Annotated in this window: 58 protein-coding genes and 1 tRNA gene; 13 read left to right on the forward strand and 46 right to left on the reverse strand. The window is 35.4% G+C overall.

Going from position 1 to position 47,380, the window contains the following annotated elements:
- The 5 genes from K9M74_02160 to K9M74_02180 form a co-directional block, all read right to left on the reverse strand.
- The coding region (locus K9M74_02160; protein MCF7798683.1) for an MBL fold metallo-hydrolase at positions 1–1,264 on the reverse strand (1,264 nt) is incomplete at its 3' end.
- Positions 1,265–1,469: 205 nt separating this feature from the next.
- A tRNA-Leu gene (locus K9M74_02165) sits at positions 1,470–1,553 on the reverse strand.
- Positions 1,554–1,603: 50 nt separating this feature from the next.
- On the reverse strand, positions 1,604–1,993 hold the full coding sequence (locus K9M74_02170; protein MCF7798684.1) for a hypothetical protein: 390 nt from the start codon (positions 1,991–1,993) through the stop codon (positions 1,604–1,606).
- Positions 1,994–1,995: 2 nt separating this feature from the next.
- On the reverse strand, positions 1,996–2,223 hold the full coding sequence (locus K9M74_02175; protein ID MCF7798685.1) for a hypothetical protein: 228 nt from the start codon (positions 2,221–2,223) through the stop codon (positions 1,996–1,998).
- 2 nt (positions 2,224–2,225) lie between these two features.
- Positions 2,226–3,212, reverse strand: a complete 987-nt coding sequence (locus tag K9M74_02180) for a hypothetical protein (GenBank protein MCF7798686.1) — start codon at positions 3,210–3,212, stop codon at positions 2,226–2,228.
- Positions 3,213–3,367: 155 nt separating this feature from the next.
- On the opposite strand from K9M74_02180, the gene K9M74_02185 reads away from it, so the two are divergent.
- From K9M74_02185 to K9M74_02225, 9 genes are all read left to right on the forward strand, one after another.
- A complete protein-coding gene (locus K9M74_02185; protein ID MCF7798687.1) occupies positions 3,368–4,987 on the forward strand; it encodes a hypothetical protein in 1,620 nt (539 codons plus the stop codon).
- 33 nt (positions 4,988–5,020) lie between these two features.
- Positions 5,021–5,620 carry a hypothetical protein gene (locus K9M74_02190; protein MCF7798688.1) on the forward strand — a complete coding sequence of 200 codons (600 nt, stop codon included), beginning with the start codon at positions 5,021–5,023 and terminating at the stop codon, positions 5,618–5,620.
- A gap of 2 nt (positions 5,621–5,622) precedes the next feature.
- Entirely contained in the window at positions 5,623–6,537 is a 915-nt protein-coding gene (scpB, locus tag K9M74_02195) for an SMC-Scp complex subunit ScpB (GenBank protein ID MCF7798689.1), read from the forward strand.
- Positions 6,534–6,683, forward strand: coding sequence for a hypothetical protein (locus K9M74_02200; protein MCF7798690.1), 150 nt, complete (start codon positions 6,534–6,536; stop codon positions 6,681–6,683). The genes scpB and K9M74_02200 overlap by 4 nt, the downstream gene beginning before the upstream one ends.
- Before the next feature lie 104 nt (positions 6,684–6,787).
- Positions 6,788–9,232 (forward strand): DNA gyrase subunit A, encoded by a 2,445-nt coding sequence (gene gyrA / locus K9M74_02205; GenBank protein ID MCF7798691.1) that lies wholly within the window; start codon positions 6,788–6,790, stop codon positions 9,230–9,232.
- Between the two features lie 67 nt (positions 9,233–9,299).
- A complete protein-coding gene (locus K9M74_02210) occupies positions 9,300–9,824 on the forward strand; it encodes a hypothetical protein (protein MCF7798692.1) in 525 nt (174 codons plus the stop codon).
- A gap of 25 nt (positions 9,825–9,849) precedes the next feature.
- Positions 9,850–10,197: a hypothetical protein gene (locus tag K9M74_02215; protein MCF7798693.1), complete on the forward strand. Its 348-nt coding sequence runs from the start codon at positions 9,850–9,852 to the stop codon at positions 10,195–10,197.
- 1 nt (position 10,198) lies between these two features.
- Positions 10,199–10,885: a DNA repair and recombination protein RadB gene (gene radB / locus K9M74_02220; protein ID MCF7798694.1), complete on the forward strand. Its 687-nt coding sequence runs from the start codon at positions 10,199–10,201 to the stop codon at positions 10,883–10,885.
- The gene (locus K9M74_02225; GenBank protein MCF7798695.1) at positions 10,882–11,913 is read left to right on the forward strand and encodes a hypothetical protein; all 1,032 of its coding nucleotides are present in this window, start codon (positions 10,882–10,884) and stop codon (positions 11,911–11,913) included. Before radB ends, K9M74_02225 begins: the two co-directional genes overlap by 4 nt.
- Positions 11,914–11,921: 8 nt before the next feature.
- On the opposite strand, the gene rpsB is transcribed toward K9M74_02225, so the two are convergent.
- From rpsB to K9M74_02260, 7 genes are all read right to left on the reverse strand, one after another.
- A complete protein-coding gene (gene rpsB / locus K9M74_02230) occupies positions 11,922–12,521 on the reverse strand; it encodes a 30S ribosomal protein S2 (protein MCF7798696.1) in 600 nt (199 codons plus the stop codon).
- Between the two features lie 292 nt (positions 12,522–12,813).
- Positions 12,814–13,155: a TRAM domain-containing protein gene (locus K9M74_02235; GenBank protein MCF7798697.1), complete on the reverse strand. Its 342-nt coding sequence runs from the start codon at positions 13,153–13,155 to the stop codon at positions 12,814–12,816.
- Positions 13,156–13,287: 132 nt separating this feature from the next.
- Positions 13,288–14,097: a hypothetical protein gene (locus tag K9M74_02240; protein MCF7798698.1), complete on the reverse strand. Its 810-nt coding sequence runs from the start codon at positions 14,095–14,097 to the stop codon at positions 13,288–13,290.
- Between the two features lie 211 nt (positions 14,098–14,308).
- Positions 14,309–15,136: a hypothetical protein gene (locus tag K9M74_02245; protein MCF7798699.1), complete on the reverse strand. Its 828-nt coding sequence runs from the start codon at positions 15,134–15,136 to the stop codon at positions 14,309–14,311.
- Entirely contained in the window at positions 15,121–16,167 is a 1,047-nt protein-coding gene (locus K9M74_02250) for a hypothetical protein (protein MCF7798700.1), read from the reverse strand. The genes K9M74_02245 and K9M74_02250 overlap by 16 nt, the downstream gene beginning before the upstream one ends.
- A 93-nt stretch (positions 16,168–16,260) precedes the next feature.
- On the reverse strand, positions 16,261–17,193 hold the full coding sequence (gene radA, locus K9M74_02255; GenBank protein MCF7798701.1) for a DNA repair and recombination protein RadA: 933 nt from the start codon (positions 17,191–17,193) through the stop codon (positions 16,261–16,263).
- 1 nt (position 17,194) lies between these two features.
- Positions 17,195–17,473: a hypothetical protein gene (locus K9M74_02260; GenBank protein ID MCF7798702.1), complete on the reverse strand. Its 279-nt coding sequence runs from the start codon at positions 17,471–17,473 to the stop codon at positions 17,195–17,197.
- Between the two features lie 384 nt (positions 17,474–17,857).
- On the opposite strand from K9M74_02260, the gene K9M74_02265 reads away from it, so the two are divergent.
- A complete protein-coding gene (locus K9M74_02265) occupies positions 17,858–18,367 on the forward strand; it encodes a hypothetical protein (GenBank protein MCF7798703.1) in 510 nt (169 codons plus the stop codon).
- Here K9M74_02265 and K9M74_02270 read toward each other — a convergent pair.
- From K9M74_02270 to K9M74_02415, 30 genes are all read right to left on the reverse strand, one after another.
- A complete protein-coding gene (locus K9M74_02270) occupies positions 18,364–18,696 on the reverse strand; it encodes a 50S ribosomal protein L14e (protein ID MCF7798704.1) in 333 nt (110 codons plus the stop codon). The two genes, K9M74_02265 and K9M74_02270, sit on opposite strands and share 4 nt — an antisense overlap.
- Before the next feature lie 66 nt (positions 18,697–18,762).
- Positions 18,763–19,035, reverse strand: a complete 273-nt coding sequence (locus tag K9M74_02275; GenBank protein MCF7798705.1) for a 50S ribosomal protein L34e — start codon at positions 19,033–19,035, stop codon at positions 18,763–18,765.
- Between the two features lie 69 nt (positions 19,036–19,104).
- A complete protein-coding gene (locus K9M74_02280) occupies positions 19,105–19,890 on the reverse strand; it encodes an EMC3/TMCO1 family protein (protein ID MCF7798706.1) in 786 nt (261 codons plus the stop codon).
- Positions 19,891–19,893: 3 nt separating this feature from the next.
- The gene (gene secY, locus K9M74_02285) at positions 19,894–21,249 is read right to left on the reverse strand and encodes a preprotein translocase subunit SecY (protein ID MCF7798707.1); all 1,356 of its coding nucleotides are present in this window, start codon (positions 21,247–21,249) and stop codon (positions 19,894–19,896) included.
- A gap of 41 nt (positions 21,250–21,290) precedes the next feature.
- Complete coding sequence (locus tag K9M74_02290) at positions 21,291–21,845, reverse strand: uL15 family ribosomal protein (GenBank protein ID MCF7798708.1); 555 nt, start codon at positions 21,843–21,845, stop codon at positions 21,291–21,293.
- A gap of 12 nt (positions 21,846–21,857) precedes the next feature.
- Positions 21,858–22,220: an uL30 family ribosomal protein gene (locus K9M74_02295; protein ID MCF7798709.1), complete on the reverse strand. Its 363-nt coding sequence runs from the start codon at positions 22,218–22,220 to the stop codon at positions 21,858–21,860.
- Positions 22,213–23,124 (reverse strand): 30S ribosomal protein S5, encoded by a 912-nt coding sequence (gene rpsE, locus K9M74_02300; protein ID MCF7798710.1) that lies wholly within the window; start codon positions 23,122–23,124, stop codon positions 22,213–22,215. Before rpsE ends, K9M74_02295 begins: the two co-directional genes overlap by 8 nt.
- A 10-nt stretch (positions 23,125–23,134) precedes the next feature.
- On the reverse strand, positions 23,135–23,650 hold the full coding sequence (locus K9M74_02305) for a 50S ribosomal protein L18 (protein ID MCF7798711.1): 516 nt from the start codon (positions 23,648–23,650) through the stop codon (positions 23,135–23,137).
- A 4-nt stretch (positions 23,651–23,654) separates the two neighbouring features.
- Positions 23,655–24,113: a 50S ribosomal protein L19e gene (locus K9M74_02310; GenBank protein ID MCF7798712.1), complete on the reverse strand. Its 459-nt coding sequence runs from the start codon at positions 24,111–24,113 to the stop codon at positions 23,655–23,657.
- Between the two features lie 9 nt (positions 24,114–24,122).
- The gene (locus K9M74_02315; protein ID MCF7798713.1) at positions 24,123–24,767 is read right to left on the reverse strand and encodes a hypothetical protein; all 645 of its coding nucleotides are present in this window, start codon (positions 24,765–24,767) and stop codon (positions 24,123–24,125) included.
- A 10-nt stretch (positions 24,768–24,777) separates the two neighbouring features.
- Positions 24,778–25,323, reverse strand: a complete 546-nt coding sequence (locus K9M74_02320) for a 50S ribosomal protein L6 (GenBank protein MCF7798714.1) — start codon at positions 25,321–25,323, stop codon at positions 24,778–24,780.
- 13 nt (positions 25,324–25,336) lie between these two features.
- Positions 25,337–25,729 (reverse strand): 30S ribosomal protein S8, encoded by a 393-nt coding sequence (locus K9M74_02325; GenBank protein MCF7798715.1) that lies wholly within the window; start codon positions 25,727–25,729, stop codon positions 25,337–25,339.
- Between the two features lie 12 nt (positions 25,730–25,741).
- Positions 25,742–25,972: a 30S ribosomal protein S14 gene (locus tag K9M74_02330; GenBank protein MCF7798716.1), complete on the reverse strand. Its 231-nt coding sequence runs from the start codon at positions 25,970–25,972 to the stop codon at positions 25,742–25,744.
- Position 25,973: 1 nt separating this feature from the next.
- A complete protein-coding gene (locus K9M74_02335; GenBank protein ID MCF7798717.1) occupies positions 25,974–26,483 on the reverse strand; it encodes a 50S ribosomal protein L5 in 510 nt (169 codons plus the stop codon).
- Between the two features lie 2 nt (positions 26,484–26,485).
- A complete protein-coding gene (locus K9M74_02340; protein MCF7798718.1) occupies positions 26,486–27,175 on the reverse strand; it encodes a 30S ribosomal protein S4e in 690 nt (229 codons plus the stop codon).
- Between the two features lie 2 nt (positions 27,176–27,177).
- Positions 27,178–27,561, reverse strand: coding sequence for a 50S ribosomal protein L24 (rplX, locus tag K9M74_02345; GenBank protein MCF7798719.1), 384 nt, complete (start codon positions 27,559–27,561; stop codon positions 27,178–27,180).
- 15 nt (positions 27,562–27,576) lie between these two features.
- Positions 27,577–27,978, reverse strand: a complete 402-nt coding sequence (locus K9M74_02350) for a 50S ribosomal protein L14 (protein MCF7798720.1) — start codon at positions 27,976–27,978, stop codon at positions 27,577–27,579.
- 1 nt (position 27,979) lies between these two features.
- The gene (gene rpsQ, locus K9M74_02355) at positions 27,980–28,243 is read right to left on the reverse strand and encodes a 30S ribosomal protein S17 (protein MCF7798721.1); all 264 of its coding nucleotides are present in this window, start codon (positions 28,241–28,243) and stop codon (positions 27,980–27,982) included.
- Complete coding sequence (locus K9M74_02360; GenBank protein ID MCF7798722.1) at positions 28,240–28,446, reverse strand: ribonuclease P protein subunit; 207 nt, start codon at positions 28,444–28,446, stop codon at positions 28,240–28,242. The genes rpsQ and K9M74_02360 overlap by 4 nt, the downstream gene beginning before the upstream one ends.
- Before the next feature lie 28 nt (positions 28,447–28,474).
- Positions 28,475–28,792, reverse strand: coding sequence for a stress response translation initiation inhibitor YciH (gene yciH / locus K9M74_02365; GenBank protein MCF7798723.1), 318 nt, complete (start codon positions 28,790–28,792; stop codon positions 28,475–28,477).
- Positions 28,785–28,985, reverse strand: coding sequence for a 50S ribosomal protein L29 (gene rpmC / locus K9M74_02370; protein MCF7798724.1), 201 nt, complete (start codon positions 28,983–28,985; stop codon positions 28,785–28,787). The genes yciH and rpmC overlap by 8 nt, the downstream gene beginning before the upstream one ends.
- Positions 28,982–29,806, reverse strand: coding sequence for a 30S ribosomal protein S3 (locus tag K9M74_02375; protein ID MCF7798725.1), 825 nt, complete (start codon positions 29,804–29,806; stop codon positions 28,982–28,984). The genes rpmC and K9M74_02375 overlap by 4 nt, the downstream gene beginning before the upstream one ends.
- Before the next feature lie 51 nt (positions 29,807–29,857).
- Entirely contained in the window at positions 29,858–30,472 is a 615-nt protein-coding gene (gene rplV, locus K9M74_02380; protein MCF7798726.1) for a 50S ribosomal protein L22, read from the reverse strand.
- Between the two features lie 10 nt (positions 30,473–30,482).
- Positions 30,483–30,845 (reverse strand): 30S ribosomal protein S19, encoded by a 363-nt coding sequence (locus K9M74_02385; GenBank protein MCF7798727.1) that lies wholly within the window; start codon positions 30,843–30,845, stop codon positions 30,483–30,485.
- A 12-nt stretch (positions 30,846–30,857) separates the two neighbouring features.
- Positions 30,858–31,568: a 50S ribosomal protein L2 gene (locus K9M74_02390; GenBank protein ID MCF7798728.1), complete on the reverse strand. Its 711-nt coding sequence runs from the start codon at positions 31,566–31,568 to the stop codon at positions 30,858–30,860.
- A 10-nt stretch (positions 31,569–31,578) separates the two neighbouring features.
- On the reverse strand, positions 31,579–31,824 hold the full coding sequence (locus tag K9M74_02395; protein ID MCF7798729.1) for a 50S ribosomal protein L23: 246 nt from the start codon (positions 31,822–31,824) through the stop codon (positions 31,579–31,581).
- Positions 31,821–32,651 (reverse strand): 50S ribosomal protein L4, encoded by an 831-nt coding sequence (locus K9M74_02400; GenBank protein MCF7798730.1) that lies wholly within the window; start codon positions 32,649–32,651, stop codon positions 31,821–31,823. The genes K9M74_02395 and K9M74_02400 overlap by 4 nt, the downstream gene beginning before the upstream one ends.
- A gap of 9 nt (positions 32,652–32,660) precedes the next feature.
- Positions 32,661–33,647, reverse strand: a complete 987-nt coding sequence (locus tag K9M74_02405) for a 50S ribosomal protein L3 (GenBank protein MCF7798731.1) — start codon at positions 33,645–33,647, stop codon at positions 32,661–32,663.
- Between the two features lie 261 nt (positions 33,648–33,908).
- Positions 33,909–35,555 (reverse strand): hypothetical protein, encoded by a 1,647-nt coding sequence (locus K9M74_02410; GenBank protein MCF7798732.1) that lies wholly within the window; start codon positions 35,553–35,555, stop codon positions 33,909–33,911.
- A 151-nt stretch (positions 35,556–35,706) separates the two neighbouring features.
- A complete protein-coding gene (locus K9M74_02415) occupies positions 35,707–37,932 on the reverse strand; it encodes a DEAD/DEAH box helicase (protein MCF7798733.1) in 2,226 nt (741 codons plus the stop codon).
- A gap of 158 nt (positions 37,933–38,090) precedes the next feature.
- Between K9M74_02415 and K9M74_02420 the strand changes: the two genes are divergently transcribed.
- From K9M74_02420 to K9M74_02430, 3 genes are all read left to right on the forward strand, one after another.
- Positions 38,091–41,672, forward strand: a complete 3,582-nt coding sequence (locus tag K9M74_02420; GenBank protein ID MCF7798734.1) for a DNA polymerase II large subunit — start codon at positions 38,091–38,093, stop codon at positions 41,670–41,672.
- Between the two features lie 233 nt (positions 41,673–41,905).
- Positions 41,906–42,313 (forward strand): translation initiation factor IF-2 subunit beta, encoded by a 408-nt coding sequence (locus K9M74_02425; protein ID MCF7798735.1) that lies wholly within the window; start codon positions 41,906–41,908, stop codon positions 42,311–42,313.
- Positions 42,314–42,481: 168 nt separating this feature from the next.
- Positions 42,482–43,204 carry a hypothetical protein gene (locus K9M74_02430; GenBank protein MCF7798736.1) on the forward strand — a complete coding sequence of 241 codons (723 nt, stop codon included), beginning with the start codon at positions 42,482–42,484 and terminating at the stop codon, positions 43,202–43,204.
- 34 nt (positions 43,205–43,238) lie between these two features.
- Here the strand turns inward: K9M74_02430 and K9M74_02435 are convergent, their stop codons facing one another.
- The 4 genes from K9M74_02435 to K9M74_02450 all read right to left on the reverse strand — a co-directional run bounded on the left by K9M74_02435 (position 43,239) and on the right by K9M74_02450 (position 46,988).
- On the reverse strand, positions 43,239–43,511 hold the full coding sequence (locus tag K9M74_02435) for a hypothetical protein (GenBank protein ID MCF7798737.1): 273 nt from the start codon (positions 43,509–43,511) through the stop codon (positions 43,239–43,241).
- A gap of 188 nt (positions 43,512–43,699) precedes the next feature.
- A complete protein-coding gene (locus tag K9M74_02440) occupies positions 43,700–44,191 on the reverse strand; it encodes a hypothetical protein (protein ID MCF7798738.1) in 492 nt (163 codons plus the stop codon).
- Positions 44,192–44,203: 12 nt separating this feature from the next.
- On the reverse strand, positions 44,204–45,757 hold the full coding sequence (locus K9M74_02445) for a metallophosphoesterase (protein MCF7798739.1): 1,554 nt from the start codon (positions 45,755–45,757) through the stop codon (positions 44,204–44,206).
- A 1-nt stretch (position 45,758) separates the two neighbouring features.
- On the reverse strand, positions 45,759–46,988 hold the full coding sequence (locus K9M74_02450; GenBank protein ID MCF7798740.1) for an ORC1-type DNA replication protein: 1,230 nt from the start codon (positions 46,986–46,988) through the stop codon (positions 45,759–45,761).
- Between the last annotated feature and the right edge of the window lie 392 nt (positions 46,989–47,380).

Consider the following 47,380-nt stretch of genomic DNA (forward strand, 5'->3'; position numbering starts at 1 on the left):
ATTTTGCCTGAGTATGAACTTGAGTAATCTTTTGCATTGCTTTAATCATATGAGGTTCTCCATGAACTGGAACAACTAATTCTGGCTCAAGAAGAGAAACCAAAAACCGATGATCTTTTGCAAAGGCATGACCTGAAACATGAACATCGGTAAACATAGATACCTTTTTCTTATGGAGTTTATCTTCTAATAATTGCCTGTGTTTAATAGAAATGGGAACAGGAATAATTTGACAAGAAAAAATAACTACATCTTCTTTAGTAAATGGAAATAATCCGTCAGCCATACGATTTAAGACCGCTTGTGGTTCGCCCTGATGACCCGTTACAATTAAAAAATAATCTTGAGGATTATGAAGTTTCTCAAAAAAAACTTTTGCTTGACTTGCATATTTAAGAACAATGCCTCGCTTTTCTAAATTAACAACATCAGCATTTTTTGCTGCAGTAATATAGCGAGCAAGAGAACGTCCGATAAAAACAACTTTACGCTTTAGCGTATCAGCAATAGCACATAATTCTTTCAAACGATAAATATGTGAAGAAAAAGTTGAAGCAATAATTGCGCGATGAGAAGTTAGTTTTGGTACCAAATCATTAAGTTGCTCTTGCACACAAAACTCCGAAGGAGCATGTTCATTTCTCGGCGCATACAAAGAATCAAGAATAAGAAGTTTTACCTTACCCTTAAGTTCTTGCAAACGAGTTATATCTGTTGGATTCTCAAACGGAGGATGCTGATCATTTTTAAAATCATTTGCGTAAAGAACTACACCATCTTTTGTGTGGACTGCAATTACAACCGAATGTGGCGTGGAATGCGCAACGGGAATAAATTCAATAGTTATATCATTAATAACGAATGTACTTTTTTGCTCGTGCTCAACAACAGTAACTTGCTTTCCTCGGTCTTGTGCAAGCGAGCGAATAAGTTGTCCTGTAAAGGGGGTTGCATGCACGCTACAATTAAAACGATTCGCTAAAAAAGGAATACCTGCAACATGGTCTAAATGCGCATGAGAACAAATAATACCCACAACATCATGCTTGCGTTTTCTTAAATGGCGAATATCGGGAAGCGCGCCAGCAGTAATAAATCGTCTTACTGAATGTTTCTTTTGCGGAAAATCAGTTTCTGTAAGTTCTACAAATCGCTCGAGATGAAAACCCATATCAAGAATAATTATCTTGCCATCAATATCAAGTGCAAAACAATTCCGACCAATTTCATTAACCCCGCCAAGAGGAATAAGTGTGAAAGTCATTGTAATTGTGTATAGGCTTGAGCGAAGCAAAACCTACTTGTTCTTTGCCAGGTTTCTTTCTAAGAAACCTGCGAGGAGAGGCAGCGAAAACCAAAAAGATTTTCTGGTCTCTCCCAACGCATTTTTAACAACAAAAATGCAAGGAGAGGCAGCGAAAACCAAAAAGATTTTCTGGTCTCTCCCAACGCATTTTTAACAACAAAAATGCGAGGAGAGGGTTTCGAACCCACGTAAGCACTAAGCTACCGGATTTTGAGTCCGGCCCGTTTGACCACTCCGGCATCCCCGCGAAATTATTTATATTAAGTGAAAAGAATAAGAAACCGTTTATAAAAACTTCTACAAGTCAAGACTATCAATCTTTTTTTCAATAAGTGCTATTGCTTCCTGAAGCTTATCCAGTTTATTTCCTGCAAGAGGAATTGATTTAGTGAGCGTCCTTGAATCTTTTTTTGCATTTTTTTTAGTAGAATCACTTTGTTTTACCGCATTTTTTACTTCCTCAACTAGCAAATCTTTATGCGGAAGAATTTTTTCCATATAATTAAATGAATCAATAACTGATTTTGTTTGTTTTCGAAGATGATTTAATAAATGCTGTTTTCGTTCACGAATATCTTTTACTAGTAAATATTGGCTTGTTAAGAGAAGTACTTGTTTTGCTATTTGTAATCGCTCTAATTCAACACGCGACGGGTCATCAATTCGTACAAAATATTCATCTGCCATAATTATACATCCGGTTCAAATAATGTTTTATCAAGCTCTAATAATCGCTCTTCAGCTTCTTGCATATTTTCTTCCCAGGCAGCAAGCGTTTGTTCTTCTTCCTCTCGAAGATTTTTTATTTCATCAAGTGTTGCGCGAACATCGCCCAACTCTTTTTTGAGATCATCAATGGTATGTAATACATCTTTGTACTCGCCAATTTTAATAAACATAGGAGGTTTTTTGCTCATAGTTAACACCTTTTTGTTAATGATTCTATCGTCATAATTTTTTCAAATGAACTACGTAAAAATACTTCTGCATGATCTAAATTAGTTGTGACTTGTTCTTCTATTTCCAAAAGCCGCTCTTGAGTTGATAATTGCTCACCTAACATTTCTTGTGTAGAGCGTAACGCAGAAAGAAGTTCTACATACCTCTCTTTTTTTACATAAATTCCTTCAAATATCTTTCCAGAACCAGGCCGAGCAGGATAGGCCATTACATCTGCAAGCGACTGATTATTCGTTGCTGATGCATCTGAAGATACATTTGAAGATACGCTCTTGTTTGAAGAAGCACTACCTTGCGTGGACAATACATCATCTTCTGTTGTACCCTCTTTTGCAGGAATAATTGCGGTTAATTCATTATCCTGAGCCACATCAGTTTGTTGCTTTACATCATTTATTGGTTGACCAACAAGCTGCTCTGTTGATTGCTCTTCCGAAGCAGTCGTTTCTAGCGGCGCAACATCAGTTGATAAGGATGAAGAAGATGAAGATACTTGCTCTTCAGAAACTGAAGAACTCGCAGTATTAGCTAATGCGGATGCAGCTTTGGGCGCAGAAGGAGTGACTGAATCAAGAGGAATAGCTGCTTCAGGAGAAGTAGTAAGCTCTGGTGTTGGTGTATCTTGTAATGGGTGCATATCTTGGTTAAATGAGTTATTTTCTGTGTCCGTTGCATCCAAAGAAGTTATCTCATTAGAAGGCGGAGTTGTAGATGCAGGAGGCGAGGATGGGTCCTGAGCAGAAGTATCTGCAACAGCAGAAGCAGAGGTATGCAAGTTGAATTGAGTGGCCGAATCTAATTCTTGCGACAAATTAGACGTTGCAGACATGGAATCATTTGTTAACGAGTCATGCATTTTAGAAGCCGTATTTGCCAAACTATCTGAAAGAACCTTGTTTGCACTAGCAACAGTATCTTTCTTTTTAAACAATCCTTTAAATGACACCCTACAACCTCTTTTTAAAGAAATAGCTCCTAAGACTATTAAAAGTTTTGTTACCCTTACAAAGAAACAATTTTTGTAGAGAAGCGCTTATTCTTGAAAATATTCCGGAAAAAACGCCGTTATGAATTTTAAGCAGCACCTGTACATAACAGTACATGAAACGTAAGACAAAAATAATTATTATGCTATTGTTTTGCCTACTTGTTACACCAGTTATTGCTCAGAACGCGCAAACACTCATTGTTAAAAACGAAACAATCTCATTTACACTTTTACAAAACCATGCTTGCGGACTTGAAGAAAATTTATTTCGTATTGACCGACTCAATTATAGCGTTGGCATCGAACGTCTTGCATTTACGTATACACAAGAAACAAGAACACAAGACAACTTGCTTAGTAAGATAGACGTACATAAAAACCTCAATTTGTATACGGCCACAAAAACAAGTTTTAGTCAAATTACAACAAACCAAACATACACTATAGGAATAGAATATCAAAATCAAACCTTGTGGTGGAGCATCCAAGGCAATTGCTCGCCAATTTTAGCAGAAAATAATTCTTTAGAATCTACAAGCAATAACACAAGCATAAACAACACAACAATAGCAAACAATACAGAAGATAACTTGACAAATACCCTAAACACCACATTAAAAAATGATAGTGCAAATACAACAAACATAACAAACAACACAAGTACAAACAATATCAACATAAATAATACAATAGAAAAAAACAATAGTACAAACACAACAAGCACGACAAACATAACAAACAACATCCAGCTCAATAATACAGAAGAAAATAAAACAACAACTGAACAAAACTTAAGTCAAAACTCAAGTGCGAACTGCTTTGAGTATGCCCACATATACACTGATAAAGACATCTATGCTGTTGGTGAAAAAATGAATATGCAATTTTATATCTCTCCCCTTAGCGAATCATTTAGTATCACCTATGAAATTAAAGATCTTTACGGACAGAGTATTAAAAAAAATTATACCACCAACAACCTTCATACAAAAACACACACGTGGAAATCAATAGATGCGCAAGAACGAGTATATTTTATCTATGCAGTATTTGAAGATGAATGTAGTATACAAAAAGAAGAAAAAATTATTGTTGTTCAAAATAGAAATTATGAAGAACCAATCATAGACGAAACAATAAACTTATATGAACTTAACGAAGAATTTATTGAAAATATTACTATTTCAACAATTACTCTACAAGAAGATGAGGCAATCGTATTACTCACACTCCAACGAGGAAATAGTCGTAAAACAACAGTTACCTGCAAATATACAGATCAGCAAAATAGGCGAATACAAGACGATAGTAAAATAAAACTATTAACAAAAAATCAAAAAATATCAACTACCCTGCATTTATCAGCAAAAAGTGAGAAAGGAATCTTGTTTTGCGAGGGGCTTGGCGTTACGGCAACAGCAGAAATACTTTTTCCACCACAAGAAACAACTATAGACAAGCAAGAAGAAACAGCAAGTAATCAAACAACAACTCAAACAAATAAACAACAAACAAACGAGGTCAATGTTAGCTCATTACTTCTTCCAAAAATAACACCCATACAAAATGATAGTAATGAGCTCACCGGATTTGCTATTGTCAGCAACACTACAAGACAACAAAAACAAACAATGCACATCATTCTTATTGGCCTTTGCATACTTAGTTTAACAAGCATTTTGTCATACAAGCTCTTTACTGCTCGAAAAACGAGAATAGAGCAAGACCAATAGGTTTATAAAATCAGACTTGTTAGACTGGAAATTATGAACTCTAAAGAAATAAAGAAATATATTGATGATAATTATCTATACGTTCGTGTTATGTTCGAAGTAGTCGGTCGACCAAAAGAACATGTTCAAACAACAGTAAAATCATTTGTTGAAAAAATAAAACAAGATGAAGAGCTCGTTTTTGTTTCTGAAGATTATGATGAAGCAGAAGAAGTTGAAGATGGTGTTTTTGGCGCAATAGCTGAAACTGAACTACTCGTGCCAAACGCAGAAAAACTTACCTGGCTTTGTATTAACTTTACACCAGCATCGCTTGAGATTCTTGAGCCATCACAAATTACTATCGAGCAAAAAGAACTTACTAATTGGTATAACGATTTACTTTCTCGACTACATGAAATAGGTGTTAACCATAAAGCACTAGGTAGCCAATATCAAGGATTAGTTAGAAATTTTAACGCAATGACAAGAAATGCAATACTCCTAGTACTTAAAGAATCGGCAGAATTAGAACAAATAGCAAAACGAATAGGTATGACCAGCGAACATACTGAACAATTCCTTGAAGCACTCATTAAAGAGAAAAAAATTAAAAAGGATAAAAACAAATATCAAGTTATATCCTCAAGGTAACAATGGAAGACTTACGTAACCGTATTGAAGCAATATTATTTGCATCAGGAAAAGGCGTCACTGAAGAAGAACTCGCTGGTTACTGTGAAGCAAACCTTGCAACAATAAAAAAATCGCTTTCTTATTTACAAAAAGATCTTGATGGACGAATGGGTAGTCTTATTATTTCTTTACATAATAATCGCTGGAAAATGACTGTTCGAGGAAAATATCTCAAAGATGTAGAAAGTATCGTTAGCGAAACAGAATTACCTTCTCCAGTACTCCGTACACTTGCAGTGATAGCATACAAAAGCCCGGTTCTTCAAGCAGATATTATTCATATGAGAGGGCAAAGCGCATATGAACATATCAAAGAATTAACAAAACAAAAATTTGTTACAAAAGAAGAACGTGGACGAAGCTTTCTTATTAAAATCACTGATAAATTCTACAACTATTTTGATGTTGAAGGCGATGAAGAAATCCAAGACGTATTCTCTAAACTTCGAGAAAAACAAAAGACGCTTGGCGACTTAGAAATCATAGACGTTAAATTAGAAAAGAAAGAACAAGAAGAAAAAAAAGAAGAAGATAAAACGCATCTTGGAGAACTTGACGTTGTCGATGTCGCTCCGCGAACACGAGAAAAAACAAAAGAAGATGAACAAGAAGAAAAAACATTCTTAGCACGAATAGATGAAAGTATCAATCAAATTAGCAAACGAGTGGAAGAACATAAACTTCCAAATAGAGAACGAAAAGAACAAGAAGAAGCAAACAACATAATAGAACAAGAAGAAACATCTCAAGACTCAACAGAAGAACGAGAAGAAGAAAAACAAAAAACTCAACAAGAAGCTGAAGAAAATCCATTAAGTACAATGGAAAAGTTTGCTGAAAAAACAGAAGATCAAAAAGAGGACGATTATTTATGATTGTTCTAGTGCGCTGTCCAAAATGCAAACAAACTATGCGATACGAACCTCGAAATAATCTTATTTCTAAACGAAAAACATGTGTCTATTGTGGTCGAAATTTCGCAGTTAATCAAGACACATTTATTAAAACAGAAGAGGCCTAAAAACTACCTAAAAACCACTCTAGAAAAGGCCTATCCGTAAGACTTATAAATCGATGATTATTCTGTTTTAACAGAGAATTCAAGCAAAATTAAGGCGTGTGCGAATGGAAGAACAAAGCGATAAACAAGACAAAAAAAAAGACCAAATTCTCTTGGCAACTATTGAAAAAGAAATGAAAACAGCATATTTAGATTATGCTATGTCTGTTATTGTCGGTCGAGCCCTTCCAGATGTTCGAGACGGACTTAAACCAGTCCATCGACGCATTCTTTATGCAATGAATGAGATGGGCATCACCTTTTCTAAATCATTTAAAAAATCAGCAAGAATAGTAGGTGAAGTATTAGGTAAATATCATCCTCATGGAGATAGCGCAGTCTATGAAAGTTTAGTCCGAATGGCGCAAGACTTCGCACTTCGATACCCACTCATTAAAGGACAAGGAAACTTTGGAAGTATCGATGGAGATAGCGCAGCAGCAATGCGTTATACAGAAGCAAAACTTGCAAAAATCAGCACATCAATGCTTACTGATATTGAAAAAGAAACTATTGATTTTCGACCAAACTTTGATGAAAGTCTAGAAGAGCCAAGCGTACTTCCAAACAGCATGCCTAATCTTTTAGTTAACGGATCAAACGGAATAGCTGTGGGAATGGCAACAAATATTCCGCCACATAACCTTTCAGAAGTTATCGATGCAATTGTGGCACTCATTAACGATGAAGAACTTGGCATACTCGATCTTACAGCATATATCAAAGCGCCTGACTTCCCAACAGGCGGCAAAATTATAGGAACTGCGGGCGTTATGCAAGCATATAATAGTGGACGAGGAAAAGTGCGCGTCCGAGCAACTATACACATTGAACAAGTGCGTGGACAAGATGCAATCATTATTACTGAAATTCCCTATCAAGTAAACAAAACAACACTTATTGAACAAATCGCAGAAGGTGTAAGAGAAGAACGAATTGAACATATTCGAGATATTAGAGATGAATCTGATAGAACAGGTATGCGCATAGTTATCGAACTTAAAAAAGACGCAAATACAGATGTCGTGCAAAATCAATTACTTAAACATTCAAGACTTCAAACAACATTAAGTATTATTTTTCTTGCGATTGTCGACAAAGAACCAAAAGTACTTAATCTTAAAGAAATAATTCAACATTTTATCAACCATCGAAAAGAAGTCGTGACGAGAAGAACAATATTTGAACTTAAAAAAGCAGAGAAAAAAGCACATTTACTTGAAGGACTCACCAAGGCGTTGGATAACATCGATGCAGTCATAACACTCATTAAGCAAGCAAAAGCAGCACAAGATGCAAAAGACGAATTAATGAGTACTTACACATTTAGTGAAGAACAAGCACAAGCAATTCTTGATATGAAACTACAAAAACTTACTAACCTTGAGCAAGGAAAAATCAGAGAAGATTACGACACAACAATTAGACTTATCGCAGAACTCAAAGCAATATTAGCAAGTGATGAAAAAATTAAAAATATTATCAAACAAGAACTCATTCAACTCAAAGAACAATACGGTGATGCGCGAAGAACAAAAATTGAATATGTTGAAGATGAAGAAATTGAAGATGAAGATCTTATCCCGCAAGAAAATCAAGTTGTAACCATCACCAAATCTGGCTATGCAAAACGACTACCTATTGATACCTATAAAGTCCAAAATAGAGGAGGAAAAGGAGTTATTGGTACAAGTATGAAAGAAGAAGATATTGTTGAACATCTCTTCATTGCAAACACGCACTCCCATTTACTTATTTTTACTGACAAAGGAAAAGTATATTGGCTCAAAGTCTATAAAATGCCAGAAGGTTCCCGACAAGCAAAAGGAAAAGCCCTTGTTAATCTTGTGCAAATGGAATCAACAGAGAAAGTTGCAGCAGTTATCCCTGTAAACGAATTCGTCGCAACAGACTATCTTTTGTTAGTTACAAAAAAAGGGATTATTAAAAAAACATCACTTGAAGCATACTCTCGACCACGACAAACTGGAATAATTGGGATTACCCTTGATGAAGGCGATAGTGTAGTAAACGTCCTTAAAACTAACGGCTCACAAAACATACTCCTCGCAAGTAAACATGGTCAAGCGATACGATTTAACGAACAAGATGCGCGACCAATTGGTAGAACGAGCAGAGGCGTACGCGGAATGATGCTTGAACAAGACGATACTATTATTGGCGCAGTCATCGCACATGATGAAGATACTATTCTTACCATCACACAAAACGGCTACGGCAAAAGAACACCAATTACTGACTACCGCCTCATTAACAGAGGAGGAAAAGGAGTGCGAAATATCATTTGTAGCGAGCGAAACGGACATGTTGCAAGTATCCGAGCAGTAAATGGTGCTGAAGAAGCACTACTTATTAGCCAAAAAGGCATTATTATTCGAACAGGAGTTACTCAAATAAGTGTAATAGGCCGAAATACGCAAGGACTGCGCATCATGAGACTCACTGCTGGCGATTATGTAAAAGCAATAGCTCTTGTACAACTCGAATAGGTCTTTTTAAGCGTTTTTTAAACTAAGGAAGGAAAGATTTTTAAGAATAAAGCAATGAGAATAAGCCATGCAACTCAAAGAAACAACACTTAAAGAGAAAGGATGGAATGATGAAGAAATTGAGCGTGCTCGAGAAATTCTAATCAGAGCAGAAGAAAAAAAACATCCAAGAAAACTAGCAATTGAAAAAATGCTCTTTTGGTTTATGCTGGGTATCATCGTCGTAGGAACTATTCTTGGCGCGTGGATTATCGAACCATTACTTCTCGTTACCACCCAAACACAAGCAATTATTAGTGTTGTCATCTTTGGCCTCCTTTTTGGAAGCTTAGCAACCATTCTTTTTCGAGATATAGAACAACTCCAAACACATCATCACATCGTATTATCACTCATCATACCTTTAACTGCAATACTTACTAGCATCATTATCACCAAACAAGCAAAAATTATAGCAACAGCTCTTGCGCTTAAAACAAATCATAATCCTTACATTTTAGGAATTGCGTATGCAGTTACCTCCCTTATTCCCTACATTATTTTTATGAGCATACAGAGGAAAGAACAACGTGCAACTCAAAACATGGCTTAAACATTACATCACTTTTAAGGATTGCATGAAAAAACAAATAGTTAACATGCAAGAAACTAATGAAGAACTTATTATTACAGAAAAAAAAGAGCAAAAAACATATTTTGTTGCGGAAACACTCCAAGAACTCCTTAATAAAAAAGCAAAACAGAAGACCTACCTCGTTTGTTTAAACAGCAAAGAAAATATTAAAACACTCATTAAAAATTGGAATATACTTATTAAACGAAAAGAAGTCACCATTTTATTTGCTCATCCTGAAAACAACGAAGTATGGCTTATTAATCCAACAACGCATCACAACATTACTGAAAAAGAAAGCTTAGAAGAAGGTATTACTGCGCTTCATACAAGTATTTCTACAATAAACTAAAATGGAAACAAAAATTAACACCGGCACCGAGGTATTTGACTGGCTCTTAGAAGGCGGATATGAAAAAGAAGTTATTACTACGATTTATGGACCTGCAGGAAGCGGAAAAACAAACCTTTGTTTATTGTGTGCAAACTCATTTAAAGGGAAAAAAGTTATTTATGTAGACACTGAAGGCTCATTCTCACTCTCGCGATTTCGCCAAATCAGCGATAAATACAAGGAATCACTCAAAAATATAATCATTCTAAAACCAACAACATTTCAAGAACAAAAAAAATCATTTGAAAAACTTCGAGAACTCGTTAACAAAGATGTGGGCATCATTATCGTTGATAGTATTGCTATGCTCTATCGACTTGAAATGGGACAAACAAAAAATGTGTACGATGTGAATAAACAACTCGGCATGCAACTCTCTTTTCTTACTGAAATTGCACGAAAAAATAATATACCTGTACTCATCACTAACCAAGTATATCAAGATTTTGAAAATAAAGAAAAAGTAAATATCGTTGGGGGCGACTTACTCAAATATCAAAGCAAATGCCTCATCGAACTACAAAAAAATACTGATATAACTAGAACCGCTATCGTCCGTAAACACCGCTCCATAGAAGAAAACAAACAAATAAAATTTCGAATAACAGATTTGGGTATTGAAGAAGTAAAAGAGGATGGTGCATGAAAAATTGGAGATATTGGCCAGACTTATTATTTCAATTTCCACTTGTCGCAAAACTTATCATTAGCTGTTATGCAGCAGGAATGAAACCATACAATCTTCTTAAAGCAGATTTCGGACTAGAAGAAGGCAATGTGAATTCTGCATCGAAATATCATATTAATAACAAGTTTGTAACAAAACAATTATTAAAATTTGAACTTATTAAAACAGAAAATTCTCCAGCTACAAGAGTAAAAATCCTCCAAGAATTTATGAAAAAACAAAAATTACACTTTCCTATTATCCTTAAGCCCGATACTGGAAGAAGTGGCATGGGAGCAATTCTTATCAAAAATGTAGAACAAGCAAAAAAATTTCTTAAGGAAATAAAAGTTAACTATCTCGCTCAAGAATACTGCGAATGGCCTTTAGAATATGGTATTTTCTATTATAAACTTAATGGCAAACCAAATATCCTCTCTATTAATCAAAAAGTTATTCCAACAATCATAGGAACAGGAAAACACAGTATTAAAAAAATCATTAAACAAGATAAAGACACTAAACACATTAAACATGCACTAAAAAAACAACTACTTAGGCAAAAACCGAACAAAGGAGAACAAATACAACTCACCAATATTGGCAACATTAGCCAAGGAGCAATCTATAAAGATAGAACCTATTTAGCAACACCTGCATTACTCAAAGTTATTGATAAAATCGTCAAAGACAAAGGATATTACTACGGAAAACTTGATATAAAAACGCCATCAACAAAAGATTTGGGAAAAGGAAACTTTAAAATTATAGAAATTAATGGAATTACCTCATTTGCTTCTAGTTGTTATGACCCCCAATACAATATTAAAAAAGCATATAAAATGCTTTCAAAACAATATAAAATACTCATGCAAATAGCATTAGAAAATAAACACATAACTATTGAAAAACCAAAAATGATAAAACTCTTAACTAAAACACATGTAGCAGAAAAAAGATTAAAAAAACAACAAAAAATAACCTCTAAACATAAAACAAATAATTAAAATAAAATTTATTCTTCAGTAAATTGCTCAATATCGTGTTCGAACACTTGACCCTTATTGATAATTCCTTTGATTTCGAGATATGTTTTAGCAAGCAACCAAAATACCAATCCTAAACTTTTTTTACCTTTATTATTACAAGGAATAACCAAATCAATATTATTTACTTGATTATTTGTATCACAAAGCGCAATTATCGGAAGCCCCATACTCAACGCATCATTTACTGCGTTCTTATCTGGGCCTACATCAGTTAATACCATAATTTTTGCTTCTGTAAAGTTCTTTAGCTGCGCATTAGTTAAAATTCCGGGAGGATAACGACCCGGAAAACATTTTGAGCCCGTTGCTTTTGCAAACATACGAACAGGCCGCCAACCATTTTCTCGACGAGAAACAACAAGAATTTCATCAGGATCGTAATGCGCAAGCAATTGTGCAGCCACACGAATACGATTATCAATTTGTTTAATATTAAGAACAGAAAGTCCATCTGGTCTTGTTTTATAGATAAAATTCTCCATATATTTAGTTCTAAATTTAGTACCGATGTGAATACCGCTCTTTAGATAATCCTCATTAGGAATCAATAGTTCTTCATCTGTCATTTTATGTCCTCTTATATGCATAGAAATTAGAATTTCTTGCACGTTATTATTACCTGGCGTGCGAACCACTAGGTTCTTTACAAGCCTGTAAAACGCCTTAAAATGACGTCAAAATCAAAACAATACATGTTTGTTTATTGTTGATATCGAATTAATCCTCATTGACCATCAACTGATTTTTAGAGACTTGCAAACAGGTTATACTAGAAGAGAAACCCAATACCATTTATAAACGTTATTGTCAACTTAACAACAGGTGGCTTAGCTAAAACAAACTACGCTAACAAATCCATTAATCGTCTTCCTCACCAAAATCTTCAGAATCGCCTTCAGTAGTTAATAAATGAGAGACATCTTCAGCAGGATCTTTAGGTTTTGGTTTAGGTTTAGGCAAGAAATCCTCTTTAGCAGGCTCTTTTAGTTTTTCAATAAGCTCGCCAAACGATACTTTGGGCAAGACTTTAGTTATCTTTATTTTTACAAAATCGCCTTTTTCTACGCCTGGAACAAAGACTACAAACCCCTTTATACGAAGAACGCCGTCGCCTTTCTCACCCACCGAAGCAATAATCCCGGTGTGCTCTTCTCCAACAGCAATCGGTGGAGCTTGGTCTTGAAAGAATTTTGGTTTCATTAGTTATCACAGAAAAATACTTTGTTGTTTAAATAATTTTGCCTATAAGACAACAAATGCACACTACAAAAAATAATACTGCTAACAAATATACTTGAAAAAAATAAAAATAAAAAAAAATAGTTCATCAAATTACGCCTTCACCTTTAACGTATCCCACGCAAGCTCAAATAATTGTTCTAGAGCTGAAGCAAAAAATACAGTGTTAACCCAAATACCAATATCATAGGTTGGGTGAACATCATCATCATTCATTACCATAAAAATTACTTCAGTACCATCTACAACAACGAAACGTGCACTAATGTGGTCAATGTGACGAACTTCTGCAATGCCCTCTAAATCTTTTGCAACCGCTTTAGCTTCATCGGTTTTTAATGGCGCAGCAATACGAATTTTTACACCACGTTTTACAAGTTCTTCAAATAACGGCTTAAGCCCTTCCGCTTTACGAACAAGACCTTGTGTTGTTGTCATCATCGTGACCGTTTCTTCAGCACTTCGAATAGTAAACTCGATGTGATTATATAAATTCAGCCGACCTCGAAGAGAACCTGAAAGATCAGTTGGCTCAACAAGTTCAACACCTTGCGTATGTAATGAATTTAACTCATCAATAAGATCTGTTCCTTTAAGATCATCAAGTTTTTTTATGTGTGTCTCAGTAGACGTTACTAGATTTTTCTTTACACGTTCTAAAACTTCTTTTGGTGGAACTGCAATATATTTAATTGGCTTTCCAATCTTCATCACTACAAATCCTTTCTTTTCAAGAGACTCTAAAACATCGTAACTTCGTGAACGTGGCACGTTCGCAATGTCTGAGAGTTCGCCTGCAGTACTCACGCCTCTAGAGAGAAGAGCAGTCCACACCTTGGCCTCATATAAATTTAATGAGAAGTAGCGTCGTAACTTACTCAAAAACTCTTCTTTAACTATCATATTTTACCCTCCAAAAGGAAACCTCACCCCTTTCAATTCTTCAATGGCGAATAACTACTATTTATATGTTACTATTGTTTATCTCGCAAAAATGGTAACATACAAAAAAGTATACTGGGGCTTAAAACTAAAGAAAATAAGCTTTACAGCAGGTGAAAAATCACTTCTTTTGAGGCACGACCAATTTAAAAAATAAGCAACGAGTGCCAGATTATGTTTTAGAAACTATATAAAATAATTCGTTGGGTATTTGCAAAGTTTCATACGACCACCCTTGTTTAACACAAAATTTCTCAAACCATGTGCGTCGCTGCGCACCAATAATATTCTTTCCTCCAATAGAAACTAAAGAAAAAGAAACTACAAAAAATGAAGCAGAAATTCTACTAAGAATTAGTTTTGAAACATTACGTTCACGCAACTCAAAAGAATCAAGTGCTTTAAATAAAAAACAAACATCAACAGCAAATCCTTTCACCCATAATAAAAAATCTTCACTAACTACATCAATTGCTTTACCATACCCTTGCTGATTTTTCTTTTTAAAAAAAGTTGTCACCCTAGCCATATCACTAGATGAAAGATCACACGCAATATACTCTTGAGGACGAAGAGGAAAATAATCAAGCGTGAAAGGTGTAAAACCACACGCAACATCAAGCAAAGAAAATTTTTCGGGCAAGCCCTTCGCTACGAGTTTATCAAACAACAAATCATAAATCGTGCCTATATAATCATATCGCTCGTTAGTTGATTGGTGCGCTTGCAAAATAGTATCGACGTCATCAAAATTATTTTTTGCTAATTGTTTTCTCATAAAAACCCCATATAACTCTCGAAGATTTTTTCTTGTTTGAGAAACAATGTTTTTACAAATGGCGCTTTTCTTAAACTTCTCAAATGTCTCGTATTTATCAGGAATTTGAAAGTTTTTTTGAAGAATAATTTTTTCAATAAATGCATCATCAAGTGTAGCAAGCTCTGGTTTTTCTTTAATGAGCTTGACAAGTTGTGTAGAAAATCTTAATTGGTTTTCCATCGTAATACTCCGACAATGCCACCTAACCCATCAATGGTTTTTGTTGTTGATTCAGCATGTAAAAACAGAACCTTCCCTTTGGACGCATCAACAAGTTTAAGAAGTTCATCTAAAGATTCATAGGATTTCTCTTCTTTTTTCTTAAGCAGAAAAGATTCACTTACACCTAATTTCTCAATAGCTCCGCTTTGCGCTGCGCGCGCAACATCATTAAAACCATATGCTAACAAATCTTCATCGAGTTTTTTTAATATTTCACCAACAAGCGACTCTTCTTTTTGGAGACGTTGATTTGCTAAAAGTTGGTGAAGCTCTGGACGAGTCAATAACCTATTCACGCTTGCAAAAGAAACCTCTGGCGTGGAAATAAAAATGGCTTGCTTTTTAAGCTCGGGACTTAGTTTTTCTTGCACATATTTTTTCCAAAAATCTGCGCTGGCAAACACTATGCCTGTTATTTTGTGCTGCGTTCGGTAATCAGTGACTTTTTGCAAGATTTGGCCATACAACGATTCATTAGAAGATTGTTCATATTGTTTTTTTGCTACAGCAACTTTTATCTCGGCCAGATGTTCTATGCCTGTTTGCCTCACCATAGAGAACAATGCGTGTTCTCGATCATACTGTACAATAATAACTGATTGAGAACTATTTGCTAAAGCTTCATTAAGTTTTTCAATCAAGTACATGGGCCATAACTCTTTGCGAAGCGTAAATGAATCATTAACGCTAATACCAAATGTGTGATAAGAACCGTGAGGAACTTCTTCGGGACCTTTAAGAACAATTCCTTTCACGCGAAGCTCGTTTGCATCAGCTAATTCAACAGATTCTATTTTCAGCGTTAATACCATTTTTTTGCGAACAACTTTTGCATTAGTATCAGAACCACCTAATTTGAGCTTTCGCTCAGTCTTCATAGTCATTTCATTACCAGGCTCTATAAGATGAGTGAGATACCATAAATCATCTGCCAGGGTAACTTTAAGCGATACTGTTCCGTGCTTGAAATCTTTTTTTAAAGATATCATAAGAAGAAAAAGTCGTTTGGAGTTTAAAAAAGTATAGAAAAAACGCTCAAAAACAATTGTTTGTGACGATGAAAATAAAAAAAAGAAAAAAAATTACGCATCCTTTAAACCATGTTCAGTTACTTCATAAATACATTCTGCATCAGCAAGATTTGGTGCATCGACTAATTTTGCAACGCGCGTTCCTTTTTTTCCTTTCCGTAAATAAATCCGAAACGTGCTGTTGTGTGCAACAATATGTCCACCAATTGCTTCAGTTGGATCACCAAAAAATGCATCTGGCTTTGACATAACTTGATTAGTTACAAAAACACAGGCATTATGTAAATCAGCCATTTTTGCAAGGACGTGCATATGCTTATTGAGTTTCTGTTGACGTTCAGCAAGCGTACCGCGACCAACGAACTCTGCTCGAAAATGTGCTATTAACGAATCAACAACAATAACACGAACCTTTTGACCTTCTTTAACTAAATCATCAACTTTTTCAGCAAGCAACATCTGATGATCTGAATTAAATGCTCGAGCAACACGAATATTTTTCAAAACATCATCACCATCAAGACCAAATCCTATGGCGAGTTGCTTGATACGCTCAGGTCGAAAAGTATTTTCTGTATCAATATACACTGCAACAGCATCTGGTTCTTTCACTTGACAACTCACGCAAAGCACGTGCGCAATTTGTGTTTTTGAACTACCATATTGACCAAAACATTCGTTAATTGCACCTGTTTCAAAGCCACCTTCGAGCATATCATCAAAGCTTTGCGCCCCAGTACTAATCTTAATTACTTTTGCTCGCTTTGCTAAAAGATCTTCGCCTGATTGAAAACCCATATCCATCATGCTGCGAGCAGCTTGAATCATTTTTCTTGCGGCAACTTCAGTAACTCCGCTCGCATTACCTAGCTCGGCAGGCGTTGCAACAGCTATTGCCATTAAATTATCAAAGCCGCCCGCTTCAAGCTTTTCTACTGTTGCTGCACCTACGCCCGGTAAATCTTCAACTCGTGGTCCGTTCATTTTAATCTTCACCTATAATATCGCCTTCTTCTTTGATGCTAATATATTCGAAAGCTTTATTGAGCACTAACGCTGCTTTGGGCAAATCATTAACTCGAAAAGAATTCGTTGTTTGCCAGATATTTTCTTTGTCCTTATAGGAACGCTCTAGCGTGATTGTACGAAATAAGTTTGACGTACCATCTTTTGTTTTTCCTTCATTTGCCCAGATTGTTGCTGTTACTGGACTTGCCCGAAACTTTCTTTCCGGCGTATTTTTATCTATATTTACTTTTTCCATTTGGCTTTACCTCCTTGGTTTCCCTTCTTATTTCACCCACAAACAATGTTGTGAGGGGGGGTGCCTTAGCATAGGGATAGAAATGGACATTTATATACCTTGTGCGACGATGTCCAGTGAAGAAGTCAAATGAAGCTGTTCGTCTTAAAAAAAATAAAGATCAGTCTCAGAATAGTCTCAGTCTCAAAACAACCAGTCTCAAAGTTGAAAGTTGAGACTGGCGAACACCCCCTTATTTCCTATGGAAACCAAATCTTACCAGTCTCAAAAATAAAAAATAGTCTCAAAAATAGTCTCAAAACAGTCTTGAGACAGTCTCTATATGAGTGAGACTGAGATGAGACTGCGGAAAATTTTAAATAAACAAAACCATTTCCGTAAGTAATGAAAGATTTATTTCTCCAAAAAGAGTTCAAAAAGCCAGTTGAAAAAGAACTCTACAAACTAGTACAACGCGTAGAAAAGCTAAAAAATGCTCTCGTAGAACTTGAAGAAAAAACAGAAGAAACAATAGAAGAAGAAATTATAACAGATAACCTAGTTGAAGAACCTATTAAAGAAGCAATTATCACTCAAGAAGAACCAGACTATATCGTCTTAGAAAGCCCAAAACAAAAGCAACAGGTAAGTATAGCTGCTTTAGAACAAGAGGCAATCGCGACAGTAACGAAAAATAAAAAAACCATTATCAAACAAAAAATCATTGGCGTTGCAAACAAAAACCGCGTCACCGCAAAACAACTCAAAGAAATCGTCGTTGATAAACATACATATTGCTCTAAAGCAACATTTTATCGTTATCTTACAGAACTACGTAAAGAGCGACGATTAGAAGCTATTCAAATAAATAATAAGGAATACCTGTATGGTATCCAAAAAGAATACAATATTTAAGCCTTTGTAGATGCTTTTTTTGCTGATTTCTTCGTGTCTTTTGACACCATTCGAACTTTTTGAGGTTTAACGGCTGCTTTTTTTGGTTTAGTTGCTACGTATTTCACATTTACCGTTTCAAAAGCTTTTGCAACATCAGCTTCACTAGCGCCTTTCTTTATATCTAGCTTTGATGCTAAAGGTTCGAGATGAGCAACATTACATTTTCTTCGACGCGTTTCGCCGTCAACAAACACATAAACATCATCAACAACATCAATAATAACACATTTTTTTCCTGCGTCTCGACCTGCTAATTTTATACATACAGTTCCTATTTCAAATAACATTTTGCGTCTCCTTCATCTCGTTTAGAGCGGGTCGCCCTTCGCTCTTATGATGGATGAAAAATCGTTTTATTGGGTTTCACGAGCTTCTTCTTTAATTAGCTGTCGTGATGCCCGACTACCTAAAACACCGCCATAAGGGCGCTGCGGTCGTCTCATTGTTTTTGGCAGCTTCGCTAACTGATTTGGCGTTTTGCGAGGCACTCCATGAAGCGGTTCACCAGTTATTGCGCATCGCGCAGCACCAGGATTCCTTGGTTCATAGCGTTTTACTGCCTTTCCTCCGGGTACGCGTTTCATAACACGTCGGAGCGTTCTTGATTTAAACATTCCTCTAGGCATAACAGGGAAGAAATCAAGTTTCATTTATAAAGATTGCCGTGTAGCAAGAAATTCACCACTATGCATATTTTAAGCTAATTTTAGCGCTTTTCTTAGCGCTGTTGAAAATATTAATGAAAAAAGAATGTAAGCACCAAGCCAACCAGCATTTTTAATAAGAGGTAAATCTTTGAACAAAAAGATATTTCTAAACACGTAAAGTTTTTCATTCCCAATGGTAATTTTCTTAAATATTTCTGAATTAACAAGAACAACAGGATCTTCATAAATAACATCTTCAGATATAGTTACTAAAAAAAATTGTTCCTCGCCAGACGACTCGTGAAGCAGAGATAATTCATATGAACCTTTTGGCCCTTTAATTCCTGTCCACGTCGCCGCATCATTTATAGTTGTCTGAGTAAGATTACTTAAAACAGTGAGATTATCAGGAACCACTAATGAGACTTGACCAGAGACCTCTTCTTGAAACGTTGCTGAAACATTGAATGATGTATTGGGAACAAGCGGAGCAAAAGCTAAATTTGCCCCCAGCCAACCAAAAAAAATTAACAAGGGAATAATGGTATAAAACGTTGTCTTAAACGAAGATTTCATAAACTCGCCATTAAGTTTCATTAAATCCTTTTGCACTTTCATTGCTTTTTCAGGACTATCTTTAAGCGTCTTTAATTTAGCTTGATACCTTTTCATGTCTGCTTTAAGACGTTTTAATTTTTCCTGATCTGTTGCAAACATGTGAATTAAAGTAGTGAATACAGAAACAATAATACTAACTATGAGAAGTGTTGCAAAGGGACCTGCCCATTGAAGGAGTGGACCTAGAACCGGATCCAATATATTTGCTAAAGCCATATTTTATTTTCCCATCATTTTACGAAGCATCGGATTCATATCTTCCATGTGTTGCTTAGCAATATCTTCGTAAAGTTTGTAAATAATCATTACCGTAAGTAATAAACCAGTACCACTACCAAATGCGCCCGTCATGTCCGCAATAGATGCAAGAAAGCCTATAAAAATTCCGCCCATTATTGTTAACGGATAAATATATTTTTTAAGAAGCCTTTCTAACACTCTCTGATCTTTTCTAAAACCAGGAATTTGCAACCCAGATGACATCATTTGCTTTGCCTGTGAACGAGGATCAAGACCTGATGTTTGCATCCAAAACCAACTAAACAGTACTGATGCGCCAACAAAAAATAACATGTAAGTAATACTCTGAACAACCAATAATCCAGTCACGTTACGTTGAATAATGTGCTGTAAAAGATTGGTATTCGTTAAGAAAGGAATAACATTTGCACTAAACCAACTCGTTCCGCCGCCAATAGAACTAAACAATTGTAAATTAGCAACGAGCGCTGAAACTAAAATAACAGGAAGAACATTGGTATATACAAAGTTTAAGGGCCATCTCACCCCATGACCTCTAATTCTTCCAAAAGATAAGGGAATCTCCACTTTCATTGCTTGAGCGAAGACTACTACTGCAAAAATTAACAGTGTTGCAACTAACATACTCAATTCTAACCCTGCTGCGGTTGCTTGACCACTTGAAAGCGCTTGCAATAATTTAGGAATAGCACCCGCATACGCTTCTTGATTGACCACAACAGCCGTTCCTGTTGCTTCAATTGGATGCAATGGACTTAATGCTTGAATAAAAATTTGTTGAGATACACCCGCAGCAATAAATAAGGATACGCCGCTACCAAAACCCCATTTATTTAAGAGATCATCAAGAAAAACAATAATAACGCCACCAATAAACAGTTGGAGAATAACAGCACCACTATAACCCGCAATTGGCTGAAGACCTCCTAATTTAACATAAATAATACCCTCTAAAAGAATGAAAAAATACGTTAAAATTTTTTGCGTTCCTTGAAATAATGCTTTACCTTCTGCAGTAGATGTGTCGATGCCAATAAGGCCCGAACCTGCCAAAAGTTGCAACACAATAGACGCGGTTACGATAGGCCCAATACCTAAGGATATAATAGAACCAAAACTTGCACCAAGTACTACAGATAAAAATTGAAAATTACGAAGAGGAGCAGCGTCTAAACCAAAAAGAGGAATTGCTCCTAAAATAAAGAAAATTAAAAGTACTAAGCCTGTCCAGATAAGCTTTTGTTTGAAAGAAACGTGTTTTTGCGTTGGAGACTTCACTTCCGGAAGGAACCGAAGTAAATCTTTGTAGGCCATACTCTTTGTTCTCACAATAAGTTAGTTAAAAAACTTTCCATCTACTCAACATCACTAACAGCTACTTTTTCAGAAACCTGCTTATTAGCTTTCTGTTTCGCGGAGTTATTGTCCAGATTATCTTCTTTTTCTTGATCTAAGGAAGAAACGTCTGAAGATTTAAGGATTACTTCGCCGCCAGCGAGTTTAATTTTTTCAATAGCACCAGCCGTTGCAAATGCAACAGTAATGACATACGCAGCAACTGGTTTTCCAGTACCTAAAAGTTTGTCAAAGTTAGCTGCAGATAAATCTATTGTAATTTTATCTTGCTCTTGTTTAGCAACACCTTTTGCAACAAGCGCGTTCATAGATGAATTAATTTGTGTAATACTTATAGGGTTACTATTTTTTGTGGTTGGATTTGTAAAACCAAATTTCCCAGCCATCTTTTCATTTTTCCAATAGGAAGGTTTTTTTGCATCACCACGTTTTCCTGAACCAGCATTACCACGACCTCCTCGGTGACCTGCACCACGCCATTTCTTTTTTTCGCCATGACCGTGAGTAAACGATCCTCGGTGTCTGCTATTTTTTCTACGAAGGTTATTAGTCATTATATATCACACTTATATCATTTTTTTGAGTAAAATATTAATTGCTTCTTTTCGGTCACCTAAAACACCACCAGCAACAAATGATTGTTTAATACCTTTCTTTTCAAATCCACCAATTGGAGGAGCAAGGAAAAATACCTTATTCTCTTTACTTTTTGTACCTCGCTTTGTGATAAGTTCAGCGAGTAATTCTTCACTTACAGGACCAAAGGTAATATAACTCTGAGCTTTTTTAAGCATCCCTCGAATAACAGGCGTATCATCAACAATTACACAGGCATGTTTTTTTCGTATATTAAGATATGCTAACGTTTCTTTAATATCGCGATTAACACCAACAAGACCGCGAACAAGAATTACTGCAATTTTATTCATTTTTGCTAGCCTCCTGTTTTTTTGCTTTGTGTGAGTCAGATTTTTCTTCCTTAGCTGCAATCTTAGTCGTTGTTTTAGCATTTTTAACTGGCTCGGTAGTTTTCTGCAGTTCATCAGTTACTGATGCAGTTGCTTTTTCTTCAGCGGAAACTACAGGTTCTTTTTCCTCAACAAGTAATGGTTTTTGAATAGGGCCATACGAACCTTCACTAACAGCAAGCACATCTCGCTGTTTGGGTTGCACACTCATCTGAGAAAGCTTTCTTAATGCTTGCATAGTTGCTTTAATAACATTAATTTTGTTTTTCTTTTGACCAAAACTCTTTGACCATACATTTTGAATACCGGCAGCCTTTAAGATTTTTGCAACTTCCTTGTCACAAATTAAACCCTTGCCTTTAGGAGCTGGTTTTAAAATTATTTTATACGAACCACATTTGCCTTCAACTGCGAATGGAATAGAATGAGGTTCTGTACTTTGATCTTCCCAAGAACCTGTACCTCGACGAATCATCATCATATTTAATTTAGCTTGACGAAACGCTTTTTCTCGTGCTGGAACAGTTTCTTTAGATTTACCATAACCAACACCAACATGACCATTACCATCGCCAGCAACTGCAAAGGTTGCAAACTTAGGTCTATTACCTTCGCGCGTCTTCTTTTGAGTTTGACGAAAAACTCTTCGTTGACCACCACCAAATTTACCTTTTGCTTGACCAATAAGTAAAAGCTCCGACTCGGTTTTTAACAAGGCATCGATAATTTCTGTTTCTAAAATTCGTCGACCATGACCTAAAATTTCATCAATGTCTTTTATTTCTCCTGACTTTACTTTTCGACCTAACTCAGTCTTTGGCTGCCAAGATGTTACGTCAAATGCTTTTTGTATTTCTTCACGCATGAATGTCACCTTATGATAATATTTTTTTCTTCACGTCTTCAAATGTTTTTGTGATAGTTTTTGCCTTAGTATTATACTCTGCGATGTGTTTTCCAGACAATCTTTCTTCGCTTGGAAAAATTTCGTCTGAACTAGGAACAATAATACCTGCATCAATAACTCCTTTAAGCGTTGCATAAATTTTTGAGCCCTTCTTGAGCGTTTGCAAACCAACATCAAGAATTGCCTCTTTAACACCTTTCTTTTCTGCTTGAACCCCTGCGACCAAACCTGCTAAATAGCATGCGGGAAGAGATTTCTTTGAAAAACTCCAACCAAATTTTTCTAATTTACTTGAATGAAACGTTTCTATAACCTTATCTCCATTTGGTTGATAATTAATAAATTGAACAATAACAGCGCTGTTAGATCGACGAATAACTAAACGAGTCTTATTACTTTTAAGAAGCTCTAAACGCTTCTTGTAATTAGTTTTGCCTTCTCGTTTTCGTCTAAATCCTAATGTATATATAGCATTTTTAGCCATTCTTTTACTTCTCCTTTTGCTGTAATAAATTTTGTTCTTTAATATAAACTTTGATATGACGTCTATTACGGAAGAAACCGCCTTTTGCCTTACGATATAATTGTTTATACGTTTCTTCTGAAACAATTTTTCCAACACGTAACTGCGTTAACAACACTCGTTGCGCACGAATTTTTGCCATCCATGCTTCTTTTCGAGGAACAAGAGCTGTTTTTTTGCCTTTCTTTTTACCAGGTCCTCGTTGTAAACCTTTACTTCTTTGAATTGCTCGATGATTAGCTCTTGCTCGAGAAACACCTTTTGCTTGTTCTTTAGCAACAACACCTTCACTAATTAATGCACGAATATCTGCTTTTGTAATTGCTTCTTTAATGTCGGCTAACCTATCTGGTGCAAACCATACTCTCTTAGGCGAACATTTTAGGATGTCTCCAGCCAATCGTTTTTGTACATTAAGTTTCATAAGTATTACCTATTCTTTTTTTGTCAGCACTTTATCATGCTCTTTTTTTTCTTCAACCTTAGCATCATTATTAATTGCTTCCTGCTTTTCTACATGCGGGTTGTTGATATTTTGTTTATCAGCAGTATCTTTTTCTTTCTCGCTCTTTTCTTTATCCTTAGCTTCTTTTGCTGCTTTTGCAGCTTTTTCTTTTGCTTTAGCCTTGGATTCTTTTCTTTTTGTTATTTCTTTTCGCTTAGCAGATTTTAGAGCGAGTTTTTCATCAATTGCTGATCTTGCTACTTTTGCATCAAGATTAATAAGTGTAAAATTATTTTTTTCTATAAAGTCAAGTAAAACTATTCGTTTTCTGCCGCCAACAGTGCTTGCAATAATAACACCATCTTTTTTTGCATTAAGAGTGGTAAAATCTTTTAAATTTGCAACAACGTTTTGTGTTAAACCTTCTTTTGATAAACCACGAACGTCTACAGGCGAACTATATCCTGTGGAACGAATTTTTGCATAACCTTTTCTGTGAAGTCGCATTTTATTTTGTCGACCTTTAGGTCTTCGCCAACCAGTTCCAACTCGCTTCTTCTTATGAGCATCATGTCTAGTAAATGTGGGTTTCTTACTCTTGAGTATTTTTCTGATTGCGAGTAGTTGTTTCATTGATTGTCACCTATAATTTTTTACCATCTTTTTCTACAATATAAATACCATCTTGAAATCGACGACGATCAAAACCGTTTCGTCTAGTAAGTTTTTCTATAGATGCTGCTGCTTGCGCAACTAATTCTTTGTTAATACCTGACACCAAAATCATATCTCCATCAAGTTTTACGTCAACACCATCTTTGAAAGTTAACGTTCGAGGAACAGCTTCGCCAATAAAATTTTTTACTTCCATTCCAGGTCCTTTAATAGAAACATTCATAGGGAAGTGACCTGAACAAACACGTAATTTATACTCATGACCTTTTGTTACACCACAAATAAGATTTTTTACGTGAGCTTTGAATGTATTTAGCACTTTCTTTTCTGCTTTAGTAAATAGTTTTACATTAAACGTTACACCTTCAGATGCAACACCAACAATAACCTTGGGATGGATGAGATTTCTTTTTACTTCGCCTTTTGAACCTTTTATTGTTAACACTCCTTGATTTACCTGAGCAGTTACGCCTTCAGGCAGAGGAATTGTTTCACTTATATTTTCAAATTTCATTTTTTTACGATTTCTAGTAACAATAACTAATGAGTCGTCCTCCGACGCCTTTTTCTTTTGCTTCTGTGTGAACCATCAAACCTTGATTTGTGGAAACGATTAATATGCCAAATCCTCTTGCAGGAAGATAACTTTTTTCAAATTTTTCATAATCATCAATTTTAATTGCAAACCTAGGTTTTACAACACCACAAGCATTTAAATGACCAATAAGATTAATAATAAGATAATTGCCTTTTGCATCGATAACTTCTTCGACAGCCCCAATATATCCTTGATTACTCATAATTGCTAATACTTTTTTAATAACATTTGAACTCATTTTTGTTGTTACACGCTGTTTGCCAACGCGTTTAGCGTTATTAATTTGCGATAATATGCTTGCTAAAGGATCGTTTAATGACATTTTCTTTTTCTCCTAATCAAATTTTTTAAAACCGAGTTTTAGTGCATTATCTCGAAAGCATTGACGACATATACTCATGCCGTATTTTGAAATGTGACCGCCTGTTCGTCCACAAACTTCGCATTTTTTGGTTGACTCACCAAATTTTCTTTCTCGTGGAAGATTGTGTTTAAGATACTTTTGGTGTTTGCCTGGCTTTTTGCCAATTTGTTTGAGTACTTTTGTATGGTCTGATGTGGTCATCTTATTCCTCCATTGCAACACCGAAGTTATCGGCCATGAATTTAATCGCATCTTCTTTGGTAATAAGGTGTGATTTTCCTACAGCTACTTTTTTCACTTTTCTTTTCTTTACTCTAAAACCAGGTCTGGATAAAGTAAGGGAAACTTGTAAACCTAAAATTCCAATTTCAGTATCGTACTTAACTTCTGGAATATCAACATACTCATGAATACCAAATGAAATATTACCATAATTATCAAACCAAGATGATTTTATTTTATTTTCTTTTGCTGCAAGTAATCGTTTTACTAAATCTTTTGTTTCATCTCCTCGAAGAGTTATTTTTGCTCCAATTGGAAGTCCTGGTCGAAGACCCCATGCTGCTAGTCTTTTGTTAGTGATAGTTTGCACTGGGTCAATGCCTGTGATATTTTTGAGGAGTTTAACAGCTCTTTGAAGGACTTTTTCATCTCGTCCAGCGCCGACGTTGAGTGTTAATTTCTCAATTTTAATTTCTTTCATCACATTCATTTTTATTGCACCGTAATAAGTGATTTTTCTTTACCGACAACAACTACAGATTCTTTTTTAGTTTTGAATAGAACATTATCTATTTTTACTGTAATCGTAGATGCTTCAATGGACTCAATAACAGCAATTTTGCCCACGTGAGATCCGCTTTCAAGGAAAATTAAAGCTCCTTTTTGCAAAGCAAGATGATTTATAATTTTTTGCGATGGCAAATCAACAATTAATGAATCGCCAACTTTGTACGTATCTTTATCAACAAGAACATTTCGTCCATCAATAAGATTAAGCTGCATCTTCCCTTTTCTAAGAGCTGTTTTACCGATAATTTTACACACCTTCTGGCTTGCTTCTTTATCATCTACTTTAACAACAGCTAATTTACTTTTCTGGGTAATTGTTAAACGATAATATTCTTTAACTTTAGGAAGAGAAACTACTCCAAAAAGCCCTACAGGTTGTTTATTATCATGAACGGCTCGACCATCAATAAGACAATCTTTGTTATGTAAGATAAACTTCACTTCTTTTGTGGTATTTGCAACTTTAATTAGGTCTCTTAAAACAACGGTAAGTGGTAGATGATGATATTTGTTGTTTGGTCCGGGATGAGGCCGAGCTACAAAGGGTAATGTTTTTTTGCTAATAGGCCATGTCCTTGGAGATGCTAATCGTTTCAAATGTTGTTTTACCATTTTTATTTCTCTTCAGTTTTTTGTTTTTTGAATCGTCGCTTATCTTCTGCTAAACTAATAAGCTGTAAATTTGATGGATGCAAAGGATAGGGAACTTTTCCACCGTCTTTTTTTACTATTTCAATTCCTGTAACAAATACTTGTTCACGAACAGGAGAAACTTTTTCTACGGTTCCAGATTGTCCTTTAAACGAACCTCGAAGCGCTTTTACTTTATCGCCTTTTCGTACACGAACAGCACGCGTTTCATGTTTTTTTCGTAAGTCTTTTGCCAAAGATACATTCATGAATTTACTACGGATATGTGCTGGGGCGTTAAACCGATACTTACGTTGTTTGCGCGGTTGTACGCTTTTGATCCATTCAATTGAAAATCCTGATTTCATTTTTTATACCTTTTTTTATATAATAGTGTTTGCTACTTTTGCAACGGCTGGCCATTTATTTGCAGCTTCTTTTGCAATTGGTCCTTTGAAAATTGTTCCTTTCGGATTACCTTTTTCATCTTTAAGTACAACTGCGGAGTTATCTTCAAAAGTTACTCGAGTTCCATCAGGTCTTCGATATTCTTTTTTCTGACGCACAATAATTGCAAAAACAACTGTTTTTCTCATATCAGGTCTGCCTTTTTTTACAGATGCAATCACCATATCGCCAACACCTGCACCAGGTACTCGACCTTTTACGGTTTTTTTTCGCTTTACACCTGTAATTTTGATAACTTTCGCTCCAGAGTTATCACAGGTTTCAATGATTGAGCCTGTTTGTAAGCCCTCTGTTATTTTTGCTTTGACTGCTTTCATTTTACTCTGCCTTTTGCACAATTTCGATTACAATGAAATTTTTAGTTTTTGAAAGAGGTTTTGTTTCTTGAATTTTAACGATGTCTCCTTCCTGAGCATGTATCTCTTCTGGATTGTGCGCTGCAACTTTTGATCGTCGTTTTTCAAAACGTTCGTATTTAGGAATTTGAACTCGCCGTTCCCATTCTACAACAACAGTATGGTGCATTTTAGCACTAACAACTTTTCCTGTGAATGTTTTTCCTCTTACGCTGATGTTGTTCATTGTTTTTTTCCTCTTGATTTGATTCGATCTTCGGTTCGTTTTACGATGGTTTCTCCGTTGATCTTTTTTTGGTTAATAGTAAATGTCACGCCCGATTTAAGGATGGTTTTTTCAACCCCGTCGACAAGTAACGCCATTGTGTTTTTTGTTTCGTTAACAATAATGCCCTTAAGACCGACATAGGACTTATTTTTTGCCTCCAATATCGTGCATTTTTTTCCGATGTAATTCTCACTTTCCACTTTTCAATTGAATGGTTTCTGGCGCAAACCCAAATTCGACCAACGCATCTTTTATTGTTTTGATGTGGTTTCCTTGAAGTTCAATAACATCTTTTTTTGCAGTTCCCCCGCATGCGAATTTGTTCTTTAATTTTTTTGCAACATCTTTGATATTGATTTCGCTTGCGTTGATACCTTCGATAATGGTATATTGTTTGCCAAATTTCTTTTTAATGATGGCAACTGTTATCTTTTGATTTTCTTTTGCTATATTATCCCATGCGGAAAGTTCCTTGGGAAGACCTGTTATGGGGTCAAATTCAACCATTGTTTGGTGTTTCCTCGTTTTTTAGCGCAGATAATTTTGCTATTGTGCGCTTTAATTGTTTTATCTGACCAGGACTTTTTAATGTTGTTCCTGTAATCACTTGGCCATTGAGTTTGATAAGTTCTTGTTTTGCTTCAAGAAATTTTTTTTCTTTGTCAGCTGCGCTAAGAGCTTTTAAATCTTTAAACTTCATTCTTCCTTAGCCTCCACTTTATCGTTGTTCGGCTTCTTATCAGTTTCTTTTGATTCTTCTTTTTTAGTAACTTTTTTTGATGATTTTTTAGTAGTTTTTTTCGTTGACTTCTTTGTTGTAGCTTTCGGCTTTTCAACGCTTTTATTCTTAACATCATCTACTGATTCTTCATCAGGCAGTATTTTTGTTTCTACTTCTTCAACAATGGGTCCAGCTAAAGCATCTTCGTCATTAAACGTAATTTGATCGGGGAGTTTGGTTGTTCCAGGCATAATTCTCACTTGTACGCCAACAATCCCTGTTTTAAGTTTTGCAAATTCCTTTGCTGTATCAACACCTGTAATTGCCAAATCGCCACACTTCTTCATATAGCCATCAACAAATCGCCATGTTTTTGCACGAGAAGAAGGAATTTTTCCTGAAATGAGTATTTCTACACCAAGTGCTCCTGCTCGCATAACTGATTCTAAAGTTTTATGACCAATGCCTTTGAAACGTTGTGTACCAAATCGTTCTAATTGATTAACGATCATTTCGGCTATAACACCTGCATCAAGACTAAAATCAGTAATTTCTTCGATTTCAATTTGAGGATTTTCGAGCTGAAACTGTTCTCTGAGTTCTCTTGTAAGTCTTTGAATAGTAGCGCCACCACGACCAACTACAAGGCCAGGTCTGCTAGCGGAAATAATAATTTTTTCTCCAAGGCTTGTTCTTTGAAGTTTTACATTGCTAAGGCCAACTCTGCTTAATTCTTTTTTAACATATTCCTTGATTTGGAACTCCTTGAAATTTTGTGCGATGAATTTTCTCTCAATCAAAAAAACCACCTCGGTTTTTTTGGTGTTCCAAAAATTTTATTTTTGTAACAATCATTGTTTAGCCTCCGGCTCTTCATCAACAGATTTCTCTTCTGCTGTAGGTGATTTTGTTTGAATAGATAATTCTTTTTCTTCTAAAACTTTTTCTGATTGTGTTTCTGATTCTACTTTTGTTTCTAGTTTAGGAATGGTGGATTTTGATTGTTGAGAGGATTTTTTCTTGGGGGATTTTTCTTTTACTTCAACTTCTTGTAAAACGACTTCAATATGTGTTCTTTTCATTACTCGTCGTCGTTGGCGTCCTTGATGCATAGGAGTTGCAGCTTTATGAGCGCAAATATGAATTAGTTTTAATTCTTCGGCAAGACCTTTGTTTGCAGCGTTGGAAAGAGCTGATTTAATAACATCACCAATTGCTCGTGCTGCTTTAAGAGGATAACGACCTGAAGCCATACCTGGTCTGTGACCTACACCATCAGTAAACCGTGTAAAAGGAACTGCTTCTTCTTTTCTTTCTACACGAGCAAGAAAAGCAATAGCTTTGTCAGCATTCATACCACGAACTTTATTACAAATGTTAATTGCAGTTTTCACAGAAATATCTAGGTTAGAACCATATGCTTTTGCCGTGTCGCTGCCAACATTTTTAAATGTGTAGTTCGTCATTTTTTAATCCTTATTTTTTAGGTTTGTTTGTTACACCAACACTGGTGTGTGATGCTCTTTTTCTGGTTAAAGCGAAATCGCCAAGATAGTGACCAAGCATTTCTTCTTGAATTATAATTGCTTCAAAACTTTTACCTGTATGTACTTGAATAGTTTTTCCCACCATTATTGGTAAAATAACCATGTCGCGCAGATGCGTTTTAACATTATTTTTCTTTTGCAGTTTTGCAATAAGCTTTTTCTTCTCGTCGCTAAAACCTCTTTTAAAAGAGCGTCGCTGACGGGTTGGAAGTAACAACATGAACTCGTCAATAGATAATTCTTTGAGTTCTTCAATTGTTTTTCCTTTGAATTTGAAAATTTTTAGTGCCATTTTATATTAACCTTAAATCCTTTTTCCTCGAGCTCGACCAGTTTTTCGAGGTCTGATTGCACCAACAAGTCGTCCAGGTGGAGCATTCTTAGGTGCTGGTTTAGCTTTTGATTTTCTTAATGTTCTCTTGTTACCGAATGGATGCGCAACTGCGTTCATAGCGCTTGCAGACACAACTGGCCAGTATTTATTACGAGCTTTAGCTGCATAAAATTTCTTACCTGCTTTAAGGAATGGTTTCTCAACGCGTCCGCCACCTGCAGCAACGCCAATGGTTGCTCTACAATCAGGATGAAATTTCTTTTGTTTACGTGATGGTAATTGAATAGTAACTCCGTCTTTTGCCTTTGAAATAACTCTTGCTGTAGTTCCACTACCACGAACAAATTTGCCGCCATCATTTGGTCTGCCTTCAATATTAAATATAGCAACACCTTCAGGAATATCTTTTAATGCAAGAACATTTCCATGAGCAAGAGGAGCATCTTGCATCTTGATTTCATCACCAACTGCAATTCCTTCTGCAGCAATAGTGTAACCCGCAATACCATCTTCATAAAAAACTTGTGCTAAAGGAGCCGTGTGACCTGCACAATGAACAATATCTACAACTACAGCGCTTTCTTTAGCTAAAACTTTTGCCTCTCCTTTAAACTTAAAGGATGGAGCTGTAAAGGTTGCTTTACCTTTACCTCGTTTTTGTGCTGTAATTGGTTTTCCCATTCTCTTTTCCTTACATGAGTTCTAGTTTTGTTGCGATGTCAACTGCAGGCGTTTCGTCTGTGAACGTAACATACGCTTTCTTTTTTGAATCAGGACCGATGAACGTATTTACTTTTTTTACTTTAGCTTTAAACAAGAGTTCAATTTCTGCTTTAATTTCTGCTTTTGTTGCTTTTTGATCAACAATGAATACGAGTTTATTTTCACTTTCCATTAAACGGATAGCTTTTTCTGTTGAAAGCGGTGCTTTAATCATTGGACAACACCTTTCTTTTTGTCAAGAAATAATTGTTGCTCTTTGAGCACATCTAGAGCAATGTCTGTAAATAGCGTTACGCGTCCAACATGTGTTCCTGGCGCGAGGAGCTCTGCGTTTAATGCATTTACTGGAACTACATCGGTCCCAGGAAGATTTGCTCCTGCTTTAAGAAGCGGACAATCTTTTGAAACAACAAATAATACGGATTTTTTAGTAATAGTTTTTCGACCGCGTGCTTTACCTTTACCTGCACGAATACTCGTTATATTTGCGCGTTCAAGTTCTCGTGTAAAACCAAGCGCTTGTAATGCAGCTACAACATCTTTTGTTTTTGCTAACTCTTCAAAAGAAGCATCGAGTGCTAAAGGATAACTTGCTGGAATGTGATGACCCCGAGCTTTTACAAGATTTGCATCAACGGATGCTGCTAAAGCACTTCTAATTGCCTTTCTTTTTTCTCGGGTGTTAATTTTTTGATCCCATTCTTTTTCCGCTTTAGGAGGATGAGCTCGACGACCACCAACAGTTTGTGGCGCGGTTGCTCCGACATAATAAAATCGCGTACCTCGACGATTCAAAACTTTTCGAGGAGTTCGGGACTGACCAATACCATATGTGCTTTTGTATTTATGTCGTCGTTTTGAAAGGAAAGATGAATATCGTTGACCAGCACCAGGCATAGCGCCATATTTTTGTCTACGTGCTGCTTGCAAGGAAAGAACTGCTCGTTTGACAAGGTCTATTCTTACCGGCTCATTAAATTGAACTGGCAAGTCTACTGATTTTTTTTCAGTATTTGCTTTGTCAAAAACTTTTATTTTCATTTATTCACCTTAATTTCCTTGTTTTGATTCAGTACTAATAAATTCAATAGTAGGTAATGCCTTAGATTTGGAAGGTCTTGTCGCTGGCGTTAATAATATTAGTCGTTTTTTTGGACCGGGAACAGAGCCTCTTACTAAAAGATAGGTTGATTTTACGTTACCATAATTAATAAACCCACTTGAAGGATTTACTTTTTCTGCGTCGTCGTAAATACCTAGGATGAGATTGTTATGTTGAAAACGTTGATGATACCCAGTTTGGCCTGCAAAAGCCATTCTATACATCGTATGACCTTGCGCAATCCACGCACCGAGTGAACCAGGACCTCGTTTCGTTTTCTCGGATTTTTTTGCTCGAAGACTAACACCAAAACGCTTTACAGGGCCTTGATATCCTTTTCCTTTGGTTACTGCTCGAGCATCAACTTTTGCACCTTCTGCTAAAACATCTTTTACATTAATTTCTTTTCCAAGGTTTTCTTTTACAAAAGCGAGTTGTTCTTGAACACTACCGCCAATGGGTAGTTCAAAAACTTCGGGCGTTTTTTTATTAACACCTGTAAGATTGGGTTGAGTATATACTTGTATAGTAATTGCAAGTACAGCAGTTAAGTCTATAGATTCAAGATCTGCAGCAATAGAAAGTTTCTTTGATTGTGGTGCTTTTCGAGAGAAGAATTTATCAGTTTTAAAAAAAAGTTCGGATGAAACAGCTCGACCGTATCCGACTGCTTTGTAAAAACGAACAGAAGCAATCCTTAGTGGAGGACATTCGATAACAGTTACGGGCATGCTCACGCGCTCTCCTTTAGTGATAGAATGTTTATGATTATCAAGTACTACAACATGAGTCATTCCTGCTTTGTAACCAGCAAACGCCAAAGGCTTTACTTCTTTGCTTTTAACAGGACTGCGAACTTTAGCATATTGCCTAGTAGCTCTTTTTCGAGGCCATACTTGCATGCTTCCATGTCGCGGATTTAATTTTTTACCCATTTGTCTAAACCTTTAATGAATAGTTATATCTGAAAATAATTCAACTCTTTTTAGAAACCGATATGATGCGGTACTGAAAAAGGCTTTATTTTCAGGCCAACGTAATCGCAATAAACAATTTGCGAGCAACGAGGAGAAACGACAGACTCTTTATAAATGTTTCCGTTAAGAATAACTAAAACCCCAAACAAAGACTAAAATAAGCTCCCGAAGCCCAAAAACGTATTAAAATGGATTCCATTATCTTAAAAAAGACCGAATTTACTCCTTTTTACTATTTTTTTCTTGTTCTTTTTGTGTCTGCGATGTAGAGTTCTGTTCTTTTGCACGTGCTAACGAGTCTTTAGCAGATTTTTTTGTTGTCGTCGATACTTTCTTTTTACTCTTCTTTTTACCTAATTCTGCTTTTCGTTTAGCATACATTGCAGGATTACGAATACGAGGACAAAAATCATCGGGTTTACATACAAGCAAGGAAATATAATAATCTTTATTAGAACAATTTGGCGGCGGCATCGGCGCCTTACCTTTTTTTATTTGAAAAAGCTGACCTTTTAAATATTGTTCTTTAAGCGGTTCTGGATTTTGTTCATTCCAAGTATAAACAAAATCTTTAATCTGCTCAGCAGACCAACCAGAAACACGAAGAAAATTAACAAGAATAAACAACGCTCGTTTCTTTCCATCCTTAAGACCTGCCAAAATATTTTTAATACAAGGAGGAAAATAATCTTCTGAAATTGCATCGGTAGGCACATCAATAATTTTCGTTTGTCGCTTTTCTTCTTCCCAGGGAACATAGGTATCATCAAATGCGCGAACGAGTAATTGAGCGCCCTCGCCAGGAACAGCAAGGGATCTATCTAAAAAAGGAATAGTAAAAGAAATATTTTCTGGCTTTGCAATATCTTTTTCAAATGTTAAAATATCTTCCACGCGAATAGGCACAGAAACTAAACCTGATTTTTCATGAAGTGCATACGGCATACGATATAGGTGACGAGAAGCAATAAGCACCGTATCTACTTCAACAACAGCGAGTAAATTAAATTTGGGTTCTGGCTTATTTGTTGAACCACAATGAGGACAGCCAATGCTTGACCTATTTTGTTTTGATGAAACAGGATAAGAACATTTTTCGCAACGAATTAATTCAGGCGCACCTTTTGGTTTATTGATAAAACCGCATTGCTCGCATTGATAAACTAATTTTGTTTGCCGATTCTTTTGTTGTTCAAAAACCTTGTTACAATCAACACATTGGTGAGCTACTAATGTCTTGTTGTTTTTTTGAAGTATCGCTTCAAAATCAGCAAAAGAAAATTCATGTTTACCAGCAAAAATTACTTTTTGTTCTTGATCAAGTACTTGGGCACAATTTTCTGTCAAATAGGAAAGTAAGTACGAAGCAATTTTTCGAGGACCTTCAGGAAATAAATCTTTTGTCAAACACATTTGTCCTTCAAAAGGAATTTGTGAAGGAAATGATTCAAAAGGAACAGCAATATGAAATCCTTTATTGCCAGAAAATTTTACTGTTGCTGCAGTGATACCATGATCTTGCAGAGCTTTCACAAATAAATGAGATGTGAGTTTAGATAACCTCCAATCAGGACAATCAATATCTAAAATTAAATCCCAACCTATGCGAAGCGCATCTAAATCTTTTCGCGAGGCGCCTGTTGCGATCGCTAAGGGATTCTCCCATAACTCTTCAGAACAATGAAAAGACGTTGCTTTCTTTTTAGCAAGCTCAAAAACATCATTTTCGTATGTTAAGACATCAGGACGCTTACCAAATTTTGCTAAACCATACATCACACTCACTTCTTTATTCTCTGCATGAGCAACGATGTGCTGGCGAACCTTAAGATGCTTGTAGTGAGATAGAGAAGTTGCAATAAACATTTTGAATAGTATAAGTAAGACCATAAATAAAAATGTTTCTGTTCTGAAAATTTCAAGTAAAAATACAACGATGCAACCTTATAGAACAATAAAAACAAAATGATTTTTGATTTTAGCAAAAAAACAAACGTTTCCTACACAAATCCTGTTTTTAAGCATCAGTATATTCTTGTTTAGCGGCTTTATACGATTGGCTAAAAAGACCATATAATTCATCGGCTTTTTTCTTTCCAATAAGAGGCACCTCTAAAAGCTCTTCTTTAGATGCATTAATGAGTGCATAAATCGAATCAAATTTTTCAAGCAATGCTTTTGCAAGCGCCCCGCCAATTTGCGGAAAACTACTGACAACATATTCTTGTAATGTCTGTTTATCAAATGGTTTTGCAGAATGAAACGTAAACGAACCTTTATTTTCTTCTTGTTCTCGACGAGCAATAGCAAGAAGAAGTTTGGCTGTTTCTATCGGAGAAAACGTTCGAAGCAAAGGAATTTTATAAGATGTCACAATAGTTGCATACATACCAAGAACCGCTGCTTGTTCAACTTTTCGAAGTGAGGAAAAATTATCAATTCCTTCTAAAATTAAAAGAGGTTTTTCATATTGTGCGAGTGAACGAAGCTGAGATAATAATCGCCCATCAATAATAGATGTTAAAAAATCATCCATTTGTTTATACTCGACACAAACATCTTTAGAAAGTACAAAGTCACCCACTTGTAATTGTTTAAGCTCTAAATTGACCTCTTGCGCAAGCAAGGCTTTGAGCACTGGCGAACCTTTTTCTCTAAAATCAGCAAAAAGTTTTATATTTTCTTCTGAAGCAAAGGAAGATAATTTTTTTTGCGATATAGGCTTATTAAAAATCAATGATTTTTCAACTGTACCATTCACCTTATCAAGCGCGCGAAACATTCGCTTTTCTTTATGAAAGGCAGCCCAACGATTTACTTCATCACGAGTATTCTTTGCAACAAAAACAGTGACAAAGCCTTTAGTGTGACGACCCGTTCTTCCACGACGCTGCACAGAACGAATAGCGCTTGGCAGGGGCTCAAAGAAAAAGACATGATCAACGGAAGGAATATCTAAACCTTCTTCAGCAACACTTGTTGCAATAAGAATATTAAACTCCCCGTTTCTAAAACGACGAAGAATCTCTTTTTGTTCTTTTTGTGTTAAACCTTTGCCATTCTTTTTTGCCTGACCAAAAAACAATTCATTTGAACTCGTTATATCTTTTTGTAAACGAATTGCGGTATCGCGAAAATGAGTAAAAATAATTATTTTTATAGCGGGATTTTTTGTAACTAGCGCATTAACTTGTTGTATAAGTTGTTCTAGCTTCGGATGTTCTTTACCTTCGGCAATCAAATCTCTTGTCTTCGCAAACGCAGCAAGAAACAGAGGATCTTTTGCTAGAGATTTTACTGCTTTGGTTTTTCCTTGACGTGCAGCAATAAGAACTGAATGAAAATAAGCATGAAGCGCATGAAGCGACTGCGTCTCTGCAAGTTCTAATGCGTGTTGAAGCTTAAGACTTTGCGCAAGCAAACTCATCGCATGCAAAAGTTCAAAAGATGTTTCTCCTTGACTAATACGAACATGAATATCTCGCTGCAAAAGTAAAAGTGCGCTTTTTGTATACGAAGATGGGGGTTTAGGTAGTAAACCGTACGATGCGACTTGAGCGAGTTTTTCTGCATGGCAGCTTTTAAGATAATTCACAATTGCTAAAACTTCCGACGTTAGTAAGACTTCTTCCCAACAAATCGTTGTTTCTTGAGTAAAACCCTTTACATCAGCATCGGTGCTTTTTCGATATTGAACTTTTCGGATGTATAAATTTTTACATACCTCATTTATTTTATCTTCGTCAGCACCAGGTGATGCAGTAAGTGCGATGATACGCTGATGCGTTGCTTGTTCAACATATTTTTCAGCAAGAAAGGTGTATGCATAATCACCTATTGCGCGATGCGCTTCATCAAAAATTAACAAAGATACATCACTAAAAGAAATTTTTCCACTGAGCAAATCATTCTCTAGTGTTTGGGGTGTTGAAAAAACTATTCTTGCACGCAACCATTGCTCTTGACGTTTTTGCGGAGAAACATTTCCTGTAAATAACACAAAATCTTCTTCTGGAAGTAAAAGCGATTCTTGAAATACACGAAGTTGTTGTTCAACGAGCGGTTTTGTTGGAGCAAGAAACACCAATTTCTTATGAGGAAAATTAATTAAACGTTGCGCTGCAAGAAGAAGCGAAATTGCTGTTTTCCCAAGACCTGTTGGCAACACTACCAACGTGTTATTATCTTTAGCAATCTGAAAAATTGCGTATTGATAAGGTCGAGGAATTATTCCATGAAGCATAATTTCCTTAAATGAGATTGAGTATTTAAATATGCGGGCCGTACATGACCAGTGGAAAACACTGTTTATTTTTTATTAGACAGATTTAAATAGTTTTAAACCATTCTTTTTCTTAAACTCCAGCCTCTTTACGGCAACGACAAAACAAGTGAATTTTTATGGTTGAAACAGACATTGCTTCTAGCCCTCGTATTAAAAAATATTTTGACTATTTAGAGAATAATACGCAATTAGCATATGCTGTTGCAAAGAAAGCTCGAATGAAACATTTCGATCCAGAAGACTATGTAGAAATTAAACTTGCAAAAAATATGGCTGAGCGAGTAGTAGGTATTATTTCTGTTGTCGCGCCACAAATTGTTGAAAGTGGTGTTGTAGAACGCATCATGGAACTTGAAAAAAAATATGGCAGTCAAGACTGGCGAGTAGCGTTTAGAATTGCACACGAAATTGCAGAAGAAAAATATTGTAAATTTAAAGATAAAAAAGAAGCGATTGAAGTTGGCGTACGAACAGGATTTGCATATGTTACTGTGGGAGTTGTTTCAAGTCCGCTTGAAGGACTTACTTCTATTGAAATTAAACCTCGACGAGATGGAAAAGGAGAATTTTTTAAAATTAATTACGCGGGCCCAATCAGAAATGCAGGAGGTACCGCTGCTGCAACAAGCGTTCTTATTGCTGATTATGTAAGAAAAAAAATGGGTTATGCAAAATACGATCCTGATGAAAAAGAAGTCAGACGATGTTACGCAGAACTTGAAGATTATCATCAATATGTTGCAAATTTGCAATATTTTCCATTCAAAGAAGAAACAGAATATTTGCTTAAGCGAATACCTGTAGAAATTGCGGGGGATCCTAGTGAAAAACGAGAACTTTCTAATGCATCGCTTAAAGATTTGCCAAGAGTTGAAACTAATTTTTTGCGGAGCGGCTATTGTTTAATTCACTCATCTTGTATTCCTTTAAAAGCTGCGAAGCTATGGAAACAGCTTGACAAATGGGGAGAAGAAATGGGTATGGATGATTGGGCATTTATGCCTGAATACTTGAAACTCCAAAAAGAACTACGAGCAAAAAACTCAACAACTACAACAAAAGAAGAAAACGACGATACAAAAATAAAACCAGATGGTACATTTGTTAAAGACATTGTTGGAGGACGACCAGTCCTTGGACACCCTATGCAAAGCGGTAGTTTTCGATTACGCTATGGTCGAGGAAGAGCGAGTGGTTATTCTGGACAAAGCATTCACCCCGCGACTATGAGTGTTCTTAACGACCTTATTGCAACAGGAACACAACTTAAAGTGGAGCGACCAGGAAAAGCAGCAGCATTCACCCCTTGCGATCATCTCATGGGTCCTATTGTTAAACTCCATAACGGTAGCGTTGTTGCTGTAAAAACTGAAGAAGAAGGGAAAAAAATTACTAAAGAAGTAAAAGAAATTATTTATTTGGGGGATGTACTCATTAACTATGGTGATTTTTTAGACCGTGCGCATCCACTCCTGCCACCAGGATATTGCGAAGAATATTGGATAGAACATGTTAAGAAAGCATTAGCAGAAAAACAAAGTAATTCGCTTTCTGATCAAGCTACAATACTGGGGCTTTCAAACGACATTACTAAACAATTATTTGCACAACCAATCATCACACCGATATCGTTTGCAGCTGCAAAAAAAATCACTCAAGAACTTAACGTGCCATTACATCCTGCACATACATTCTTCTATAGAGAAATTACTCGACAACAACTCAAAGATTTTGTTGGGTGGCTTGGTCACGCACAATATTTGCTTGAAACACCAAAAATAATCTTGCCACTTAAACAAGAATTCTTAGAAGGTAAACGGGCACTTGAACTCTTAGGTGTGCCACACGATGTTGTTGAAGAACGCGTGAGCATAATTTCGGATGCAGCTAATGCGCTAAGTACAACCCTTAATATTCGCAGTCAACTCGATGCAAAAGATGTTTTAGAACTTATTGATGAAGAAGAACATACAACTAAAACAACGCTTGAACTCATCACACATCTTGCACCTTATACTGTTAAAGATAAATCCGGTGTTTTTATTGGCGCACGAATGGGACGACCGGAAAAAGCAAAAATGAGAAAAATGACGGGCTCACCGCATTGTTTATTTCCGGTTGGTGATGATGGAGGTCGCCTACGAAGCTTTCAGTCGGCACTTAGTGCGGGCAAAGTAACAAGCACGTTTCCCATTTACTTTTGTTCACATTGCAAAAATAAAACACCACTATCTATTTGTGAAATGTGCGAAACACCAACAAAACGACGAAAAATTAATAGAAAAACAAAGGAAGACGTCGACATAGAAACAGCAACAAAAGAAGAAGGAGATTTTATTGATTATAAAGAATGGAGCGTTCCAATTAAAAGCATATTTGACTATTGCTTAAAAAAAATGAATACGCGCATCTATCCTGATCTAATTAAAGGTGTACGAGGAACCATAGGAAGAACACACACACCAGAACATTTACTCAAAGGAATACTGCGAGCAAAACACAACGTGCACGTAAACAAAGACGGTACTATTCGATACGATGCAAGTGAACTCACCCTCACCCATTTTAAACCAAAAGAAATAGGAACTAGTGTTGAACAACTCAAAAAGCTCGGATACGAAAAAGATATTTATAACAAAGAACTTGCTAACGAAAATCAAATTCTTGAACTTCTTGCTCAAGACGTTGTGCTTCCAGCAAGTAAAAGCTCGCCTGATGATGGATCGGATATAGTGCTTTTAAACACCGCAAAATTCATTGATGATGAACTTAAAACAATGTATGGACAACAAGCATTTTTTAAAGCAAATAATCCGATTGATCTTGTCGGACATCTTATTGTGGGTCTAGCACCACACACTTCAGCAGGCATGGTTGGTCGCATCATAGGATTTAGTAAAACACAAGGATTACTTGCCCACCCACTTTATCATGCCGCTATGCGACGAGACTGCGATGGTGATGAAAGCTGTGTTTTTTTATTGTTGGATGCATTTCTTAATTTTTCACAACATTATTTACCCACAAGCAGAGGAGGAACAATGGATGCGCCAATCGTACTCACAACCATTCTTAATCCTGCAGAAGTTGACGATATGGCCTTTCATATGGATATCGCGGGAAGTTATCCACTTGAATTTTATGAAGCGTGCGAGGCATACAAAAATCCGTGGGATGTCAAAATTGAACTTATAGAACATAATCTATTTACTGAAAAACAATTTGAAGGACAATTATTTACGCATGACACAACAGATATTAATGCAGGTGTGCTTTGCTCAGCTTATAAACTTCTTCCATCCATGAAAGAAAAAATAGAAAGTCAAATGGATCTTGCTAAAAAAATACGTGCGGTGAACGAAACAGATGTTGCTCGGCTCGTCATCGAAAAACATTTTATCAGGGATACAAAGGGTAATCTGAGAAAATATTCTTTACAACAATTTCGATGCGTTGGATGTAATGAAAAATTTCGACGACCACCACTTATCGGCAAATGCACAAGCTGTGGAGGAAAAATTATTTTTACCATATCAGAAGGAAGCATCATGAAATATCTTGAAATGAGCATAGAACTTGCTGAAGAATTTAACGTTTCGCCATATCTTAAAGAATCATTGTATCTTACTAAAAAACGAACACTTGATGTGTTTGGAAAGGAAAAAGAAAAACAAACAGGACTGGGAACCTTTATGTAAAACCTCGCAATAACGAGCCTTCGACTCGTTGATAATAACTACCGCAACCATATAGAGTCCGAACCAATCAACAACAAGCAAAAAATTATGGTGTAATCTATCTAATAAAAGTAGACGCTGTGATTCAAGTAACCTGAATAAACAGGTCTACATAATGAACAATAAAAAGGTTCATTTTAAACAAAGCCATTATATGTAAAGCTTTAAAAAGAAGCCACTCTTTCTTCTCATCTATGGATTATGAAGCACTTCTTGCAAAAGCACGCGAAGCACTCCCTGAAAACATAAATTCGGGAGAACGATTCGAAATACCTAAAATAAAGGGTCATTTGCAAGGAAATAAAACCATAATAAGTAATTTTGGACAAATAGCAACAACAACAGGTAGAAAAGTAGAACTTCTCGTTAAATATATTGAAAAACAACTCGCAACAAAAGCAGTTATAAAAGACAATTTTGTTATTTTTAACACAAAACTCTCCGCTTCAAAAATTAATGAACGAGTACAACAATTTGTCGATCAATTTGTTATTTGTAAAGAATGTGGTAAACCAGATACAAAACTATCCAAAGATTCAGGAATATTCTTTGTTCGATGTAGCGCTTGTGGTGCTAAATATTCTATTAATTCTAAATTATAATACTCTTTAGCACGCTAATTTGCCTGAATAGATTTTAACAGGATAATATAAAAACAACCAATTAATGACAAAAGTAATTTAATATATCATAAATAAAAATATTTTTATGAAACTTAAAAAGTCACAAACACCAACTTTTAAATAGCAAAAGTCTCAGAACATAAACAAATGGCTCTAGGAAAACGAATAAAAAGAGAATTTCATATTAGTCTTAAAGAGAAGAAAGGCATGTTTATTACTGCCTTTGTGGGTGCTCTAGTCATTTTTATGTTTGCTTGGCGAGTAACTAATTATACTCTTAGAACAGGCATTCTCTCATTTCTTGCGATAGTAATTCTGGGTCTTGTGAGTATGTATATGTTTGTTGCAGGAGCAAAAATTGTTGCCAACATCAGAGGCTATGAAGCGCAATACGCTCATTGGACAAACGGCCTGCTCACTGGATTTGTTGTCTCGTTTATCAGCTACGGACTCATTCCCATAGTCCTCCCAGGTAATATTGAAATTAAAACAATTGATAGGCTCAGACATGGCAAAGTTTATTTTGGAGAAAACAAAAAAGATATCTTTTTCGTGTTGGGGTCTGCAGTACTCGCCTCGTTATTTACATCGTTTATCTTCTTTTATATCTTTCTTTTCACTAAAATACAATTATTTTATTATGGAGTAATATTTAATGCAATTATTGCTTTTATGTCTTTACTTCCCTTTACTCAAAACATTGGAGCAACATTATTTTTCGCTCGAAAAAACAATTATTTCGGACTCCTAGGACTAACAGCAATCTATTTTCTAGTTATTATCTCATCATCAGTTTTGCCTCTTATTATCCTCATCATTGGAGCAATTGCTTATTGGATTATTATTGGAATAAAAAACAAAAAGAAGTAAAAAAAATAAACAAAAAAAGCGCACGTATTTTATTCTAAGCAACTACAGAATAAAATCCTTTTAAAAATAAATAAATCCCTGCAATAATACAAAGAAATTTTATAGGAAATAACACAGTAAATATTGCTAATACTCCAATACCAATATCAATCATACTCATTATGTCTCCTTTAAATGCAACCCCTTTTGCAATTAAATAAAGCCCACTACCAAGAAGTAAGCGAAGAGGAGCTAGGTGGGCTGGCGCTAAAAAAAGCATAACAGCAACAAACATATCTAACACCCCAAAAAATTTGAATAAAAACATAAAAAAACAAAATTAGCCACCATATATAATTATTTCTAGAAAAAAAGCTCTAATAAAGAAACATCTTGTGTTATGAAGATTTAATCTTACTCTGCCTAAAAAATTAAACAAAAAAATTATTCTTAAATTGCTTTAAAATGATAATTGTTGTTTAGACATACATCAATCCTATAAAAATGGGTAATTAATTATTCCAAATAAATCTTTTTATACAGTGCGATAAAATGTTCGGACGCAATAGCAATTCCAGCATCACTAAATGCTGTTGCGAGTTTTTCCCCTTTAGTATCTTCTTCTGATTCAGGAGCAAAAAAATCAAGCAAATTGTCAAGCAATTGATAATATAAATATCTCTCGTTAATTAATAACACCACGTTCTTTTTATCTGCAGTAATCTTGCCCGTATTTAAAGAAATTTTAATATCCTCATTAATTAAAAAATTGCCCTTAAGAGAAAACCCCCTCTTTAAAAATTCTGCTGTGATAAGCTGTCGAATACAATCTTTTTTTGAAAGAGAAAAATCAATCGGAGAAACAATAACTAATTCATTAATTGGGGGAACTTGAATTATACGACCCAAATAATTTTTTACTTTTTGCTTAACCTTCCCTTTCACCCAATCATTTTCAACCAAGTAAGCATATTGTTTTTCTTTTACCTTTTTTGCTCGAACAAACATCTTATTTGAGGCTTAATTTGCAGCAGCCTTTGCAGCTTTTTCTTTAACTTCTTTTTCTTTTAAGGATTTTAATTCAGCAACAGACGTCGCGTCCGCACGAGTACTAAAATTCATCACCTTGATTTCTCTTGATTTTAATGAAAGCGCCAAAATTCTGGCTGGCTGGGGTTCAAGACCTCGCTTTTCTTGATCTTCTGTGATTTCAGTCCATCCTGAACTGTTAATACAAGTCACATTACGATAGTTTTTTACTTGCGCCCTGTGAATATGACCTGTTACAAAAATATCTGGAATGGGGTCTATAACAAGAGGATCTTCTTGGGTGTCAGGAATATATAATGTTGAACCATGTGATGGCGCAAGATGTCGACGTTTAAGTAAATAAATCATAATATCATCCGCAACTTTTTGACCGCCTGCGGCACGAAGTGATGGAATTGCGTCTGAATAATAAATTAATGAATAACCATGATACATTAACACATCAATACCGGAAAATTCTTTAGTTACATCAACAGCCACATAAGCAGGATTAGAAACCAAAATGACATTCTCCATATCCCATAATGCTTTACCATATTCTTTATCAATAGGAAGTTGGGGTTCGGCAATTCGCCCCACATCGTGATTTCCTGGACAAATAATTATTTTTATGTGAGAAGGAATTTTTTTAAGGTATTCGGCCGCAACATCATATTGTCCTTTACAATTATCAATTTCTAAATCTTCTTCTTGACTGGGATAAATTCCAACGCCCTCAATAACATCACCAACAATAAAAACATATTTTACTTTTTTTGCAATTTCTCGCTGCTCAAGCGTACCTAATTTTCCATTAAGCCAAAGCAAAACCCTATGAAATTCTTTTCGTAAAAATTCTTTTGAACCCATATGAAAATCACCAAAAAAAATCGCATAATTATCAAGAGGAGATTTTTTTAATTCTTTACTTAGAGGAACGTCGGGCTGCACTATAGTATTAGCAAAAACAATATCTTTACCAGAAGATCCCATTACCCCAATTACTTCATCAAGCGTTAAATCTTTTGCTAAGGAAAGAAGTTCAATATTATCTTTATGAATTAATACTTTGGTTGTTCCAGTTAAATCTTCTAATTCTAAAATAACATGACCATTTTTTGTTACATCTTTTTCTAATACCATACCAATAATAGATGTTTTTTCTTTTTCTGATCTTCCTCTTAATCTATTAATAGATGTTAGACCAACTAATTCTGGACGAGATTTAAGCATTCTCTCTAAAGATTTAAAACGAATGGTAAAATATTTTACAAAATCTTTAACTTGGTGTTTACCTGGTGTTTTCTCGTGGGATTTAATTATGGAAATTCTACTATTATTTGAGTTTTTAAATTCTTTTTGAGAAATAATACCTAATGCAGAAATATCAATCTCGGGAAAATATTTTTTAAAAAAAAATAATAATTGATTATTTCGTTCTTCTTTTTCAGATATACTAAATAATTTTTCAAGTTTATAAGATATATCTTCATCTATTAATTCTCCTTGATCAATAAGATAATTTGTAACTGTTTTTACATCCATTTTATAATAAATCCTTAAGTTCAACACCTAACTCTTTTGCAAGCAATAATTGCACTTTATCAGCTAATTGTGAAGGTACACCCACGTGAATTTCTCGTGTTCTACCATGACGACCTTTAGAAATAACTTTAGCATTAATTAAACCAAGCATATCAAGTTCTGCAACAATATCTGAAATTCTGCGTTGTGTAATTGGCTTTAAACCAAATCGAGGACAAAGATCTTTATACACGTCATAGACATCACCTGTAAATACCCCTTTATTTTTAGATGTACGAAGTAAAAGAAAAATGGAAAGCATCGTTGCTTGAAATTGTTTTGGTTGTGTTTCAACTACATCAATAATTCTATCTCGCTCGATTTTTTCTTCAGCCATATCAATATGTTTAATTTCTATACGATTTGATTTTCCCCGCTCAGCAAGTTCTCCTGCAACACGAAGTAAATCGATCGCGCGACGCGCATCACCATGTTCTCTTGCAGCATATGCTGCACATTTAGGAATAACCCCTTCATCAAGAACACTTTTTTTAAAAGCAACATTAGATCGATTCCTTAAAATATCTTGAATTTGTAGTGCATTATAGGGTGGAAAAATTAATTCTTCTTCAGATAATGAACTTTTTACTCGAGGATCAATATGATTAGCAAACATTAAATCATTACTAATACCAATTATTGCAACTTGTGATTGTTTAAGTTCAGAATTAATTCTTGTTAAATTATAAATAACTTCATCTCCTGTTTTTTTTACAAGCTGATCAATTTCATCAAGAATTAAAATAAGAATTTGGTCTTCTTCATTTAAAGCTGCATAAAAGGATTTATATACTTCATCTGTGGGTAAGCCCGTTGCTGGAATGTGTTTTCCAAATTCTCGAGCAATTTCTGCAATAAGACGATATTCTGTATCTGCAACACGTTTTAATTTACAATTAATATATATAATTTTTACAGCTACATTATTTTCTTTTGCAACATTAGTAATATTATCAACAGTATATTTTACTGAAAGTGTTTTACCTGTACCTGTTTTTCCATAAATAAACAGATTAGATGGTTTTTCAAGTTTTAATGCAGGTGCTAAAATTTCAGCAATCTGTTCTATTTGTTCATCGCGATGAGCTATATCTTCAGGAACATAAGATGCTTGCATTGACTTTTTATCAGCAAATAATGAATCTTGCTTTAAAAAATTCTTAAAATATGAAGATAATCCTTCTTTTGCCATGGTTTTCCACAAGAAGCAAGGGGTTTATATATCTATTGCGTATGGAAAATGGTGTATTGTAAAATATATATTCAATGACTAAAATAAACCTATTAATAAAATAATTATCAAATAAGAAGATTTATACTCATTAAATTAATATATTTCTGTTAAGAAGTGTCACACCTTAATTTCTTATGGAAAATATAAATATTAAAAAAATGATTGTATATATTAACTGATATTAAAAAAAATTATATAAAATTAATAGAATAGGGCTTGTTCAAAGTGATTGCTCTCCAGAGCCAGTAAAGCAAAGATTTACTGCTTTGACTTAGCTTCTCAAGATTGTAGGTGATGATTTGCCATGCGAATTCTCTTTTTTTCATGTAGTGTAGTTTGCTTCGCAAACT

Source organism: Candidatus Woesearchaeota archaeon (assembly GCA_021734105.1).
Taxonomy (GTDB): Archaea; Nanobdellota; Nanobdellia; order Woesearchaeales; family SKGA01; genus SKGA01.

What these genes read in the sequence shown, in the direction of transcription:
- secY (MCF7798707.1), bottom strand. Translation starts at nt 21,249, where the DNA reads ATGGCCTACAAAGATTTACTTCGGTTCCTTCCGGAAGTGAAGTCTCCA.
- K9M74_02385 (MCF7798727.1), bottom strand. Translation starts at nt 30,845, where the DNA reads ATGGCACTAAAAATTTTCAAATTCAAAGGAAAAACAATTGAAGAACTC.
- K9M74_02270 (MCF7798704.1), bottom strand. Translation starts at nt 18,696, where the DNA reads ATGTTATTTGAAATAGGAACTGTATGTATAAAATTAGCAGGTCGAGAC.
- K9M74_02390 (MCF7798728.1), bottom strand. Translation starts at nt 31,568, where the DNA reads ATGGGAAAACCAATTACAGCACAAAAACGAGGTAAAGGTAAAGCAACC.
- K9M74_02435 (MCF7798737.1), bottom strand. Translation starts at nt 43,511, where the DNA reads ATGTTTTTATTCAAATTTTTTGGGGTGTTAGATATGTTTGTTGCTGTT.
- K9M74_02305 (MCF7798711.1), bottom strand. Translation starts at nt 23,650, where the DNA reads ATGGCTAAAAATGCTATATATACATTAGGATTTAGACGAAAACGAGAA.
- K9M74_02440 (MCF7798738.1), bottom strand. Translation starts at nt 44,191, where the DNA reads ATGTTTGTTCGAGCAAAAAAGGTAAAAGAAAAACAATATGCTTACTTG.
- K9M74_02330 (MCF7798716.1), bottom strand. Translation starts at nt 25,972, where the DNA reads ATGACCACATCAGACCATACAAAAGTACTCAAACAAATTGGCAAAAAG.
- K9M74_02420 (MCF7798734.1), top strand. Translation starts at nt 38,091, where the DNA reads ATGGTTGAAACAGACATTGCTTCTAGCCCTCGTATTAAAAAATATTTT.
- radB (MCF7798694.1), top strand. Translation starts at nt 10,199, where the DNA reads ATGGAAACAAAAATTAACACCGGCACCGAGGTATTTGACTGGCTCTTA.
- K9M74_02450 (MCF7798740.1), bottom strand. Translation starts at nt 46,988, where the DNA reads ATGGCAAAAGAAGGATTATCTTCATATTTTAAGAATTTTTTAAAGCAA.
- K9M74_02400 (MCF7798730.1), bottom strand. Translation starts at nt 32,651, where the DNA reads ATGAAAATAAAAGTTTTTGACAAAGCAAATACTGAAAAAAAATCAGTA.
- K9M74_02445 (MCF7798739.1), bottom strand. Translation starts at nt 45,757, where the DNA reads ATGGATGTAAAAACAGTTACAAATTATCTTATTGATCAAGGAGAATTA.
- rpsB (MCF7798696.1), bottom strand. Translation starts at nt 12,521, where the DNA reads ATGACAGATGAAGAACTATTGATTCCTAATGAGGATTATCTAAAGAGC.
- K9M74_02290 (MCF7798708.1), bottom strand. Translation starts at nt 21,845, where the DNA reads ATGACTAATAACCTTCGTAGAAAAAATAGCAGACACCGAGGATCGTTT.
- K9M74_02275 (MCF7798705.1), bottom strand. Translation starts at nt 19,035, where the DNA reads ATGCCTAGAGGAATGTTTAAATCAAGAACGCTCCGACGTGTTATGAAA.
- K9M74_02425 (MCF7798735.1), top strand. Translation starts at nt 41,906, where the DNA reads ATGGATTATGAAGCACTTCTTGCAAAAGCACGCGAAGCACTCCCTGAA.
- K9M74_02315 (MCF7798713.1), bottom strand. Translation starts at nt 24,767, where the DNA reads ATGAAACAACTACTCGCAATCAGAAAAATACTCAAGAGTAAGAAACCC.
- K9M74_02280 (MCF7798706.1), bottom strand. Translation starts at nt 19,890, where the DNA reads ATGGCTTTAGCAAATATATTGGATCCGGTTCTAGGTCCACTCCTTCAA.
- K9M74_02235 (MCF7798697.1), bottom strand. Translation starts at nt 13,155, where the DNA reads ATGAAACCAAAATTCTTTCAAGACCAAGCTCCACCGATTGCTGTTGGA.
- K9M74_02260 (MCF7798702.1), bottom strand. Translation starts at nt 17,473, where the DNA reads ATGGAAAAAGTAAATATAGATAAAAATACGCCGGAAAGAAAGTTTCGG.
- K9M74_02430 (MCF7798736.1), top strand. Translation starts at nt 42,482, where the DNA reads ATGGCTCTAGGAAAACGAATAAAAAGAGAATTTCATATTAGTCTTAAA.
- K9M74_02245 (MCF7798699.1), bottom strand. Translation starts at nt 15,136, where the DNA reads ATGGAAAACCAATTAAGATTTTCTACACAACTTGTCAAGCTCATTAAA.
- K9M74_02320 (MCF7798714.1), bottom strand. Translation starts at nt 25,323, where the DNA reads ATGAAATTTGAAAATATAAGTGAAACAATTCCTCTGCCTGAAGGCGTA.
- K9M74_02405 (MCF7798731.1), bottom strand. Translation starts at nt 33,647, where the DNA reads ATGGGTAAAAAATTAAATCCGCGACATGGAAGCATGCAAGTATGGCCT.
- K9M74_02190 (MCF7798688.1), top strand. Translation starts at nt 5,021, where the DNA reads ATGAACTCTAAAGAAATAAAGAAATATATTGATGATAATTATCTATAC.
- K9M74_02200 (MCF7798690.1), top strand. Translation starts at nt 6,534, where the DNA reads ATGATTGTTCTAGTGCGCTGTCCAAAATGCAAACAAACTATGCGATAC.
- rpmC (MCF7798724.1), bottom strand. Translation starts at nt 28,985, where the DNA reads ATGAAGTTTAAAGATTTAAAAGCTCTTAGCGCAGCTGACAAAGAAAAA.
- gyrA (MCF7798691.1), top strand. Translation starts at nt 6,788, where the DNA reads ATGGAAGAACAAAGCGATAAACAAGACAAAAAAAAAGACCAAATTCTC.
- K9M74_02325 (MCF7798715.1), bottom strand. Translation starts at nt 25,729, where the DNA reads ATGTCATTAAACGATCCTTTAGCAAGCATATTATCGCAAATTAATAAC.
- K9M74_02295 (MCF7798709.1), bottom strand. Translation starts at nt 22,220, where the DNA reads ATGAATAAAATTGCAGTAATTCTTGTTCGCGGTCTTGTTGGTGTTAAT.
- rplV (MCF7798726.1), bottom strand. Translation starts at nt 30,472, where the DNA reads ATGACGAACTACACATTTAAAAATGTTGGCAGCGACACGGCAAAAGCA.
- K9M74_02175 (MCF7798685.1), bottom strand. Translation starts at nt 2,223, where the DNA reads ATGAGCAAAAAACCTCCTATGTTTATTAAAATTGGCGAGTACAAAGAT.
- K9M74_02395 (MCF7798729.1), bottom strand. Translation starts at nt 31,824, where the DNA reads ATGATTAAAGCACCGCTTTCAACAGAAAAAGCTATCCGTTTAATGGAA.
- radA (MCF7798701.1), bottom strand. Translation starts at nt 17,193, where the DNA reads ATGAACGGACCACGAGTTGAAGATTTACCGGGCGTAGGTGCAGCAACA.
- K9M74_02310 (MCF7798712.1), bottom strand. Translation starts at nt 24,113, where the DNA reads ATGAAACTTAATGTACAAAAACGATTGGCTGGAGACATCCTAAAATGT.
- rpsQ (MCF7798721.1), bottom strand. Translation starts at nt 28,243, where the DNA reads ATGAACAACATCAGCGTAAGAGGAAAAACATTCACAGGAAAAGTTGTT.
- K9M74_02240 (MCF7798698.1), bottom strand. Translation starts at nt 14,097, where the DNA reads ATGATAGTTAAAGAAGAGTTTTTGAGTAAGTTACGACGCTACTTCTCA.
- rplX (MCF7798719.1), bottom strand. Translation starts at nt 27,561, where the DNA reads ATGAAATCAGGATTTTCAATTGAATGGATCAAAAGCGTACAACCGCGC.
- yciH (MCF7798723.1), bottom strand. Translation starts at nt 28,792, where the DNA reads ATGGTTGAATTTGACCCCATAACAGGTCTTCCCAAGGAACTTTCCGCA.
- K9M74_02185 (MCF7798687.1), top strand. Translation starts at nt 3,368, where the DNA reads ATGAAACGTAAGACAAAAATAATTATTATGCTATTGTTTTGCCTACTT.
- K9M74_02340 (MCF7798718.1), bottom strand. Translation starts at nt 27,175, where the DNA reads ATGGTAAAACAACATTTGAAACGATTAGCATCTCCAAGGACATGGCCT.
- K9M74_02250 (MCF7798700.1), bottom strand. Translation starts at nt 16,167, where the DNA reads ATGATATCTTTAAAAAAAGATTTCAAGCACGGAACAGTATCGCTTAAA.
- K9M74_02265 (MCF7798703.1), top strand. Translation starts at nt 17,858, where the DNA reads ATGAAAGATTTATTTCTCCAAAAAGAGTTCAAAAAGCCAGTTGAAAAA.
- K9M74_02225 (MCF7798695.1), top strand. Translation starts at nt 10,882, where the DNA reads ATGAAAAATTGGAGATATTGGCCAGACTTATTATTTCAATTTCCACTT.
- K9M74_02170 (MCF7798684.1), bottom strand. Translation starts at nt 1,993, where the DNA reads ATGGCAGATGAATATTTTGTACGAATTGATGACCCGTCGCGTGTTGAA.
- K9M74_02215 (MCF7798693.1), top strand. Translation starts at nt 9,850, where the DNA reads ATGAAAAAACAAATAGTTAACATGCAAGAAACTAATGAAGAACTTATT.
- K9M74_02335 (MCF7798717.1), bottom strand. Translation starts at nt 26,483, where the DNA reads ATGAATGTGATGAAAGAAATTAAAATTGAGAAATTAACACTCAACGTC.
- K9M74_02410 (MCF7798732.1), bottom strand. Translation starts at nt 35,555, where the DNA reads ATGTTTATTGCAACTTCTCTATCTCACTACAAGCATCTTAAGGTTCGC.
- K9M74_02415 (MCF7798733.1), bottom strand. Translation starts at nt 37,932, where the DNA reads ATGCTTCATGGAATAATTCCTCGACCTTATCAATACGCAATTTTTCAG.
- K9M74_02350 (MCF7798720.1), bottom strand. Translation starts at nt 27,978, where the DNA reads ATGAAAGCAGTCAAAGCAAAAATAACAGAGGGCTTACAAACAGGCTCA.
- scpB (MCF7798689.1), top strand. Translation starts at nt 5,623, where the DNA reads ATGGAAGACTTACGTAACCGTATTGAAGCAATATTATTTGCATCAGGA.
- rpsE (MCF7798710.1), bottom strand. Translation starts at nt 23,124, where the DNA reads ATGCGTGAAGAAATACAAAAAGCATTTGACGTAACATCTTGGCAGCCA.
- K9M74_02210 (MCF7798692.1), top strand. Translation starts at nt 9,300, where the DNA reads ATGCAACTCAAAGAAACAACACTTAAAGAGAAAGGATGGAATGATGAA.